The organism is Microbacterium ginsengisoli (genome assembly GCF_000956535.1).
In the GTDB taxonomy this organism is placed as follows: Bacteria; Actinomycetota; Actinomycetes; order Actinomycetales; family Microbacteriaceae; genus Microbacterium; species Microbacterium ginsengisoli.
On the sequence record NZ_JYIY01000063.1, the window covers coordinates 1 to 54979 of the forward strand.

The following is a 54979-nucleotide window of genomic DNA, read 5'->3' on the forward strand; positions in this document are numbered from 1 at the left end:
CCCCCGGGTGACGCCGGGGCGCGGCATCCGCCCCGGCGTCACCCGGGGGCGCGGCGGGCGCGGCATCCGCCCCGGCGAGCGGCTCGAGCCCTGCCTCGACGCCCGAGAGCTGCAGGTCGGGCTTGCGCACCTCGACGCCATGACGCCGGGCGTCGGCGGTGAGGGTCGCAGGCGAGTAGAACCCCATCGGCTGGGCGCGCAGCAGCCCGGCGAGGAACGCCCCCGGGTAGTGCAGCTTGATCCACGAGCTGGCGTAGACCAGCAGCCCGAACGACAGCGAGTGCGACTCGGCGAACCCGAAGTTCGCGAACGCCTGGATCTTCGCGTAGATCGCATCGGCATCGTCGCCCACGAGCCCGTGCTCGGCCATGCCGGCGTAGAGCTTCTCCCGCAGCGAGTCGATGCGCTCGAGACCCCGCTTCGACCCCATCGCCCGCCGCATGAGGTCGGCGTCCTCGCCGGTGAGCCCGCCGACGGCCATGGCCATCTGCATGAGCTGCTCCTGGAAGATCGGGATCCCGAGCGTGCGCGCGAGCACCGGCTCGAGCTTCGGGTGCGGGTAGGTCACTTTCTCGCGGCCCAGCTTGCGGCGCACGAACGGATGCACCGCCCCGCCCTGGATCGGCCCCGGCCGGATGAGCGCGATCTCGACGACGAGGTCGTAGAACGAGCGCGGCTGCAGCCGCGGGAGCAGCCCCATCTGCGCCCGCGACTCCACCTGGAACACTCCGATCGAGTCGGCCCGGCACAGCATGTCGTAGACCGCCGCCTCTTCTTTCGGCAGGGTCCCGAGCGTCCACTCCTCCCCCGTCGAGGCGCGGATCAGATCGAAGCAGTACTGCAGGGCCGCGAGCATGCCGAGCCCCAGCAGGTCGAACTTGACGAGCCCCATCCACGCGGCGTCATCCTTGTCCCACTGGATGACGGTGCGCCCCGGCATCCGCGCATGCTCGATCGGCACGACCTCGCCCACCGGACGGTCGGTGAGCACCATGCCGCCCGAGTGGATGCCGAGATGGCGCGGCGCCTTCAGCAGCGCCGAGGCGTACTCGATGACCTGATCGGGGATGTCGTGCCCCTCCCCGCTGTCGAGCGACGCACCCCACCGCTCGACCTGCTTCGACCAGGCGTCCTGCTGCCCCGGCGAGTAGCCGAGGGCGCGGGCCATGTCGCGCACCGCGTTCTTCGGCCGGTACTGGATGACGTTCGCGACCTGGGCGGCGTTGTGACGCCCGTAGGTGGCGTAGACCCACTGGATGATCTCCTCGCGCCGATCGGAGTCGAAGTCGACGTCGATGTCGGGCTCCTCGTCGCGCAGGCTCGACAGGAACCGTTCGAACGGCAGCCGGTAGAAGATCGCGTCGACGGCGGTGATGCCGAGCAGATAGCAGACGGCGCTGTTGGCCGCGGAGCCGCGACCCTGGCAGAGGATGCCGCGGCGACGCGCCTCCTGCACGATGCCGTGCACGATGAGGAAGTAGCCCGGGAAGTCCTTCCGCTCGATGACCGCCAGCTCGTTCTCGATGCGGCGGCGGTCGTCGTCGCCGAGCCGGGGATAGATGACGGGCACCGCATCCCACACCAGCTGCCGCAGCCACGACATGGGGGTGTGCCCGGGCGGCACCGGCAGCTTCGGCAGCGCCGGCTTCGCGCGGCGCAGCGGGAACGCCAGCTCGTCGGCGAGCACGACCGAGCGGGCGACCGCACCGGGGTACCGGGCGAACCGGGTCGCCATCTCGGCGCCCGACCGCAGGAACGCGCCGCCGTGCGCCGGCAGCCAGCCGTCGAGCTCGTCCATGCTGCGGTTCGCCCGCACCGCCGCGACGGCGGCCGCGAGGGTGCGGGTGCGAGGGTCGGCGTAGTGCACGTTGCCGGTCGCGACCGTCGCGAGCGACCGGTCGGCGGCGAGCGCGGCGAGCAGGTCGTTGTCGGCGCTGTCGCGCACCCCGCCCTGGTCGAGCAGTTCGACGACGACCTGGTCGGCGCCGAACAGGTCGACCAGCGTGTCGAGGGCGTCGGCCGCCGCCCGCGCACCGCCCGCGGCGAGTGCGGAGCGCACGGCGCCCTTGCGGCATCCGGTCAGAATCGTCCAGGCGCCGTCCGCCTGCTCGGCCAGGGTCGGCAGGTCGTAGACGGGCTTGCCCTTCTCGGCCCCGGTGAGCTGACCGTGGGTGAGGGCGGCGGCGAGCCGGTGGTAGCCCTCCTGTCCGCGCGCGAGCACCAGCAGGTGGGTGCCCTCGGGGTCGGCGCGACCGTTCTGCACCGCGGTGAGCTCGAGCGACAGCTCGGCCCCGAACACGGTGCGCACGCTGCGCTGCTCGGCGGCCTCGGCGAACCGCACGATGCCGTAGAAGCCGTCGTGGTCGGTGATCGCCAGCGCGTGCAGCCCCAGCCGCTCCGCCTCCTCGACGAGCTCCTCGGGCGATGAGGCGCCGTCGAGGAAGGAGTAGGAGGAGTGCGCGTGCAGCTCGGCGTAGGGCACGACCGTCTCAGGCCGCTCGATCGGCGGGGCGACGTAGGGCCCGTGCTTGTGCGACCAGGCCGGGCTGTCACCGCCGTCGGCGCCGGCAGGGGTGTCGCGGGGGCGCCGCCGGTCGCTCAGCGCCCGCTCGAGCTCCGACCAGGGCACGGCGGGGTTGTGCCAGCCCATCAGTCGTACCGCCCCTCGACCGACCAGACCCCCGCCTCGCACACCAGCAGCCACGCGCTCTGGCGAGCGTCGACGATCTGGAACCGGTGCGCGATGCGGCGGCGTGCGGCATCCCATTCGCGTTCGATCACCGGCCACGGCCCCGCCCACGACGTCACTCCGAGTCGGCGCCCCTCGACCGTGAGCTGGTGGGGAACGGCGGAGAGGATGCCGCGCTCGTCGACGCCGACCGTCTCACCGTCGACGTCGACGACGGCCGCCGCCCGCTCGGGACGATAGACCGTCGCCGGCAGCGGCGAGGGCAGCGACCCCGGCCAGGGGCGCCCCCGTTCACGGGCGAGCACCACCCGGTCGCCCCACGGCACGAGCACCTCGCGCTCGGCGAGCCAGCGCCCGCCGCCGAGCGTCGGGGTGAGCACGCCGCGGTGGCCGAGCATGGCCTGCACGCGCGAGAGCGCGTGGTGCACCCGTTCGTCGGGACCCGAGCCGAACCCGGCGAGGCGCGGCGCATGGTGGGAGGCCTGTTCGACGGCGGCGGGCTCGAGCCGCACGAGCGCGACCCCGCTCGCGAGGGCGTCGTCTTCGGCGAGCTGCCAGCGCACCCGGTCGATGACCGCCGCGGTGTCGAACGACCCCGGGTGCAGCCACACCCGCTCGCCGTGCTCGCCGCGGTCGCCGGTGAGGGCGACCCGCAGCTCGGTGCAGACGAGACGCTGGTCGTCGAGGCGGGCGATGAACGCGTCGGCGGTGCGGCGCAGCGCGAAGCCGACCTGCTCGGCGATCTCGAGCGGCGGGTCGAAGGCGATCTCGGCGTGCAGCTCGGCGGGCGGTGTGCGCGGCTGCACGACCCGGGAGTCGAGCCCGTCGGCGAGCGCGTGCAGCCTCTCGCCGACGGGACCGAGGCGTGCCGCGACCCGCTCGACCTCGAGCGCGGCGAACTCTCCGAGCGTGTGCACCCCGAGGCGTGCGAGCAGGTGCACGATCTCGGCGCCCGTGTCGGCGGCGTCGGCGAGCACCGTCGCGGGCAGCGGGGCGAGGAAGGCGGCGGCGGCCCCGGCGGCGACCACCCGCACCGGGTCGCGCGCCGTGGTCGCCGCGCGGGCCGCCCGCTCAGCGGTGAAGGGACCGTCGGCGACCCCGGCGCGCACGTCGGCGACGCCCGCCTCACCGAGGGCCGCGCGCAGCACCTGCGCGGCCCGCTCCTCGCCTTCGTAGTAGCGTGCGGGGCCCCGGGCGCGCAGCGCGCACAGCCCCGCCCGCACGATCTGCACTCCGGGGGCGAGCTGCTCGACGCGGCTCACGAGGGGCAGGAACAGCCGGTTGTCGCGGGCGTCGTCGGCGGCGACCACCCGCAGCGCGGGGCACCGCGCCTGGGCGTCGCGCCGCTTCATCCCCCGACGCACCCCGTCGGCGCGGGCCGCCGCCGAGCAGGCGACGACGAGGTTGCCGGCGACGATCGCGACGGCCCCTTCCTCCCCGGGCGGAGTGCCCTCCTCGCGGGCGAGCGCGGCGACGGGCCAGTCGGGGACCCACAGGACGAGGCTGCGCGCGGGGGCCGCCATCATCCCACCGCCCGCAGCAGCGGCACCGCCGCCGGCTCCCGCTCTGCGACCACCCCGTCGGGTGTGGCCACCGCCCGTTCGGACGCGATGCCGGCGAGCGCGCCGGCGGGGTCGGGCAGCAACAGCCGCGCCCGCCGCGGCACGCCCGCCTGCCGGGTCTGCACCGACACGGTGAGCGCACGCGAGCGCAGATAGCCGTCACCGGCACCGAGCCCGCTCCACTCGGGGGATTCGAGACCGATGGATGCCGCGGCCTGCGGCCACACCCCCTGCACGAGCAGCACCGCGTTGCGTTCGCGCAGCCGGGCGCCGAACCGCGACGCGTCGGCGTCGGACACCCTCCCGGCAGGACGCACCGCGACGACCGGCAGCACGTCGGCGAGGGTGGCCGCGACGGCGAGCCAGCGGGGCCCCGGATCGGGCACGAGCACGAGTCGCGACAGGTCGACGCCGAGGTCGGATGCCGCCTCCGCCCCCAATTCGGGAACCCCCACCACCGCGCACCATGACCCCGTCCGCGAGGGCGCGGCCAGCAGGGAGAGCAGGAGTGAGGTGGAGGGGCCGAGCGCATAGGCTGCGCCGGCACGGAGTCCGCCGCCGGGCAGGAGCCCGGCGAGGGCGGAATGCGTGGGCAGGATCGGGGCGTCGAGCGAGCGACCCTGCATGCGGTCGAGTTGCGCGCGGAGCCGCAGCACCTCGGCGGCGGCGTCTTCTCGCACGATGACCTTCACTCCGACAGTTTAGAACATATGTTCCATTCCTTCAACGTCGTTTTCGAAGATATGAGCGACCACCGACATCCGCTCGCCCCACCGCGTCGCGCCCCGAGGAGACCCCGAAGTGGGCGGCTCGACCCTACGTCAGAGCCGGGACACGACGGCGTCTCGGCGGGAGCGACCCCATCACGACCCCGCCCAGCACGAGCACGAGACCGGCGATCTGCGCGAGGCCGAAGGCCTCGCCGGCGAGCGCCACCCCGAGCACGACCCCGGTCACCGGGTTGAGCAGTCCCACGACCCCGACGACGCTGCCGGGCAGGCGGGCGAGCCCCGTGAACCATGCGGCGTACGCGAGCACGGTGGCCACCACGATGACGTAGGCGAAGCCCGCGATGGCGGGCGGGTCGAGCACCGGCGGCGCCCCCTCGACGAGGATCGCGAACGGCAGCACGACGATGGATCCCGCCACGAGCTGCCAGGCGGTCATCGTGACCGGCGGCACCCCCGCACCCCATTTCGCGGTCAGCACGAATCCGAGGGTCGACGAGAGCATCGCCCCGATCGAGGCGACCACACCCCAGGGGTCGACCGGGCCGCCGCCCGGCCCGAGCATGATCACGACGCCGACGATGCCGACGAGGGCGCCGACGACGGCGATCACCCGGGGGCGCTGGCCCCGCAGCATCCACGACAGCAGGATCATGAAGGCGGCCGACGTCGACATCAGGGTCGCAGCGAGGCTCGAGGGGAGCCGTTGGCCGACGATGTAGACGAGCACGTTCAGGCCGCCGACGGTCAGGGTGCCGAGCACGAGCGAGCGCCACCACCACGAGCCGCGCGGCAGCACTCGCACGAACGCGAGCACGACGAAGCCGGCGGGGAGGCATCGGATCACCCCGCCCCAGAGCGGGATATCGGGCGGCAGCAGATGCCGGGTGACGACGTAGGTGCTCCCCCAGGCGATGGGCGCGATCGCGGTCAGGAGGATCCAGCGCCATCTTTTATCTTCCACGGAAGATAATCTACCGCGATCTCGACGTTCCCCTTCCATGGAAGATAAAGTCGCGTCATGGATGCCGCCCCCGACCGCGTCGCGCAGATCCAGGCCGACTGGCGGCGCGAGCGACCCGATCTCGACCCGTCGCCACAGGGAGTCATCGGACGCCTGCATCGCCTCGCGCTCGCCCTCACCGCCGAGCTCGTGCCGGTCTACGCCGCCCACAGCCTCACCGAGGCCGAGTTCGACCTGCTCGCGAGCCTGCGCCGCATCGGCGCCCCCTACGAGCTGCCCGCCGGAGAGCTCGCCGCCCACACCATGGTCACCACCGGCGGACTCACCAAGCGCGTCGACCGGCTCGTGCAGCGCGGCCTCGTCGCCCGCACCGGCTCCGCCGCCGACGCCCGCCGCCGCCTCGTGCGCCTGACCCCTGCGGGCGTCGCCCTCATCGACGCCGCCTTCACCGACCACATGCACAACGAGCGCCGCCTCGTGCAGCTGCTGAGCGACACGGATGCCGCGGCCCTCGAGTCCGCCCTCACGCACTGGCTCGCCGCGCTCGGCGGCGACGATCCGACCACCCCGGGCGCTCCCCCGGCACGCTGACCCGAGCGCACGCTGACCCGAGCGCGCGGGACGACGCGGCCACCCCCGGTGGCCGCGCCCGCCCGTGCGGGGCTACGCGGCGAGCGCCAGGTACGGCTCCCACCGCGGATCGGCCCGCTCGGTGCCGCGCACGGTCCACTGCGCGCCGCGCGGGGCGCCCGGCTCCATGCGCAGCGTCCACGCCATCTCCTGCGGCGTGCGGTCGCCCTTCACGTTGTTGCACCGCAGGCAGCAGGCCACGAGGTTCTCCCACGTGTCCTTACCCCCGCGCGACCGCGGCTGCACGTGATCGATCGTCGACGCCGCCTTCCCGCAGTAGGCGCAGCGGTTGCCGTCGCGACGCAGCACGCCTCGGCGGGTGACCGGCACCCGGCGCGCGCCGGGCACGCGCACATAGCGGCTCAGGATGATCACGGCGGGTCTGTCGCACGCGCCGCGCAGCCCCACGACGGGGTCTCCTTCGACGCGTTCGACGACCGTGGCCTTCTCGTTCATCACGAGCACGAGGGCTCGTTTGAAGGAGACCACGGCCAATGGCTCATAGCCGGCGTTCAGCACCAGGGTGCGCATATCTCGTGTCCTCTCGAATCGCCGGGACGGCTTCGCGGATATTCGATTCGTGACGCGAGGGAGAGTCTTCAGGGCATGAAAAAAGGCGCTGTCTCACAGACAGCGCCTTGGACGCACGGCGACCCCGTGGCATCCGCTCACATGATGCCGAAGGACGAGCAGACCGAGCGCGTCCGTGGTGCGGATGCGAGGTATGCAGCCCATCGGCTTCCTCCGAATCTCTCTCGGCGTCGAGTCAGAGAATAACCCACCACGACACGCCCGGGCGCACAACGGCCCTGAACACGAGGTTGCGTGTCGGGGAACGAGAGAGCGGATGCCTCGCTCAGCCCGCGTTCTGCTGCAGCCAGGCGTACGGGTCGACGTAGTTGCCGTTGATCTTCACCTCGAAGTGGAGGTGGTTGGCGGTCGACTGCCCGGTGGAGCCCATGAGGCCGATGATCTGTCCCACCTGCACCTGCTGGCCGGGCTGCACGAGCACGCCGCCGTCCTCGAGGTGGCCGTAGAGGGTGCTGACCTGCTGGCCGTTGATCACGCTGTCGATGACGATCGCGTGTCCGTAGCCGTAGTAGTAGTTGCCCGCGGCCGCGACGCGCACGGTTCCGGCGGCGGCGGCGAAGATCGGGGTGCCCTGGGCGTTGAGCAGGTCGACGCCCATGTGGGTGCCGCCGCGCGAGAGGAAGCCGTCGCCGACCCTGGTGCCCGCCATGTCGACCGGCCAGCGCACGATCCCACTGCCGGGGGCGACGAGGCTCAGGTTGACCGACGCGACGCGGCTGACGACGCTCGCCGACTTCGCGCGGGCAGCGGCCGCCTCGGCGGCCTTCTTCTTCGCGAGCTCATCGGCGGTCGTGGCCGAGTAGCTGTCACGCGTGATGCTCGACTGCGAGGCATCCGAGGCGATCACGAGCGACTGGGCGTTCTCGGCGGCGAGCTGCTGCACGGTCTGGGTTCCATCGCCCGAGGAGAACGCGCCGTAGGCGGGGAGGGCGACGGTCGCGACCAGACCGCCGACCATCGTCAGGATGACGACGCTGCGCACGGGGCCGGCCGCGCCCTTGCGGCGGGAAGCGCTGGAAGTGGGGCGCACGGCGCTCGCCACCTGCTTCACCTTTCCCTTGGCCGCCTCTGCGGCAAGACGTGCGCCCTCTCGGGTGCTGCGCCTCGTGGCGGGGGCCGTCGCGGTCTCACCGCTCTCGGGGGTAGGCGAAATCTCGTTGTCGGTCACTCAATCCTCCGGCGCCCCTGGCGGCGTGCGCCCGGCTCGTCGGCACTGTGTGTTTCGGGCACGTGGTGCGGGTCGCGGAGGGAAGGACGAGCCGATGGGGCGATTCACTCCGGGTCCGTCGGCGGGATTGTCGCCTGTGGACTGTGACAGGCTACCCGACGGTAACGAACATGTCACGTCGATCTGACGACGCGTGCGGATGCCGCGGCATCCCGACCCGCGGCGTCGGCGCCCCCGGGCGCCGACGATCAGGCGCGGTCGTCGACGAGGAAGATGTGCGCGGCGACCTCGATCGGCAGCTCCAGCCCCTCGTCGGAGCCGTCCATCTGCACGAGCACGTAGCCCTCGCTGTAGCGATAGGTTCCGGATGCTCCGGGCACGACGCCCGCGCCGCGCAACTGCTGCAGCAGCTCGGGGTCGACCTGGGCGGGCTCGGCGAGTCGGCGCACGGTGCCGGTGACGGGCTCGTCGCTGTCGCCGAGGCGGCGCACGAGTCCGACCACACCCTGCTCGAACGTGGTCGCCGGACTGTCGCCGAGCTGATCGAGGCCGGGGATCGGGTTGCCGTAGGGCGACTCGGTGGGGTGACCGAGCAGCTGCACCAGTCGACGCTCGACCTGCTCGCTCATCACGTGCTCCCAGCGGCAGGCCTCTTCGTGCACATAGGCCCAGTCGAGGCCGATCACGTCGGAGAGGAGGCGTTCGGCGAGACGGTGCTTGCGCATCACGTCGACGGCCTTCTGGCGCCCCGCGCCGGTGAGCTCGAGCGACCGGTCGTCGGCGACGACGACGAGGCCGTCGCGCTCCATGCGCCCGACCGTCTGAGAGACCGTGGGTCCGGAGTGCCCGAGCCGCTCCGAGATGCGGGCACGCAGCGGGATGATGTTCTCCTCCTCGAGCTCGAGGATCGTGCGCAGATACATCTCGGTGGTGTCGATGAGATCGGTCATGCGGAGTCCTCGGGGCGCAAGAAGGGAATGAGGAAACCCTATCCAATCCCCACCGACACCGGGCCGCGCGGCGGGGCGATCGCGTGCGTCATGGGGGCGTCGCGGCATCCGTCGCGCCTTTAGGATCGGTGTCATGCCCCATGTCGTGCTGCCCCGCGAGATCCTGCCCACCGACGGACGCTTCGGCTGCGGGCCGTCGAAGATCCGCGCCGCCCAGCTCGAGCACCTCGTGGGCCCCGGTGCGAGCATCCTCGGCACCTCGCACCGCAAGTCGCCGGTGAAGAACCTCGTCGGCAGCACGCGCGCCCGCCTTGCGGAGCTGCTGCGCCTGCCCGTCGGCTACGAGATCATCCTCGGCAACGGCGGATCGACCGCCTTCTGGGATGCCGCGGCATTCGGTCTGATCGAGCGCCGGGCGCAGAACCTCGTGTTTGGCGAGTTCGGCGGCAAGTTCGCGAGCGCCGCGGCGGCACCGTGGCTCGAGGCGCCCGATGTGCGCAAGGCGGAGCCCGGCACGTCGCTCGTCGCCGAGGCGGTCACGGGCGTCGACGTCTACGCGTGGCCGCACAATGAGACCTCCACGGGCGTCGCCACCGAGATCCGTCGTGTGCATGGCGACGAGGGCGCGCTCACCGTCATCGACGCGACGAGCGCCGCGGGCGGCATTGACTTCTCCGTCGCCGAAGCAGACGTCTACTACTTCGCGCCGCAGAAGAACCTCGGCTCCGACGGTGGGCTCTGGTACGCGGCGGTCTCGCCCGCCGCGATCGAGCGCATCGAGCGCATCGCCGCCTCGGGCCGCTACATCCCGGAGTTCCTGAGCCTGAAGAACGCACTCGACAACTCGCGCCTGCAGCAGACGCTCAACACCCCCGCGGTCTCGACTCTGCTGCTGCTGGACTCCCAGCTGGAGTGGATCCTCGAGAACGGCGGGCTGCAGTGGGCCGACGCCCGCACCCACGAGTCGTCGCAGGCGCTCTACGACTGGGCCGAGGCATCCGAGGTCGCAACCCCGTTCGTCGCGAACCCCGCCGACCGCTCGCCGGTGGTGGCGACGATCGACTTCGTCGAGGGGGTGGATGCCGCGGCGATCTCCGACAGCCTGCGCCACAACGGCATCGTCGACACCGAGCCCTACCGCAAGCTCGGCCGCAACCAGCTGCGCATCGCGACGTTCGTCTCGATCGAGCCGGACGACGTGCGCCAGTTGATCCGCAGCATCGACTACACGCTCGAGCACCTCTGATCCGGGGCCTGCCCCGACGGCACGTCAGGGTTCGAGGTGGGCGGCGAGGTTGGCCAGCGACGAGGTGATCCCCGTCGCGTGGTCGCGCGCGCGGATGCCGGGCGGCACGTCGCGCGCCTCGATCGTGACCTCGGCGCCCTCGGGAGTGTCCCGAACGCGCCATTCCATGGTCATGACGCCGGCGATCCCCGTGTCGTCTCCGACGAAGGTGACCGCCTGCACGATCCGCTCGCCGGGCACGACCTCGATGATGCGCACGTCGCTCACGTCGGCATCCGCCGTCGTCTTGCCCGGCGCGCCGGACGGATCGTCGTAGGTCAGCACGAGCCGGTAGCCGCCGCCGGCGCGCAGATCGAAGCGCTCGAACCGGCCGCGCATTCCGGCCGGCGGCAGCCAGGTGAGCAGTGCATCGGGGTCGATGAGCGCCCGGAACGCCTCGGCCGGGGAGACATGCACGAGCAGGCTCGCGCGATCGGTGCGCCGCATGCTCGCAGGCTACTCGCGACGCTCGCGCCGCGGGTCAGCTCGTTCTAGTCGCGGCCCTCGTCGGCGGACGTCGCCGCATCGGCGTCGTCATCCTGGTCGTCGGCGTCATCCGCGTCGTCGATGTCGTCGAGATGGTCGTCGGTGTCGTCTTCGCCCTCGAGGTCATCGTCGCCCTCGAGGTCGTCGCCGCCGTCGAGGTCGTCGGTGTCGAGATCGTCCTCGTCGATGTCCACGCCGTCGACGTCGCCGGCGTGCAGCAACGACTCGTCGGCGTCGAAGTCGTCGTCCTCATCGTCGTCGTCCGCGTCCTCATCGAGGTCGTCGTCGTCATCCAGGTCGTCGTCGAGATCGGCATCGTGATCGGCCTCGTCGAGCTCGTCGGCATCGGATGCCGCGGCGAGCTGCGCCTGCTGCTCCTTGTACTCGGCGAGGCGCACCGCCCACGGCACCCAGTCGGGCGCCAGCAGCGCGTCATCGCCCGGAAGCAGCTCGACTTCGAGCACGGTCGGCTCGGCGTCGGCGACGCGGGCGAGGGACACATTCCAGAACCAGCCCGGATAGCCCGGCTGCGTCGTCGTGAACAGCAGTGTGATCACGCCGCCGGGCTCCGCGCGATATCCCGCAGGCTCGCCGATGTTCGCGGCCGGGGTGATCTCGGCGAGCGCGGCGCGGGCCAACTCGACGCTGTTCAGCAGTTCGGGATCGGGGTCGACGTCCGGCTCCGCGGCCATCTCGGCACTGTGCTCCGGCTCGACCGCGAGCTCAGGCTCGGCCGCGGGCTCAGGCTCGGCCGCGCCGGTCGGCTCGACCACCGCATCGGTCGGGATCGGGGCATCCCGATCGTCGACGCCCTCGATGTCAGGCATCGAGGTCGTCCGCGACCTTGCGCAGCACGGCGGCGACCTTCTTGCCGTGCGAGCCGCTCGGGTAGCGGCCGTGACGCAGATCGGCGCCGATGCCGTCGAGCAGCTTCACGAGGTCCTCGACGATGACCGCCATGTCGTCGGCGTTCTTGCGCGAGCGCTTGGCGAGGCTCACGGGAGCCTCGAGCACACGCACCGACAGTGCCTGCGGTCCGCGCTTGCCGTCGGCGACGCCGAACTCGACACGGGTGCCGGTCTTGGGCGCCGCGGAACCCGCCGGCAGCGCCGTGGCGTGGAGGAAGACGTCCTGACCGTCGTCGGTCTGGATGAAGCCGAAGCCCTTCTCCTCGTCGTAGAACCTGACCTTGCCGGTGGGCATGGAAGAACCTCGCTGAATCGGCCCCGCAGGGCGGGGTGGGAACGTGTGCTGGCGCGGTGCGCCATCCCCTCAGCCTAGGCCACGCGTACCCATTAGGCTGATGCCGATGAGCAATCGCACTCAGGGGAACGACGTCCCCGTCCGCAGGATCGACCGGGTCCTTGTGTTCATGTCGCTCGGCATCCTTGTGCTGTCGATCCTGTGTTTCTTCGCCGTGATCATCGGCACGTGGCTCGGCATGCACCAGGCCGATTTCCTGACGGGCGCATGGCCGGTCGTCGCGGTCCTCCCCCTCATCGGGCTGCCGATCGCCTTCGTGCTGATGATGGTCGTCATCATCATGTCGTTCGTGCGGAGGGCTCGGGCCAACCGGGGGAAGTGACCCGTGCCTCGGTCCTCTGACGAACGCGCGCTCGCGAGCGCCCTCGCAGAGCTGACCGATGCCCAGCTGGTCGTTGTGCTCGACGCCCGGCAGCTGCCTGCCGCGGGGTCCTGGGACGACTTCTTCGACCTCGCCGACACCCTCCTCGACGACGCCGCCGTGACCCGCACCCTCGCCGCCCTCACCCGTGCCGAACTGCACGACCTCCACGCGGCGGGCACCTCCCCGCTGCCGACCACCGCCTCACCGCGCCTGCGGGAGCTGGCCCTTCTCGACGCCGACGGCGCCCCGCTCTCCTCCGTGGCGGCCAAGGCCGCCGAGGCGACGGATGCCGCGCCCTTCTCCCTCACGGACGCACCGCCGCCGAGCGGCGCCCTGGCGACGGGCACGGCGGCCGAGCAGGCGATGACCTCCGCAGCCGCCCTCGCCGACCTCGTCGTCTGGTCCTCGTCGAACCCCTTGGCCCGCACGGCGACGGGGGCTGTCACCGCGACGGAGCGAAAGCGACTCATCGAGGCGGGCGCGATCACCGACGCCGCCGAGCTCGACGACCTGGTCGCGCTCGGCGCGACGGCCGGTCTCCTCACGGCCGTCGACCGCGAATGGCTCGCGACCCCCGACGGCGCCGAATGGCTCGAGCTCGGCACCGTCGACCGGTGGCGGCGCGTGGCGGAGGCGTTCGCGCGGGCCCTGCCCCGCGGCATCCGCTCACCCGACGGCGGATACGCGGCATCCACGGTGTGGCCGGGTGCCTACCCGCGCGACACCGCCTGGCCCGCCGCCGCGGCGTCCCTCGTCTCGCAGGCCACCCGATGGGGGCTGATCGCCGCCGACGGCTCGGAGCCCGCGTGGGCCGCGCCGCTGCGCGCCGGCGCTCCCGCCGACGTCGCCGCACTCGCCCAGCATCTCGCCCCGGAGATCGACCGGGTCTATGTGCAAGCCGATCTGTCGGTGATCGCGCCCGGCACGCTGGTGCCGTCCGTCGAGCTGCGCCTGCGCGCCATGGCCCACCGCGAGACGCGCGCGCAGGCCTCGACCTACCGGTTCAGCGCCGAGACGCTGCGTGCCGCCGTCGCCGCCGGCGAGACGGCCGACAGCCTCCGCGCATTCATCGCCGGCATCTCGTTGACCGGCATCCCGCAGCCCCTCGACTACCTGATCGACGAGGCCGCCGACCGTCGCACGGTGGCGCGGGTGGGAATCGACCCCGTGTCGGGACACACCGTCGTCTCCGCCGACGATCCGCAGCTGCTCGCCACCATCGCCGTCGACCAGGCCGTGCGACCGGTCGGCCTCGTGCGCGACGGAGACCGGCTCGTGTCCCGCGTCTCGCGCGACGCCGTCTTCTGGACCCTCGTCGACGCCCGCTACTCCGCCGCCGCGATCGACGCGGGCGGCGATGTCGAACGTCTACGGCGCCGAACCGCGAGCCCGGCACCGGTCGCGGCCGTCCCGCCGACCGAGCGCTACGCGCCCCTCATCGCCCGACTGCGCGCCGCCCACAGCGAGAATGCGGATGCCGCGTGGCTCGAGCGCGAGCTCGAACAGGCCGTCAAGACACGGGCGACGATCGAGGTCGCCGTCGAGCTTCCGGGTGGCGACCTGCGCTCGTTCACGATCGAGGCGACGGGCCTCGGCGGCGGTCGTCTGCGCGGCCGTGACCGCGCGGTCGACGTCGAGCGCACCCTTCCCGTCTCGAGCATCCGCAGCGCCCGCCCCGTCTGAACGCAGCCGCCGCACCTGCTCCGGGCGGTAGACTGAGCGGCTATGTCAGACGGCCCCCTCATCGTGCAGAGCGACCGCACCGTGCTCCTCGAAGTGGCGCATCCCGCCGCGGAGGACGCGCGGCACGAGCTCGCGGTGTTCGCCGAGCTGGAACGCGCACCCGAGCACATCCACACCTATCGCATCACCCGCCTCGGGCTGTGGAACGCGCGCGCCGCGGGGCACGCGGCATCCGACATGCTCGCGACCCTCGACCGCTGGTCGCGGTTCCCGGTTCCGCCGTCGGTGTCCACCGACATCCGCGAGACCGTCGAGCGCTACGGGCGCCTGGTGATCGAGCGTGACGACGTGCCCGGCTACGAGGACGCCCTGGTGCTTCGGTCGACGGATGCCGCGGTGCTCACCGAGGTGGCCCGCAACAAGCGCATCCAGCCGCTGCTGATCTCCCATCCCGACGCCGGCACGTACGTGATCGACGCGTGGGCGCGCGGGCACATCAAGCAGGAGCTGCTGAAGATCGGATGGCCCGCGGAGGACCGCGCCGGCTACACGCCGGGCACGCCGCATCCCATCGACCTCGATGAGGGCCCGTGGCATCTGCGCCCCTACCAGCGCAAGGCCGTCACGACCTTCGCCGAGGGCGGGTCGGGCGTCGTGGTGCTCCCCTGCGGCGCGGGTAAGACGCTCGTCGGCGCGGCGGCGATGGCCGAGACCAAGACCACCACCCTCATCCTCGTGACGAACGCCGTCAGCGCCCGGCAGTGGCGCGACGAGCTTCTCAAGCGCACGACCCTCACCGCCGAGGAGATCGGGGAGTACTCCGGGCAGGTCAAGGAGGTCAAGCCGATCACGATCGCGACCTATCAGATCCTCACCGCGAAGCGGAAGGGCGAGTACGCCCACCTGTCCCTGCTCGATGCGCTCGACTGGGGCCTCATCGTCTACGACGAGGTGCACCTGCTGCCGGCCCCGGTCTTCAAGCTCACCGCCGACCTGCAGGCCCGCAAGCGCCTCGGCCTCACCGCCACCCTCGTGCGCGAGGACGGCCGTGAGGGCGACGTCTTCAGTCTCATCGGCCCCAAGCGCTTCGACGCGCCGTGGAAGGAGATCGAGTCGCAGGGCTTCATCTCCCCCGCCGCCTGCTACGAGGTGCGGGTCGACCTTCCGGCAGGCGACCGGCTCGAGTACGCGGCGGCCGCCGATGAGGAGCGCTACCGTCTCGCGGCGACCGCGCCCGCCAAGATCGACGTCGTGCGTCGCCTCGCCGACCGGCACGTGGGCGAGCAGATCCTCGTGATCGGTCAGTACCTCGATCAGATCGACACCCTCGCCGAGGCGCTCGACGCCCCGAAGATCACCGGAGCGACCCCGGTCGACGAGCGCGAACGGCTCTACGCCGACTTCCGCGAAGGCCGCGTCCCGCTCCTCGTGGTCTCGAAGGTCGCCAACTTCTCGGTCGATCTGCCCGAGGCATCCGTCGCCATCCAGGTGTCGGGGTCGTTCGGCTCCCGCCAGGAGGAGGCCCAACGGCTCGGCCGCCTGCTGCGCCCGAAGACCAGCGGTCACACGGCGAGCTTCTACACGCTCATCGCGCGCGACACGGTCGACCAGGACTTCGCCCAGAACCGTCAGCGCTTCCTCGCCGAGCAGGGCTACGCCTATACGATCCTCGACGCCCACGGCATCGCGGCCTGAGACGTTCGGGGCGCGCATCGGCGTGTTTCCGGATGTCTCAGCCCCCGCACGGGCGCAGATCACCATAATGGGGGCATGACTGCTGCACGCATCCTCGTCGTCGACGATGAGCCCAACATCCGCGATCTGCTGGTCACGAGCCTGAACTTCGCGGGCTTCCAGGTCCGGGCCGTCGCCAACGGGGCGCAGACCATCTCGGCCGTCCTCGAAGAGGAGCCCGACCTCATCGTGCTCGACGTGATGCTGCCCGACATGAACGGCTTCAGCGTCACCAAGCGCCTGCGCGAGGCCGGCTACACGGCCCCCATCCTGTTCCTGACCGCCAAGGACGACACCGAGGACAAGATCACCGGCCTCAACGTCGGCGGCGACGACTACGTCACGAAGCCGTTCTCTCTCGACGAGATCGTCGCGCGCATCCAGGCGATCCTGCGCCGTACGATGCAGGCCGACGAGGAGTCGGTCATCCGCGCCGGCGAGATCACCATGGACCAGGACACCCACGACGTGTTCGTCGGCGACGCCACCATCGAGCTCAGCCCCACCGAGTTCAAGCTGCTGCGCTACCTCATGCTCAACCCCAACCGCGTGCTCTCGAAGGCCCAGATCCTCGATCACGTGTGGGAGTACGACTTCAACGGCGACGCCGGCATCGTGGAGAGCTACATCTCCTACCTGCGCCGCAAGATCGACCCGCACGCCAGCGAGCCGCTCATCCAGACCAAGCGCGGCTTCGGCTACATGCTGAAGGCCGGCAAGTCGGCCTGACCGGTGCGCGCTGCGCACGCGGCGGCGTGATCGACAGATGAGCGCCGCCAAGAGGGATCCGCTCACCGCCTGGTGGCGGAACATCAGCCTGCGGGCGAAGGTGACCGGGGTCACCGTCGCCGTGCTCGTCATCGGGCTCGTCGCCGCCGGCTTCGGCACGATGGTGTTCCTGCGCACGACGCTGCTCACGAACCTCGACACCACCCTGCTGCAGCTCGTCGGGCCCACCGGCGTCAACCAGCTCATCACGGTCACGACGGATGACGGCGCCGCGACCTTCGAGCGCAACAAGAGCGCCGTCGCGACCGACTACTTCGTCGCCATCTACGCCCCGGGCACGGGCGAGCGGCTCATCACCGCCGGCGGCGAGCCCGGCGCGCCGCAGCCGAATTTCCCGGCGACCTTCGCGCTCGACACGGCCTACACGCAGCAGGAGACGGTCTTCGAGCTGACCGGCGAGGACGACACGCACTTCCACGCGACGGTCTCGGTCACCCAGGTGCCCGGCACGAGCGCCTTCTACACGCAGATGGTCGTGATGCCGCTGGCTCCGACCGACCGTGTCGTGGCGACCTACCTCGGCATCTTCTCCCTGCTCGCGATCTTCATCGTGATCGCGAGCGCGTTCCTGGTGCGCTGGGTCGTGACCCTCACCTTCCGAAGCCTCGGCGCCGTGGAGCGCACGGCCGAGCTCATCGCCGCCGGCGACTTCAGCCAGCGCATGTCGGACGTCGAGTCGGAGACAACGGAGGTCGGGCGTCTCAAACGCGCGCTCAACGCCATGCTCGGCCGAGTCGACGAGTCGCTGTCGCAGCGCGACGCCACGGTGCGGCAGATGCGCCGCTTCATCGGCGACGCGAGCCATGAGCTGCGCACTCCGCTGGTGACCGTGCGCGGCTACGCGGAGCTCTACCGCATGGGAGCGATCCCCGAGGGAGCATCGACCGCGCAGGCGATGGAACGCATCGAGAAGGAGGCCATGCGCATGGGCGCCATGGTCGAGGATCTCCTCGCGCTCGCCCGGCTCGACGAGCGCCGCGACATCGAGGTGGTGCCACTCGACCTGCGCCCGATCGCTCGCGACGCCGCGCTCGACGTCGGGGCGTCGGCCCCCCAGCGCACGGTCACGGTGATCGACACGACGGCGGCGCACACGCGGATCCCGGATGCCGCGCATCCGACGCCGGGCGAGGCGCCCGAGCCGGAGACTCCCGCCGCCAAGCGGCGCGGGCGGGCTGCGGCATCCGCTCGCACCCGAGCCGCGGGAACGCTGGCACGCCTGCGCCGCCGACCCCGCACCGGCGAGGACGTCGGCACGGGCGAGCTCGCGGTGATGGCCGAGCCCGTGTACGCGATGCCGCCGATCGTGATGGGCGAGGAGAATCGCGTGCGACAGGTCGTGGCGAACCTGCTCGGAAACGCGCAGAGGTTCTCCGCCCCTGACTCGCCGATCGAACTGCGGGTGGGCACCGACGAGACGGCCGGCCTCGGGTGGATCGAGGTCATCGACCACGGCGAGGGCATCCCCGAGCAGATCCGCGAGCAGATCTTCCAGCGGTTCTGGCGGGCCGACACCTCCCGCGCGCGCGAGACCGGCGGGTCGGGTCTCGGACTGTCGATCGTCGCGTCGATCGTCGATGCGCTGCACGGCTCGGTCGAGGTGAGCGACAGTGCGGGCGGGGGCGCGACATTCCGGGTGTCGCTGCCGCTCGCTGTGCATCAGGATGTCGCGGCGCACCTGCTGATCGAGACCCAACCTCTCCCCCGTCTCAGCCGCGCAGACTGACGCCTGTCCTCCCCAGGCAGGCGTGCGCAAGCGCTCTCCCCCGCGTGGTCGTCCCGTCAGCGGCCGCGCTGCCACGGCGCCCTAGCGTGGGGGCACCAGACGAAAGGAGCCTCCTATGGCCGTGTTCTCCGCCGACAGTGACCAGATCCTCGCCGCCACCGGTGCCGTGCGCGGCACCATCGACCGGCTGCAGGGCGAGGCGGCCACCCTTCTCGCCCAGCTCACGCACCTGCAGGCCAGCTGGACGGGATCGGCCGCCCTCGCATTCCAGGGCAGCATCGATGGATGGCAGGCGACGTACCGCACGGTGGAGGAGAGCCTCGCCGGCATCAACGCCTCGCTCGTGCAGGCCGGCCAGGCCTACGCCCAGACCGAACAGCTCAACCTCGCACTCTTCCGCTGAGCGGGCGACGAGCCACATTCGCTCGCCACCGATGCGAAACGGCGGATGCCCCGGACCGTGAGGTCCGGGGCATCCGCCGTTTCGCAGGCGTCAGGACTCAGAAGTCCATGCCGCCGGTCGGGTCGCCCGCCGGAGCGGAGACCTTCTCGGGCTTGTCGGCGACGACGGCCTCGGTCGTGAGGAACAGGCCCGCGATCGACGCGGCGTTCTGCAGAGCCGAGCGGGTCACCTTGGCGGGGTCGATGATGCCCTGCGCGAAGAGGTCGCCGTACTCGCCGGTCGCGGCGTTGAGGCCGTGACCGGTGGGGAGCTCCGCCACCTTGTTCGCGACGACACCGGGCTCGAGACCTGCATTGAGCGCGATCTGCTTGAGGGGGGCCTCGATGGCGACCTTGACGATGTTCGCACCGGTCGCCTCGTCGCCCGTGAGCTCGAGGCTCGCGAACGCGATCTTGCCGGCCTGGATGAGCGCGACGCCGCCGCCGGGGACGATGCCCTCCTCGCCGGCCGCCTTCGCGTTGCGCACGGCGTCCTCGATGCGGTGCTTACGCTCCTTGAGCTCGACCTCGGTCGCCGCACCCGCCTTGATGACGGCCACGCCGCCGGCGAGCTTGGCGAGGCGCTCCTGGAGCTTCTCGCGGTCGTAGTCGCTGTCGGTGTTGTCGATCTCGCGACGGATCTGGGTCACGCGGCCCTCGATCTGCGCGGGGTCGCCGGCACCTTCGACGATGGTGGTCTCGTCCTTGGTGATGATGACCTTGCGGGCGCGGCCGAGCAGGTCGAGGGTGGCGTTCTCGAGCTTGAGACCGACCTCCTCGGTGATGACCTGGCCACCGGTGAGGATGGCGATGTCCTGCAGCTGGGCCTTGCGGCGGTCGCCGAAGCCGGGGGCCTTGACGGCGGCCGACTTGAAGATGCCGCGGATCTTGTTCAGCACGAGCGTCGCGAGAGCTTCGCCCTCGACGTCCTCAGCGATGATGAGGAGCTCCTTGCCGTCCTGGATCACCTTGTCGACGACGGGCAGAAGGTCCTTGATGTTCGAGATCTTCTGGTTCGCGATGAGGATGTACGGGTCCTCGAAGACCGCCTCCTGGCGGTCGGGGTCCGTGACGAAGTAGGGGTTGATGTAGCCCTTGTCGAAGCGCATGCCCTCGGTGAGCTCGAGCTCGGTGCCGAAGGTGTTGGACTCCTCGACGGTGACCACGCCCTCCTTGCCCACCTTGTCGATGGCCTCGGCGATGAGCTCGCCGATCGCCGGGTCGGCGGCCGAGATCGACGCGGTGGCGGCGATCTCCTCCTTCGACTCGACCTCCTTGGCCGAGGCGAGCAGAGCGTCGGTGACGGCCTTGACGGCCTTCTCGATGCCCTTCTTCAGGCTGATGGGGTCGGCGCCGGCCGCGACGTTGCGCAGGCCTTCCTTGACGAGCGCCTGAGCGAGCACGGTCGCGGTGGTCGTACCGTCACCGGCGACGTCGTCGGTCTTCTTCGCGACCTCCTTGACGAGCTCCGCGCCGATCTTCTCGTACGGGTCGTCGAGCTCGATCTCCTTGGCGATCGAGACACCGTCGTTCGTGATCGTGGGGGCGCCCCACTTCTTCTCGAGCACGACGTTGCGACCGCGGGGGCCGAGCGTCACCTTGACGGCGTCGGCCAGGGTGTTGAGGCCGCGCTCGAGGCCGCGGCGGGCCTCCTCGTCGAAAGCAATGATCTTTGCCATTGTGTGTCGTCCCTCCCGGACGGGCTAGGTCTTTAGCACTCAGTCTGATCGAGTGCTAAATCATTCTGGCACTCGCCCCCGGGGAGTGCAAGCCGGTCGGAACGGGGCGTCACACCTCCCGACATGCGTCGACGCCGCCCCGAAGGACGGCGTCGATGTGAGAAGTGTGACAGGGATGCCGCGGCTCAGGCGACGACGCGCACGGCTTCCGCTTGCGGGCCCTTCTGGCCGGAACCGACGGTGAACTCGACCGCCTGCCCCTCTTCGAGCACGCGGAACCCGTTCATCTCGATGTTGGAGTAGTGCACGAACACGTCCTGGCCGTCGGAGACGGTGATGAAGCCGTACCCCTTCTCAGCGTTGAACCATTTGACAGTGCCGTGGGCCATGATGCGTACTCCTGAAGCTGTGTGACGCGGCCATCGTATCCACGCCGATAGGCGCGGATTCGCGGAGAATGCAACTGCTTACACGCGCGCATCGAAGTGTTTACGCCGCGGAAACACGGCCCGGGAACCGCCGCTCGACGGCCTCAGGGCGCGGGTGTGGCCGTGCCGAGCTGATAATCGGCGCCGAGCACGATCGTGAGCTGCTTGGTGTTCGCCGAGGTCGCACCGGGACTCGGCGTGCCGGAGGCACCGGTGTAGGCGTTGCTCTGCACGATCGAGCCGGCATTGAGGAGATCGGCGAGGCCCTTGGCGGCACCGAGGTCCGCGTCGGATGAGTAGTAGACGGTGGTCGTGGCGAAGCTCGTCGTGGAGGCGGCACCGGCGATCACCTTGTCGGCGGTCCACCCGGCAGCCTCGAGCCGGGCGACGGCATCCGTCGACGCAGCGGGATTGCCCGTGCCGTTGAGCACCAGGATCGAGTACGACGTGTCGCGCACGGCAGGAACCTCGGGGGTGTCGGAGTAGCTCGGCGCGGTCTGCGGCGTGAGGTCGATGCGGCCCGTGTAGACCATCGACGCGAAGATGCCGGCGACCAGGAGGACGACCGTTGCGATCGCGGCCCAGAAGAGCACGAGGCCGGCGCGCATGCGCGGGTTCTCGGCGCGGTGAGCGCCGACGCGGCCGGACGCGGCGGAGACGCCGTCGAAGCGATCGCGAGGGTAGGTCTGCCTGGACACCAGTGCATCGTACAAGTACGGTGCCCTCACTCCGCTCGACGTTCGCCGTGCGAACGTCAGGCCGACAGCCCGGAGGTGCGCCGGGCCCGGGCATCGACCCGGGCTGCGCGCAGGCGCCGCAGTCGGGCGACCAGCATGGGCTCCGCGGCGATCGCGTCGTCGGTGTCGATCAGGCGCCCGAGGAGTTGGTAGTAGCGCGCCGGGGCGAGCGAGAGCTCCGCTCGGATCGCCTCCTCTTTGCCGGCTCCGTGCCGCAGCCACCGCGCCTCGAAGTCGAGGATCGACCGGTCGCGTTCGGAGAGGGGCACGGCGTCAGATTACGACGCGGATGCCGCGGCATCCGCCCGCCACTCCACGAACCCGCCGAGCGGGTCGACGGCCGCGAGCACCTCGCCGTCTCGGGACAGCGCGAACCGGCCGGCGGGCCACGTGGCGGGATCGATCGGCGCGTTCCAGCCGTCGTGCAGCCCGGGATCGTCGAGGGTGATCCAGGTGCCCGCGGCCCGAGCCGCATCGATGACGAGACCTCGGCGAGCGCGCGGCACGTGCGCGAGCACCCCGGGGGTCGTGACGACGAGGGTGGCACCGGTCGGCGCGAGCGCCGCCAGCTCGCCGATGGCGCCGTCCGCGGCATCGCCGGCGCGCAGCAGGGGCGGGTCGGCGGCGGCGATGTCGAGCGCCCGTTCGATGCGCTCCGCACGCCCGCTCTCGCCGGGCCAGACCAGCGCGGTCAGCCAGCGGCGGGTGGCGGCATCCCGAGGATCCAGGGGATTCAGGTCGATCCCTGCCCGCCAGACGACCTCGGGCAGGCGCAGGCGCGGCATGTTCCCCCGCCACGACGCGCGGAGGAGGACGGGGCTCTCGCCGCCGGCGGGATCGACGGCGACAACCCCGTCGGGCGTCTCGTAGCGGTAGGAGTAGCGGTCGGGGTAGAGGCAGAGCCCGGCGCTCGCCCCCACTTCCAGAAGCGCGATGGGGCCGTCGACGGTGCTGAGGGCCGGGAGCAGCGCCGCGCAGCGCAACGGCTCGTTGGTCTGGATGCTGCGGCGCTCGCAGCCCACGACGAGGTCCTCGATGTGCGCCCTCACCCATTCAGCCCACGACGCGAACCCCGACTCGGGGGCGCCGAGCAGACGGGAGACGGCGAAGACGAGCGGCGGCTGCCGACGGGTGTCACGGATGCGGGCGATCAGCGCCGCGACACGACGATCCTCCGCGATGCCGCGCGCCCACTCCTCGTACAGCGCCGACCGGCCGGGGGCCTCGTCACGGGCGAACCGACCGTAGCGGTCGACGACGGCATCGGTCTGGTCGGACATGGTCACATTCTCAGGCACGCGCGGAACAGCCCTGGCGCCGACGCGGTTGAATGAGGTGACGCAAGGAGAACCCGATGTCGTACAACGTGAACAAGACCGACGCGCAGTGGCGCGAGGAGCTCAGCGACACCCAGTTCGCGGTGCTGCGCCAGGCCGCGACCGAGCGGCCGTGGACCGGCGAGCTGCTCGACGAGGACCGCGCCGGCCTCTATACCTGCGCCGCCTGCGGTGCGGAGCTCTTCCAGAGCGGCACCAAGTTCGACTCGCACTGCGGGTGGCCGAGCTTCTATGAGTCCGTGCGGCCCGAGGCCGTCGAGCTCATCGAGGACCGCACCCACGGCATGGTGCGCACCGAGGTGCGCTGCGCGAACTGCGGATCGCATCTGGGGCACGTCTTCCCCGACGGGTTCGGCACGCCCACCGGCGACCGGTACTGCATGAACTCCATCGCTCTCGACTTCACTCCGGCCGAGGAGGCGTGAGCGCGCGCGAGGCGATGCTCGCGCGGCGCAGCTGGTCGAAGCTGACCGAGGCGGCCCCCTCCGACGAGGAGCTGGCCGCCCTCGTGTCGGCCGCGGGACGCGTCGCCGACCACGCGTCCCTGCGGCCGTGGCGCCTGGTGACCCTGCGCGGCGACGACCGTGTGCGCCTGGGCGAAGCGATCGCGGCGGCGACCGGGGCGGACGAGCCGTCGCCGAAGCCCCTGCGCGCGCCGCTGCTGGTCGCGGTCGTGACGAGCGTGCGCGCGAGCGAGAAGGTGCCGGCGTGGGAGCAGGAGGCCGTGGCATCCGGTGTCGGACACGCCCTCTCGCTGCTGCTCGACGAAGCGGGCTGGGGCGTCATCTGGCGCACGGGCGGCTACACGCGCTCCCGGGAGGTCGCAGCGCTGCACGGGCTCGGTCCCGAGGAGCACCTGCTCGGCTGGCTGTACGTCGGCGGCAAGCCCGAGGCGAGTGACCGCACCGGTCACGAGCGGGGCGTCGACCCCGCCGAGGTGCTGTCCGCGCTGCCTCCGGCCCGCTGACGGCGGCGCGCGGCGGCGATCACGACACCGGCGAGAGCCACCACGACACCGGCGAGGGCGATCGCCGGGTTCGGACCCGACTCCGGGGGCCAGATCGCATCGAGCGTGACGGATGTCGCGAGCAGTCCCACGACCGATCCGAGACCGAGCAGCAGCACCCCCGTGTGCCGCACGAGTGCGGCCGACAGGAAGATGTAGACGACGCCGATCGCACCGCCGAGGTAGAGCCAGCCCGCCCCGGGAACCGTGACGTGCAGCCCCGAGATCGCCCCGTGCACGCCGCCCGCGATCGCGAGGGCGGCCGTGCCGCCGGCGAAGTTCACCAGCGTCGCCGTGAGCGGAGACTCCACGGCCTGACGGAGGCGCCCGTTCGTGGCCTGCTGCCACGCGATCCCGGCGCCGGAGACGAACGGGAGGAGCAGCATCCACCAGGGGACGGCCGTCGTTCCCTCCGAGCTCACCAGCACCACGACCGCCGCGAGCACGACGGCGCCGCCGATGATGCGCCCCCATGTCAGGGGGACGACCCCGGCGGGACCGTAGCCGACCCGGTCGAGCACGAGTCCGTTGACCGTCTGCCCCGCGACGACGCCGACAGTGAACAGCGCCACTCCGATGATCGCGACGGTGAGGCCCTGCGTCGCGACGGTGAGGGCGCCGGCGAGGCCGCCGAGCAGCATCCATATGGGCACGTGACCGTGCCGCACACCGGTCGCGAGACGCCGAAGGCCGGCACGGCCCGCGGGGAGGGCGAGCGAGAGCACGACGAGGATCACGAACCCCGACGAGAACGAGACGAACGCGGCGACGAAACCGTCGCCCATCTCGTGACCGAGCGAGCCGTTGACGCGGGCCTGCAGGGCCGTGAGGATGCCGACCGCCACCGCTCCGCCGAGGGCGACGGCCCGCGGCATCCGCCGGTGTTCGGGGATCACCGGCTGCGTCGCGCTCACCCTCCGATCGTAGGCGGTGCGCTCAGCTGCCCCAGATCTCGGCGACGAGGTCGTCGAGGAGCTGCTCGGGCACGACGTTCGACGTCTCGAGGTAGATCCACACGTCTCCGCGCGCATACGCGGTCTGCGTGACGGTGACCGGGAACTGCGTGCTCTCCTTGGACAGCTGGCAGACCTCTTCGCCGACGTCCCCGACCGTGCACGTGTAGCCCTGCCCCGGAAGGGTCGATTGGGCATACGAGACGGCGGCATCCGGGTCGACCGTGCTGATCAGCAGCAGCACCCCGGTCGCGTCGCCCTCGATCCAGTTGCAGCCGAGAGCGAGCGTCGCGCCCGTCGGCGCCGGGCGGACGAAGCCCTTGCCGTCGCCCTGCAGCGACATCTGGTCGAGCGTCGACGACCGGGTGGCATCGGAGCCGACCTTCGCGCAGTCGGTCGGCAGGGACGCGGTCGCGGTGGGCGAGGCGCTCGGGGTCGCGGATGCCGACGTGCCGGCGGATGCCGTCGTCGTCGGTGTCGGCGTCACGGCGCCCCCGCTCGGCCCTCCGCATCCGGCGAGACCGAGAATGAGGACGAGAGCAGCGGATGCCGCGGCGTTGCGTGCGCGCATAGGTGACTCCGAGGTGTGCAGGTGCTCGGATCATGGCGCGACACGCCTGTCGCCGTCAAGAGGCGGAGCGCACGGCCTGCGCCGGCCGGGTCCCCCCGGACGGCACGGTCACGCGTGGTAGCCGAACCCGTCCGCCGGCACTGCGGGACCCGACGGGGTGGTGCCCGGCATGATCGGGAAGCCGGGAGCGAACTCGACGAGCGCTCCCCCCAGGGCGAGGAACGCGCTCGGGTCGCCCTCGAGCGTCGCCCGACCGGCGGCGAGCAGCTCGGGGGCGGTCGTGGCACCGACCATGAGGTCCTCGAGCGCGGCGCGCGTGACCGTGAGAGTCGCATCCGGCGACGCCGACTGGAATCCCTCGACGCTGGTGAGCGTGCCGTTGCTCACCTCGACGACGAACTCCTCGCCGATGTCGGTCACCCGCAGGTTCAGGATGCCGCGAGCCTCGCCCGCCGCGGTGCTGTCGAGTCGGATGGCGAGGTAGTCGAGGAACTGCTGCGTGCTGAGCGCCCGCACGAGGTCGGGGCTCGTCGCGTTCGCCGTCTGGCCCTCGGGGATGCCCGAGCGCAGCTCGAACGCCGCCGCCAGGAAGCTGTTGCGCACACTCGGGCTCTCCTGCTGGTAGCCGATCTGCTCGAACGCCTCGGCGAGGAGATCGCGCGCGGCCTCGTTCGCCGGCTCCGCGTAGACGAGCTTGTTCAGGATCTCGACGGCCAGGAGGTCGTCGCCCGCGGCGATGAGCTCGTGGGCGCGCGCGAGGATGCGCTCCGCACCGCCCATGAGCTCCACGTACAGCGGCGCGGACTCGCGGGGCGCGAGCGGGATGAGGGTCGAGGGGTTGCCGTCCCAGTAGCCGAGGTAGCGGTTCACCACCGCGCGCGCGTTGTGCGCCACCGAGCCGTGGTAGCTGCGCGCCGCCCAACTGCGCTGCAGCGAGTCGGGCACCTGGTAGACCCGGTGGATCTCGTTGATCGTCACGCCCTGGTTGGCGAGGTGCATGACCCCGTTGTTGAGGTGCGCGTACGTGTCGCGCTGGGTGCGCATGACCTCCTGGATGCGCTCGTTGCCCCAGCGCGGCCAGCTGTGGGAAGCGAACATCACCTCCGCCTCCTGCCCGAACAGGTGCAGCGCCCGGTTGATCTGACGCGACCACTCCAGCGCATCGCGCACGAGGGCCCCGCGCAGCGTGTAGATGTTGTGGATCGTGGCGACGATGTTCTCCGCCGCCCAGAAGGCCTTGAGGTCGGGGAACCAGGTGTTCATCTCGGCGGGAGCCTCGGTGCCCGGCGTGTTCTGGAACACCATGCGCACGCCGTCGATCGTGAGCTCCTGGATGTCGTCGACGATGTCGACAGTGGGTGCGATGAGGCCGACGGTGCCCGCGGCGACGCCCTTCCCGATCGCCTGGTCGACGTGACCGAACGGTCCGCGCTCGAGGAGCGTGCCGTACTGGTAGAACATGCGCCGCACCATGGCGTTGCCCGCGTACACGTTCTCCGAGACCGCGTGCTCGAGGAAGCCGACGGGGGCGATGACCGGAACCGCGCCGCTGTGCACGTCCGCGACATCCACCACGCCATGAGCGCCGCCGAAGTGGTCGCCGTGCGAGTGGGAGTAGACCACCGCGACGACCGGACGCTCGCCCAGGTGCTCGTTGACGAGAGCGAGGGCGGCGGCGGCCGTCTCCTTCGCCGTCAGCGGGTCGAACACGATCCAGCCCGTGTCGGAGCGGATGAACGAGATGTTCGCCAGGTCGAACCCGCGCACCTGGTAGATGTGGCCGGGCACCACCTCGAACAGGCCGTACTCCATGTTCAGCCGCGCCTGACGCTGCAGCGACGGGTGGATGGAGGCGAAGTCCTCATCGCCGAGCAGGAAGTCGTAGTCCCCGATGTTCCATGCCACGTGCCCCGCCTCGGCGAGGATCTGCCGATACTCGGGAGCGGCGAGGAACCCGCGTCGAGCCTCCGCGAGATCGCGGTCGTCGTCGAACGGCAGCTGTGCCGCCACCTCTTGGCGTCGGCGCAGCGTCGCGTCGGTCGGCTGCTTTCCCCGCGGATGGGCGTGGTCGTGCGTCATGTCGGGTTCCCCTCTCCCACAAAGCCCCTGCTGCGCAGGATAGCCCTCCGAATGATGGCGCACCCGCGCACGGACAGCCACCGCAGGAGCAGGGAAAAACAGTGCGGGAATCAGGAATGGAGCCGACAGCGGGACTTGAACCCGCAACCGCCCGATTACAAGTCGGGTGCGCTACCAATTGCGCCATGTCGGCAGAGCCCACAGTCTATCCGTGGGGCCGGCGAGCTCAGTCGAGCGGCGTGGAGCTCGGGCTGGGTGTCGGCGTGGGCGTGCTGTAGTACTTCTCGCTCGCGCTGGTCAGAACGAACTGCGCGAACTCCTTCGGGTCGTCGAGCGCCCCGGTGTACGGCTTGCCGTTGACCAGGATCGTCGGCGCGGCGGTGAGCTTGAGTCCATCGGTCGCCGGCAGCGACTTCAACGCGGCATCGGTCGCGTCCTTGACCCAGGCCATGTACTTCTCGTTCTCGATGCAGTCGCTGACGGTGTCGTCGGATCCGGCGCCGACGGCGACGCTCGCGAGCTGCTGATCGCTCAGGCCGTCGGAGTCGACGGACGGCTGCTGGCTCAGCAGGCTCTGGGTGAAGCTGAAGAGCGAATCCGGCTGCTGCGTCGCCACGCACACCGCGGCGCTGGCTGCGCGGAGGGAGTACTTGGTGCCGTTCGACTTCGCGGCGAGCATCGCGACCGGGTAGTAGGTGAGCGTGGCCGCCCCCTGCGAGACCCAGGTCGACAGCTGCTGCGCGTTGGCGAGCTGGAACTCCTTCGACCCCGGCGCCAGGTAGTCGATGTAGATGCGGATGTCGACGTTCGACGCCGACGAGGAGCTCGGCGACGGGCTCGCCGCAGCGGCCGCTGCGTCCGTGGAGGGCGAGGGGCTGGCCGTCGAGGCGATCGCCGCCCGCGCGCTGACGTCGGACACCCGGAACCCGGAGTCCGTCGCATTCGGCGGAGTGAGCTGCGGCTTGCCCGACGGCGTCACCAGGGCGATCGCGATACCGGCGCCGATGGCGGCGACGACGACGACGGCGAGGGCGCTGAGCAGTGCGATGCGCCACCGGCGCGCACGGGATTGACGGGCGTGGACCAGCTGCGCCTTCTCACGGACTGCGCTGCGACGGTCCACCGACGAATCGGCGGGCACCGCGGCATCCGAAGAATCGTTGCTGGACATCACACCTCTGCACACACGAAGAACCGGCGTCAACCGGGGGCAGTCACGCGGGATTCGCGACCTCGTCGATGCTAGTCAGGCACCCTGTGAAATGCCCAGACGGAACACCAACGAATGCTCATCCTGCACTATGTGCGCACCTCGCGGGGTTGAAGCGTCGCGTGCCATACTCGAATCACGCCCAACGGTGGGCGTGCGGGACAAGCCCCCGCTCATTCCATCACTACGGATCGTCCGGCACGTGCCTGCCGGTGAAGGAGAAGAGAACATGGCGTCCGTCACCTATGACAACGCGACCCGCTTGTACCCCGGAGGCACCCGCCCCGCGGTCGACAAGCTCAACCTCGAGATCGGCGACGGGGAGTTCCTCGTGCTGGTCGGCCCGTCGGGATGCGGCAAGTCCACGTCGCTGCGCATGCTCGCCGGCCTCGAGGAGGTCAACTCCGGTCACATCCGCATCGGCGACCGCGACGTCACCGACGTGCCCCCGAAGGATCGCGACATCGCGATGGTCTTCCAGAACTACGCCCTGTACCCCCACATGACCGTCGCGGAGAACATGGGCTTCGCGCTCAAGATCGCCGGCGTCGGCAAGGAGGAGCGGGCGCAGCGGGTGCTCGAGGCCGCGAAGCTGCTCGACCTCGAGCAGTACCTCACCCGCAAGCCGAAGGCCCTCTCGGGTGGCCAGCGTCAGCGCGTCGCCATGGGCCGTGCGATCGTGCGCCAGCCGCAGGTGTTCCTCATGGACGAGCCGCTGTCGAACCTCGACGCGAAGCTGCGTGTGCAGACCCGCACGCAGATCGCCTCGCTGCAGCGGCGCCTCGGCGTCACCACCGTGTACGTCACCCACGACCAGACCGAGGCGCTCACGATGGGCGACCGCATCGCCGTACTCAAGGACGGCCTGCTGCAGCAGGTCGGCACCCCGCGCGACCTGTACGAGAAGCCGAACAACGTGTTCGTGGCCGGCTTCATCGGCTCGCCCGCGATGAACCTGTTCCCCGTCGACCTCACCGAGGGCGGCGTGCGCTTCGGCGACCTCGTGGTGCCGGTCGAGGCCGACACGATCGGCAAGGCTCACGGCAGCGAGGTGACGATCGGGGTGCGCCCCGAGGACATCCAGATCGTCGGCGCCGGCGAGAAGGGCCTGTCGGTCACCGTCGACCTCGTCGAGGAACTCGGCGCCGACGGCTACCTGTACGGCCACGCCGACATCGCCGGCAAGCGCACCGACATCGTCGCCCGCGTCGACGGACGTCGTCACCCGAACGCCGGCGAGACCGTCGTGCTCGCTCCCGTTCCGGGCCACGTGCACGTGTTCGACCTGGAGTCCGGCGAGCGCCTGACCGACAAGGCCATCGCCGCGGCCTGATCGCATCACACCGCAGTGCAGCGGCGCGGGGGCGTGCTCCCGCGCCGCCGCCGTTTCTGAGGGGCATCCGTGCCGGAGTACCTGAGCATCACCGCGAGCGACATCGACCCGGGGCTGCTGTCGCTGCCCTGGAGCCTGCCGCTGTCGGACTGGCCGTCGTCCTCGATCGTGTACCTCCCCAAGGGGCTCTCACGGCACCTGGTGAGGTTCGCGAACCTGTCCGGTCGCGTCGTGGCCATCAAAGAGACCACCGAGGAGATGGCGCGCCGCGAGTACGACATGCTCGGCAACCTCGCGCGGCTCGACGTGCCCTGTGTCGAGCGCGTCGCAGTGATCGGCGGGCGACGGGATGCCGCGGGCGCACCGCTTCCCGCCGCCCTCGTGACCGCGCATCTGAAGTTCTCGCTCCCCTACCGGGCGCTGTTCACGCAGGTGCTGCGCCCGCACACCGCCACACGACTCGTCGACGCTCTCGCCGTGCTGCTCGTGCGCCTGCACAACGTCGGCTTCTTCTGGGGCGACGTGTCGCTCTCGAACACCCTGTTCCGGCGCGACGCGGGCGCGTTCGCGGCCTATCTCGTCGACGCCGAGACCGGCGAGCTGCACGAGAGTGGCCTCACCCCCGGACAGCGCGAGCACGACCTCGACGTCGCTCGCACCAACATCGCCGGCGAGATCATGGATCTCGCCGCCGGCGGGCGGCTCGAGGGCGGCATCGACGCGGTCGCGGTGGCCGATGGCATCCTCTCGTCGTACCGGTCGCTGTGGGCCGCCCTCACCGATCAGGAGAGCTTCAGCGCGAGCGAGTCCTGGCGCATCACCGAGCGGGTGCACAAGCTCAACGCGCTCGGCTTCGACATCGGAGAGATGTCGATCTCGACCACCGGCGACGGCACTCGCGTGGCGATCCGTCCGAAGGTCGTGGACGCGGGACACCATCAGCGGCGTCTGCTGCGCCTGACGGGCCTCGACGTCGAGGAGAACCAGGCACGGCGACTCCTGAACGACCTCGACGAGTTCCGCGCGCGGGCCGCCCGCCCCGGGCAGGACGAAGACATGGTCGCCCACGAATGGCTGACCCGCATCTTCGAGCCGGTCGTGACCTCGATCCCGTTCGATCTGCGCGCGAAGCTCGAGCCCGCCGAGGTGTTCCACCAGGTGCTCGAGCATCGCTGGTACATGTCGCAGGCACGGGGGGTGTCGGTCCCCCTCGCGGAGGTCGTGTCGTCGTACATCGACGACGTGCTGCGTCATCGCCGCGACGAGGCCACCGTGATGGGTCCGCCGACCGAGACGATGTCGCTTCCCGTCATCCGTCTCAACGACGACGATGAGGATGACGACGGGTCAGACGAGATCGACTGGCGCGACCTCGTCTGACCCGGAGGCGTCGGTCAGTACCCGATCGTGAAGCGCCCGCGGTGGTGCGCCGGGGTCTCGATCTCATCGACCACCGCGACACCCAGGTCGGCGCCGGAGATGTACGACTTGCCGTTCTCGTCCGAGACGAGCACGTCGTCGCCGTCGCGGTAGGCCCCCGTGCGCTCGCCCGGCGCCCACGCGCCGAACTCTGCAGCCGGGTGCACGAAGAACCAGTCCTTCGCGGCATCCGTCGCCTGGAGGTCCTCGAGGATGCCGATCGCCTCGAACGCCTCCGCCTTGTACTCCTCGGGGAACCCGCTGTCGATCAGGCGCGGGCCACCCGGGGCGACGAGGCTGCCGCCCGCGCCGCCGATGACGCCCAGCCGCACGGAGTCCGGCAGCGCCGCGAGCAGCTCGGCCGTCGCGGGCCGGAGCTTGCCCGCCATGTCGCCGCGCGGCGCCGCGGCCGACACGACCACGTCGACGCCCTGCAGCTCGGCGACGAGCGACGGCACGTCGAGCAGCGTCCCTTCGACGTAGGTCGCGCCCTCGACTCGCTCGGCCGGCACGGAGCGAGCCACGGAGATGACGGTGTGTCCACGGCTCACCGCCTCGCGCACGATGTGACTTCCGGCGTAGCCGGTTCCTCCGATGACGGCGATGCGGGCCATGACGTTCCTTTCGGTGTGGTGCGCGATGTCGCTCAGTGAAAGCGGATGCGGACCTCAGGAATTCCCCGCGTCAGGCCGCCCCGCCTCGCATCGTCGCGATCTGGTAGAGGGCGACGGATGCCGCGATGCCGGCGTTCAGCGACTCGGTCGCCGCCGAGATCGGGATCGACACGATCTGGTCGCAGGTCTCGGTGACGAGCCGGGACAGCCCCTCCCCCTCGGAGCCGATGACGATCACGACGGGACGGTCGGCGAGCTCGAGCGCGGGAAGCGCCACATCGCCGCCCCCGTCGAGACCGAGCACGAACACGCCCTGCTTCTTGAGCTCCTTGAGCGTGGCGGTCAGGTTGCCGGCGAGCGCCACCGGCACCCGGGCCGCGGCGCCGGCGCTCGTCTTCCATGCGGCCGAGTTGACGCCCGCGCTGCGGCGCTGCGGGATGATGACGCCGTGCCCGCCGAAGGCGGCCGTCGAGCGGATGATGGCACCCAGATTGCGCGGGTCGGTCACGCCGTCGAGCGCGACGAACAGCGGCGTCTGGCCGCGGCCGACGACCTGCTCAAGGAGGTCCTGCGGGTGCGCGTACTCGTACGGCGGAACCTTGAGCGCGACGCCCTGGTGCACGCCGTCGAAGCCCGCCATGCGGTCGAGCTCGGGCCGGGTGACCTCGAGCACGGGGATACCGCGGTGCGACACGATCGACAGCATCTCCTTGACGCGGTCGTCCATCTCGACGCGCTGCGCGATGTAGAACGCGGTCGCCGGGATGCGCGCGCGCAGCGCCTCGAGCACCGAATTGCGGCCGGTGACGGTCTCGGTGTCGTCGCTCTGCTTCGGGCGCCCGCCGCGGTTGGGGTTCGAGCCGGCGATCCGCTGGCCGGGCTTGCCCTTGCCGCCCGCGGCGGCGTAGCGCTCCTGCGCCGCCTTGCGCTTGCCGGCGACGTGCCAGGCGCGGTCCTCGGCCTTGGGGGTGGGGCCCTTACCCTCGAGAGCCTTGCGGCCCTGGCCGCCCGATCCCTTGACGGCGCCCTTCTTCAGCGACTTGCGTGCGCCGGGTCGTCCTGCTGGCTTGGTCATTCGATGCTCCAGTGGGTTCCGTCGGGAGTGTCTTCGAGGGCGATGCCGGCTCCCGCGATCGCGTCGCGGATGCGATCGGCGGCCGCCCAGTCCTTGTCGGTGCGCGCCTGGGCGCGCTGGTCGATGAGCTGACGCACGAGCACGTCGAGAGCGGATGCCGCGGCCCCCTGACCGGCGCCGTCGGCGGGCGCGTCGAGGCCGAGCACCGCGGTCATCGCGAGCACGGCGCCGGCCGCGGTGGCCGCGGCGTCCCGATCGCCCTCGTCGAGTGCGGCGTTGCCGGTGCGGACGGTCTCGTGCAGCACGGCGAGCGCCTGCGGCACGCCGAGGTCGTCGTCGAGGGCCGCGCCGAAAGCGGCGGGCAGCACGGCGTCGGGCACCTCGCCGAGGGTGCGCAGCACCCGCGTGCGGAAGGCGCCGATGCGGTCGAGCGCGGCGGCGGCCTCGTCGAACGCACGGTCGGAGATGTCGAGGCTTGAGCGGTAGTGCGCGGCGGCGAGCGCGTAGCGCACGACGAGCGAGGGCCGCTCGGCGAGCACGTCGGCGGCGAGCACGAAGTTGCCGAGCGACTTCGACATCTTCTGGCCCTCGACAGTCACCAGGCCGTTGTGCACCCAGTAGGTCGCGAACGCGTCGCCTGCGGCCGTCGACTGGGCGAGTTCGTTCTCGTGATGGGGGAAGCGCAGGTCGAGTCCGCCGCCGTGGATGTCGAAGGCGCCGCCCAGGTAGCGGCGCGACATGGCCGAGCACTCGATGTGCCACCCGGGGCGACCCGCGCCCCAAGGCGCACCCCAGGTGGCGTCGGCGGGCTCGTCGGGCTTCGCGCCCTTCCACAGAGCGAAGTCGTGCGGATCGCGCTTGCCGCGCGGGTCGGCGTCGGCGGCCGCCTCCATCGCGTCGAGGCCCTGCCGGGTGAGGCTGCCGTACGACGGCCACGAGCGCACGTCGAAGTAGACGTCGCCCGAGCCGTCGGGGGCCACATAGGCGTGCCCCCGCGCGATCAGCGTCTCGATGAGCTCGATCATCTGCGGAATCGAGCCGGTCGCACGCGGCTCGTACGTCGGCGCGAGGATGCCGACCGCGGCATACGCGGCCGCGAACTCCTGCTCCATGCGGTACGCCAGCGCCCACCAGGGTTCGGCAGCCGACGCGTTGGCGATCACCTTGTCGTCGATGTCGGTGACGTTGCGCACGAAGGTGACGCGGCCGTGGCGGTGCGCGAGCCAGCGACGGAGGATGTCGAAGCTCAGCGCCGCGCGCACGTGACCGATGTGGGGGCCGGACTGCACGGTCGGGCCGCAGACGTACATCGTGACGTGGGAGGGGTCGATCGGCACGAAGTCGCGCAACGCCTGCGCCTTTGTGTCGTAGAGCCTCACAGTCACCGTCCCAGCCTACCGGCGCACGGGCGCGCGCCCCGGAGCCGGTAGAACTGATGACGTGCCCGCCATTCTCGCCGTCCTCGCCGCCGCCGTGCTGTTCGGCACGACCGGCACATCGCAGGCGCTCGGCCCGGCGGGGACCACCCCGCTCGGCGTCGGCGCGATGCGCCTGCTCGTCGGCGGCACCGTGCTGGCGGTGGCCGGCTTCGCGCTGGCGGCGCGGGCGCGGGCGCGCCGCGGCATCCGCAATCCCCCGCTCTCGCGGCGCGCGGTCCTGCTCATGGTGGTCACGGGCGTCTGCCTCGCCGGCTATCAGCCGCTGTTCTTCCTCGGCACCTCGCGCAACGGCGTCGCGATCGGCACGGTCGTCGCCCTCGGGTCGGCCCCCGTCCTCGCGGGCCTGCTCGAATGGATGCTGCGCCGACGCGCCCCGCGACCGGTGTGGCTGGTGGCGACGGTGCTCGCGCTCGCGGGGGTCGCGATCATCACGCTCGGCGGCGAGGGCACCGGGGCCGTCGACCCGCTCGGCGTCGTGGGATCCGTCGGCGCCGGGGCCGCGTTCGCGATGTACGCGAACGCGCAGCGGCGGCTCATGGACGACGGCTGGGATCCGTTCACCGTCGCGGGCGCCATGGGACTCACCTCGGCGCTCGCGGCTCTCGCGATGGTGCCGTTCGCCTCGTTCGCGTGGCTCGCCGATCCCCGGGGCGCCGCGATGGCCCTCTGGCTCGGGGTGGCGACGATCGCGGTGGCATACGTGCTGTTCACCTGGGGTCTCGAGCGGATGTCGGCGGCCACCGCCGCGACCCTGACACTCGCCGAGCCCCTCACGGCGACGCTTCTCGGCATCCTCGTACTCGGCGAGCACCTCACGCTCGGCGGCGTGATCGGGCTGTGCGTGCTGGCGGCGGGACTCGTGCTGCTCAGCGCCGGATCGCGCGCCCGTCGCGAACCGCGTCCTTTCGCAGCGGAGGCGTGACGGTGACCACGTTGAGCATCCTCCCCGACGACCTGTCCTCGCCCGACGTGCAGGCGCTCATCGTCGCGCACCTGGACGGTATGCACGCGACCTCGCCCGCGGAGAGCGTGCACGCTCTCGACCTGGGCGCGCTGCGGCATCCGTCGATCTCGTTCTTCGCGGCGCGCGTCGACGGCGAGCTCGCCGGCATCGGCGCGCTGCGCACGATCGACCACGTCTCGGGCGAGCTGAAGTCGATGCGGGTCGCGCCCGCGTTCCTGGGGCGCGGCATCGGGCGCGCGCTGCTGCAGCACCTGATCGCCGAGTCGCGCAGCCGGGGCTTCTCCTCGCTGTGGCTCGAGACCGGAAGCACCCCGGACTTCCTCCCGGCGGTGCGGCTCTATGAGAGCGAAGGCTTCGCTGTCACCGGGCCGTTCGGCGACTACCGCGAGGACCCGTTCTCGATCTTCATGACACGCACGCTCTGACGCCCGGTGGGCGCGCTCAGAAGCGCGCCGGCACGATCAGCGCGACGGCGATCGCTTGCACGCCCTCACCGCGCCCGGGGAACCCCAGCCCGTCGGTCGTGGTTGCCGACAGCGTCACCGGCGCGCCGCCGAGCGCCGCCGACAGCGCCGTCTCGGCCTCCGCTCGGCGGGCACCGATGCGCGGGCGGTTGGCCTGCAGCTGCACCGACACATTGCCGACCCGCCAGCCCGCCTCGCCGATCAGGGCACGGGTGCGCGCGAGGAAGACGTCGGCGTGGGCGCCCGCGTACTCGGGATGCGACGTGCCGAAGTGCGTGCCGATGTCACCGAGTCCCGCGGCGCCCAGCAGGGCGTCGACGATCGCGTGCGCGACCGCGTCGCCGTCGGAATGCCCCGCGAGCGCCTGCTCACCCGGCCACGCGATGCCGCCGAGCCAGAGTTCGCCGTCGCCCCCGAACGCGTGCACGTCGGTGCCGAGTCCGATTCGGGGAAGGTCGGTCGCCACGGGCCCCGGTGCGCCCCGGAGAAGGTGCTCGGCGCGCGCGAGGTCTTCGGGCGTCGTGATCTTGAACGACGCCGCGTCGCCGTCGACGACGCCGACCTGGTGGCCGGCCTGGGCGACCACCGCGGCGTCGTCGGTGTGGTCGCGGTCGGCCAGGGCGTAGGCCTGAGTGAGGATGTCGCGTCGGAACCCCTGCGGGGTCTGCGCGGCCGCGAGCTCGGCACGATCGACTCCGCCCGTGATGTGCGGGCCGTCGACGCGCTTGATCGTGTCGATGACCGGAAGCACGGGAACGATCCCCCAGCCGGTCTCATCCACCGCGGCGAACACGCGGGCGAACACCTCGGGCGGCGTGAGGGCGCGGGCCGCATCGTGCACGAGCACGACCTCCACATCGCCCCAGAGGGCCGCGAGGCCGGCGGCGACCGACTGCTGGCGGGTGGCGCCCCCCGCGACGACCGTCACGAGATCGGACCGGTCGCCTGCCGCCAGGCGGGCATCGGTCTCGGCTTCGCCGACACGATCTGCCGGGGCGACGACGACGACCTGCGCTTCGGGGGCATGGAACACCCCGTCGAGGGCGTGTCGGAGGATCGTGTGCGCACCGAGGCCCACGAAGGCCTTCGGAGCGCCTGCGGCGAGCCGCGTTCCGGAGCCGGCGGCGACCACGATGATCGCCCGACGGGGCGCAGGATGGATCACGAGCGTCCCGATGCGGAGGTCAGGAGGCGAGGACCTCTTCGAGGAGGACGCTGGCCTTCTCCTCGTCGGTCTTCTCGGCGAGCGCGAGCTCGGAGACGAGGATCTGCTTCGCCTTTGCGAGCATGCGCTTCTCGCCGGCCGAGAGACCGCGGTCCTGGTCGCGACGCCACAGGTCGCGCACGACCTCGCTCACCTTGATGACGTCGCCGGAGGCGAGCTTCTCGAGGTTGGCCTTGTAACGGCGGGACCAGTTCGTGGGCTCCTCGGTGAAGGGGGCACGCAGCACGTCGAAGACGCGCTCGAGGCCTTCCTTGCCGATCACGTCGCGAACGCCGACGAGGTCGACGTTGTCGGCCGGAACCTCGATGGTCAGATCGCCCTGGGTGACTCGGAGTTTGAGATAGACCTTTTCTTCGCCTTTGATGACTCGGGTCTTCACTTCCGCGATCGTCGCCGCACCGTGGTGGGGGTAAACGACCGTCTCGCCAACCTCAAAAAGCATGGAGTTATGTCCTTTCGGCGTCGGCCAGTCTACCACACGGGATCGTGCGCTAAGGTTCGCCGCCGCGTATCGCGTGCCGCCTCACGGTCGGGAGCTACGCGCCGCACCGCATAGAATGCTGACGTCTGTCTTCACTCTGGGAGGTACCGTGAAAACGCGCCTGATCGCGTCGCTGGCAGTGGGCGCACTCGTCGTCCTCGGAACGACGGGATGCACGTTCCTGACTCCCCAGGAGACGACCAATCAGTCGATGGACAAGGACTACGCCCCGTCGGGCGGCGTGAACGTCCCCGCGTCGAGCGGACCCCTCGCTGTGCGCAACGTGCTGGTCGTCGCCGACTCGTCGGGCGCGAACGGCAACCTGGTCGCCACCGTCGTGAACCCGACCGACAGCGGTGAGGTGCTGAACGTCACCGTCGGCGACGGCTCGAGCGCGGTGAAGACGGCCATCCTGGTCTCGGCCGGATCCACCCTCAGCCTCGGCACCGGCTCGACCGCGCCGCTGCCGATCTCCCCGCTCGACTCCGCCCCCGGGTCGACGGTGTCCATCTACTTCCAGTCCGGCACGGGCGAGGGCGCCCGCGTGGAGACCCCCGTGCTGACCGGACAGCTGAGCTACCTCTCGACGCTCGTGCCGACCCCGGCTCCGACGCCGTCGGCGAGCAACTGAGCCCTCACGACGAGGAAGGGCGGGGGACGTGAGCTCCCCGCCCTTCCTCGTTCCGACAGACGTGCGGCGCCGGGTCTGTCACGCCTCGAATCGGTAGCCGAGCCCGCGCACGGTGACGAGCATCTCCGGGTCGCCGGGGGCCGCCTCGATGCGCGAACGGATGCGCTTGATGTGCACATCGAGCGTCTTGGTGTCGCCGAAGTAGTCGGTGCCCCACACCCGGTCGATGAGCTGGCCGCGGGTCATGACACGGCCGGCATTGCGCATCAGCACCTCGAGGAGTTCGAACTCCTTGAGGGGCATCGCGATCTCCCGCCCGTCGACGGCCACGGTATGCCGGTCGATGTCGAGGGTCACCCGACCCCCGCTCAGGACGTGCTCGTCGAGGTCCGCCTCCAGGTGGGCGAAGCGGCGCAGCACCGCCCGCATGCGGGCGAGCAGCTCGCGCGTCGAGTAGGGCTTGGTGACGTAGTCGTCCGCGCCGAGCTCGAGCCCCACGACGATGTCCACCTCGCTGTCCTTCGCGGTCAGCATGATGATCGGCACCTGCGTCGTCGCGCGCAGTTGACGGCACACCTCGGTACCGGGGATGCCCGGCAGCATCAGGTCGAGCAGCACGATGTCGGCGGCGCGCTCGCGGAACGCGGTGAGCGCGGCCTGGCCGTCCTCGGCGATCTCCACCTCGAAGCCCTCCCGTCGCAGCAGGTACGCGAGCGGGTCGGCGAGGTCGGGCTCGTCCTCGACGAGAAGCACGTGGGTCATTTCTTCTTTCCGTTCGACGGGGGTGTCCAGGCGGCCACCGGCTCGGGGCGTGCGGGCGTGCGCACCCCGGCGACGCCGGCTCCGCGATCGAGAGGGGCATCGGCGGGCGGGGCGACAGCAGGCAGCTGAATGGTGAAGGTCGAACCGCGACCGAGACGCGACCACACGCGCACCTCGCCGCCGTGGCGCTGCACGGCGTGCTTGACGATCGCGAGGCCGAGCCCTGAGCCGCCGGTGCGGCGGGAGCGCGCCTGGTCGCTGCGGAAGAAGCGCTCGAAGATGCGCTCCTGGTCCTCGGGCGACATCCCGATGCCGCGGTCGGCGACGGCGATCTCGACCGTTCCCTCGACGCGTTTGACGCCGATGCCCACGCTCGACCCTGCCGGCGAGTAGGCGATCGCATTGGAGATCAGGTTGCTGACGGCCTCGGCGAGCACCTGCGAGTCGCCGTGCACGTAGATGCCACGCTCGCCCCCGCGGACGAGGGTCACCTTGGCGGCATCCGCCGACGTCGCGTTGGCCTCGATCGCCGAGGTGATGATGCTGTCGACCGAGCTGTCGCGCCGCTCGCTGAGTTCGTCCGCCGACTGCAGGCGCGAGAGGTTCATGACGCGCGAGGTGAGCGAGGCGAGCCGGGCGGCCTCCGCCGAGAGCCGGCCCGCGAAGTTGCGCACCTGGTCCGGGTCCTCCGCGGCGGATTCGATGGCCTCTGCGAGCAGCGTGACAGCGCCGACCGGCGTCTTCAGCTCGTGACTCGTGTTGGCGACGAAATCGCGGCGCATCTGCTCGACGCGCTCGCGCTCGGTGATGTCGCGGATCACCATCAGCACGAGCCGGGGCGATACCTGCGTGGCACGGGCCGAGACCAGGCGCTCCTCAGCGGGCGGCGCCGCACGGCGGATCGTGAGGGTGGATGCCGCGGACGCCCCGGCCTCGCGGGCCGAGCGCGCGAGGCGGCGGAGGGTCTCATCGACCAGGTGGTCGTCCACCCGCATGCCGAACGCCGCGGCCGCGAGCGACGCAGCGCGCACGGTGCCGCCGCCGTCGACCACGACGGCGGCGTCGTCCATGGCGGCCAGCACGTCGGAGATACCGGGCGGCACGTCGAGCGACGCCTGTTCGAACGCACGGCGACGTGCGCTGATGGCGACGGCGATGAGCGCGGCGATCACGCCCCCGATGACCACTCCGGTGGCGAGCGCGAGCAGCGCCAGCGGCGTGTCCTGCATGTGTCCCAGAGTAGAACGCTCGGAAACATCCCACCGGCCCGTCTCGCGCCGTCCCGGGCGAGGACATGGGATTATTCATGCGTCGGGAACCGATCGTTAACCTTCGGTGACGACAATCGGGCGGGTTGCGGCCCCGCGCCGCCCCTCCCCGACAGGAAGGTCAACATCCATGCGCGAGGTATTCCAGCAGTCGCTCGATGAGGTGCGTGAGCGTCTCGTCGAGATCTCCGGCCTTGTCGGCGAAGCCATCGAGAAGGCCACGACGGCGTTCGGCACGAGCGACGTCGCCTTGGCCGAAGAGGTCATCGACAACGACACCATCATCGACGAGAAGGCGGTCGCGCTCGACGAGCTCGCGATCGACATCCTCGCCCGCCAGCAGCCGGTCGCCACCGACCTGCGCATGGTCGTCTCCGCCTTGCGCATCAGCGCGTCGCTCGAGCGCATGGGCGACATCGCCGAGCACATCGCGCAGCTGACCCGCATGCGCTTCCCCGACCGCGCGATCCCCAAGGGCCTGAAGAGCACGTTCACCAAGATGGGCGAGATCGACGTCGACCTGGCGCGCAAGCTCACGACCCTGCTCGAGACGCGCGACCTCGCCCTCGCGGAGGCCATCCGCAACGAGGACGACAAGCTCGACGAGCTGCACGTCAGCGTCTTCGAGAAGGTGCTCAGCGACTCGTGGAAGGGTGAGGCGTCGGCGACGATCGACGCCACGCTCGCGAGCCGCTACCACGAGCGCTTCGGCGACCACGCGGTCTCGATCGCGAAGAAGATGGTCTACCTCGCCACGGGCGACTGGACCGCGGACTCCATCGAGGACTGAGCGCGAACACGACGAAGGGGGCGGATGCCGCGGCATCCGCCCCCTTCGTGTCGCCTACTTGTTGCCCTGGTTCGCGACCGCGGCGGCGCCGGCGGCGGCGGCCTCGGGGTCGAGGTACTCGCCCGGGCCGAGCGGCACGAGGTTCTCGTCGAGGCGGTAGACCAGCGGGATGCCGGTGGGGATGTTGAGCTCGGCGATGTCGGCGTCGCTGATGCCGTCGAGGTGCTTCACGAGTCCGCGCAGCGAGTTGCCGTGGGCGGTGACGAGCACCGTCTTGCCGGCGCGGAGGTCGGGGACGATCGCCTCGTGCCAATACGGCAGCAGGCGGTCGATGACGAGCTTGAGCGACTCGGTGCGGGGCACGTCGCCGTCGATACCGGCGTAGCGCGGGTCGTCAACCTGGCTGAACTCGTCGTCGTCGGCGAGCGGGGGCGGCGGCACGTCGAACGAGCGGCGCCACAGCATGAACTGCTCCTGGCCGTATTCGGCGAGGGTCGCGGCCTTGTCCTTGCCCTGCAGTGCGCCGTAGTGACGCTCGTTGAGGCGCCACGAGCGGGTCACCGGGATCCAGAGGCGGTCGGCGGCGTCGAGGGCGATGTTCGCGGTCTGGATGGCGCGGCTCAGCAGCGACGTGTGCAGCACGTCGGGGAGGATGCCGGCCTCGGCGAGGAGTCGCCCGCCGCGCGCGGCCTCGGCCTTGCCCTGGTCGGTCAGGCGCACATCGACCCAGCCGGTGAAGAGGTTCAGTTCGTTCCATTCGCTCTGCCCGTGGCGGAGCAGGATCAGCGTGTAAGGCGCGGTCATGACCCCCATGATATCGAGCGCGGATGCCTCTCCCCGGCCTGCGATCATGGTCGGATGAGCCCGTCCGCGAAGCCCGTGGGGCACGCGACGCGCGGCACGACCGGCACGAACCGGCTGCGGCGCGTCGACCGCTGGATCGCGGGGCATCCGGCGCTGCGGCAGGTCGAGGAACCCCTGGTCGTCGACCTCGGCTTCGGGGCGAGCGGGGTGACCGCGTTCGAGCTGGAGTCGCGGCTGCGGCGGGCGCATCCGGGTGTCGAGGTGCTCGGCATCGAGATCGATCCGGAGCGCGTGGCGCGCGCCGACGCGCAGCTCGCCGCGGTGCGGGCGGGACGCACCTCGTTCCCCGCCGATGCGCGGGTCTCGTTCGCCCGTGGCGGCTTCGAGGCGCGGGCCCCGCGGCCGCCCGCGGTCATCCGCGCGTTCAACGTGCTGCGGCAGTACGACGAGGCGGATGTCGCGGCCGCCTGGTCGCTCATGGCGTCCCGGCTCGACCCGCGCGGCGTCGTCGTCGACGGCACGTGCGACGAGATCGGCCGGGTGTGCACGTGGGTCGAGCTCGGCGCGGACGCCGTCCCCCGCACCCTCACGATCTCGCTGCGCCTCGCCGGACTCGAGGCACCGTCGATCGCCGCCGAGCGCCTGCCGAAGGCGCTGATCCACCACAACGTTCCCGGCGAGGCGGTGCACGCCCTGTTCGCCGCGCTCGACCGCGAGTGGACGCGTGCGGCACCGCTCGCGACCTTCAGCGCCGAGCAGCGCTGGCGGGCCGCGCTCGACGCGCTCGCGCGCTCGGGCACTCCCCTGCTCGCGCGTTCGCGCTGGCGGCTGGGCGAGGTCACGGTGCCGTGGTCGGCTGTGGCGCCCGCGGCATCCGCTCGCTGACGACGTCAGATGCGCGGGATCGCGCCGCGGGCGTCACCCTCGGGCATGCCGGTCGCGACGAGCAGGTCGACCAGCAGCGGGCGCAGCGACGCCAGCAGGTTGTGGTCGCCCAGGGCCGCGTCGGGCAGCAGCGCGGCGGGGTCGAGGCGCCCCGCGACCGCCCGCAGCACGTCGCGCGCGGCCGGCTCGTACGAGATGTCGTCGAGCGCGAGGCGCACCAGCCCCGCCGCCGTCGAGATCTCGGCGAGCACGTCCGCGGCCAGCGGGCGCGGCATCCCGTCGTCGACGAGGTAGGCGGAGCGCCGGGCGACGACGCGGAGGTTGCGGATCGCGAGGTCCATGGCGCGCTGCACCCGCGCATGGCGGGCGATCTCCTCCCGCTGGCGTCGCAGGAACGGCGAGATCCGGGCGATCTCCGCGCTCGACTCGAGTGCGGCGCCCCAGGCGGAGATCGCGCCGCCCAACGCGCGCGCCTTCTCGAGCCCACGGTCGGCGCGCTCGCGGCTGCCGGCGCGAAGTCCCGCGACGACCGTGTCGACGGCCGCGGTGAACCCCGCGAACGTCGCCTGTGCGTCGGCGAGCTCGGTGCGGCGGGTACTGCGCGGCACGAGCGCGGTCACGAGCAGCGCCACCGCGCCGCCGACCGCCGCATCGAGCAGCCGGGTGAACGGCACCGTGATCGGCAGGATCATCACGATCGCCGACTGCGTCGCCGCCGCGATCGCGAACCCCGGCCGCGGTGAGATGAAGCGCGCGATCGCCATGGCGACGAACATCGCGATCGCCAGCTGCCACCAGCCGATCCCGGCCACGAGCACGATGAGCTCGGACACCAGGATGCCGAACAGCATCCCCACGACCGTCTCGAGCACGAGCCGCGGGCGGGCGTCGCGCACGAGGCCGAGGCTCGAGATCGGCACCGTCGCCGCCAGCAGCGGCGCGGCGTGCCCGATGCCGAAATGCGCGACCGAGAACGACACCACGACAGCGACCACGATCTGGGTGATCGGCACGAGGGAGCCGCGCACGCGGTGAAGCGCGGGAGCGGGATCGAGTCGGGCCCGCCAGCCCACCGCGATCGGTGCGGTGATCGGCGGCGGCTCGCCGCTCACGTGCGGCGCGAGAGCCGGGTGAGGCGGGGCACGGATGCCGCGGCCCCCGCGTCCGGCGGGACGATCTCGATGAGTGCGGCGGCGACGGGTCCGTCGGGGGTGTCCACCGTCGCCGGGGTGGCGACGTCGGCGCGACGGCTCACCACCGCGAGCCCGATCGGACCGTCGTCGACGTGCTGTGCCACCGAGGTGAGACGCCCGACGACGGCGTCACCGACGCGCACCTCCGCTCCCGCCGCGGGAAGCACGGCGTCGCTGCCGTCGAGCTGCACGGAGACGAGCCGGCGGGGAGGATGCCCCAGGTTGTGCACCTTCGCGACCGTCTCCTGCCCGCGGTAGCAGCCCTTGTCGAGATGCACCGCGGTGCGCAGCCAGTCGAGCTCGTGCGGAATCGTGCGCTCGTCGATCTCGGCCGCCCACCGGGGCCGCCAGGCGGCGATGCGCAGCGCCTCGGCGGCGAGCACGCCCGCGACGGCGATCTCGCCGGCCGCCGCAGCGCGAACGAGCGCGGCCTCGGTCTCCCGGGTGACGAGCACCTCCATCGCGCCGTAGCCGTGGCCCGGATGATCCTCGTCGGCCGCGTAGCCGACACCGCCGATGCCGATCTCCGGCCACAGATCGCGCCACACGAGAGGCACGCCCGCCGGCGACGCGGCTTCAAGGTGCGCGAGCGCGGGGGCGCGGCATCCGATCACGGCCAGCTCGTCGCTCGCATCACGGGGCGTGACGCGCAGCCGGAACCGCATGCGCAGCAGGAACGTCAGCAGGGGCTCGGCATCGGCCGCGTCGACGATGAGCCACGTGGTCTCGCCGTCGTCGAGAACGGATGCCGCGTGCTCCACGTGCCCCTGCGGGTCGAGCACGAGCAGCTCGCTGCTCTCGCCGGGAGCGAGGGTCTTCAACGCCTGCGTCGAGATCGAGTCGAGCCAGCTGAGGCGGTCCTCGCCGGGAACGGCGAGCACCCGACGGTCGGCACGAGGGACGATGGCGAGGCCGTCGCGCAGGATGCGCTGCTCCCGCAGCGGACTGCCGACGTGCTCCAGCACGCCCGCCTCGTCGAGCACCGCCGCCGGCACCTGCGACCAGTCGGCGCTCATGCGTCGGCCTTGGCGAGCCGCGCCGACGCGTGCGAGGACAGCTCGGTGCCCAGGGCCGCGACATCCCATGCCCACAGCAGGTGGCCGTCGACGAGCCCGTACATGCGGGTCGCGGCGGCGTAGTGCTTCGCGCCCGCTCCGCGCACGACAGCGTCGGTCGCGATGTCGATGCGCGGTCCGCGGATCTGTCCGAGGTACAGCTCGCTGATGCCGTCGGCGTGCGCGAGCACCACCTCGATCGGGAACCCGCCTTCGGGGGTGCGCAGGACCTCCACGTCGTCGGCCGTTCGGGGCTCGGTGAGCGCGGTCGGCGGCAGCAGCCCCGGCCCGGCGTCGCCGTCGGTCGCGGGTCGCGAGAGCCGCCAGAACCCGGTCTCGGCCACGAGCGGCACGCGGGTCTCGCCCTGCAGAAGCCACGCGTGCGCGGTGTAAGTCAGCGCATCGCCGCCGTCATGGGCGAACGTCACGCGATGCTCGAACTCGCCCTCGAAACGATGACCGGATGCCTCGTAGTCGATGACACCCGTACCCTGCCAGGCTCCGATGAGCCACGACAACGGCACCAGGTCGGCGGGGAGCTCGGTCGGGATGTCGATCACGACCGACTCCGTCAGCGCTGGCCGCGGAAGAGGTTCTTCAGCACCACGCCCGACACGAAGACGATGGCCAGCGACGCGAGTCCGAGAAGGCCCACGAAGAACAGTTCGAGCGCGACGAGATCCATGCCGCCCAGTCTAGTCGCCCCCTTCGCGCCCGGCCGCGCCCTGGTTACGGGAAGACGGCGACGATCGCGACGACCAGGCTTACCGCGCCCAGGATGAGGAAGCTCCCGGCGACGCTGATCGCCATGCGCTGGATGAACCGGTGCGGACGTCCGCCGACGAGCTGCACGACGAACGACAGCACGAGGCATCCGGCCAGCACCAACGCGATCCCCGCGGAACGCCAGCCGTCCGGCGCGAGGACGGACACCACGATGCCCGCCACGAGGGCCACGACCCACACGGTCACGATGCCCGCGGTCGAGCGGGGCGGCGCCAGTTCGGGAGAGCTCACGCGATCATTCTCACCCACGCGCGCTCACGCGCGCATCCCGCACGGCGGACGCCCGCGCGAGCCGCGCCCTCGAAGCGCCTAGGATTGGGGCACACGTGGCCGCAGGGCCGGGAGGTTGCATGGCACAGCTGCTCATCTTGAGTTCGGCGCAGGGCAGTACGCCCATCTTGCCGTCCCTCGAGCTGCTGAGCCACCGCACCCGGCAGATCCCCGCCGAGCCCGCCCAGCTCGTGAACGCCCCGAGCGCGGACGTGGTGTTCGTCGACGCGCGATCCGACCTCGTCGGCGCGAAGTCGCTGTGCAAGATCCTGACGACGACCGGACTCGACGCTCCGCTCATCCTCATCGTGACCGAGGGCGGACTCACCGCCGTCTCGACGGACTGGGGAGTGGATGATGTGATCCTCGTGACCGCCGGACCCGCCGAGGTCGATGCGCGCATCCGCCTCGCGATCGGCCGGCTCTCCAAGGATCAGGTTTCCTCGCGCATCCAGACCTCCGGCATCACGATCGACGAATCCTCCTACTCGGCGAAGGTGCACGGCAAGCCGCTCGATCTCACCTACAAGGAGTTCCAGCTGCTGCACTTCTTCGCGACCCACCCGTCGCGGGTGTTCACGCGCGAGCAGCTGCTCAGCGAGGTCTGGGGCTACGACTACTTCGGCGGCACCCGCACCGTCGACGTGCACGTGAGACGTCTGCGCGCGAAGCTCGGCGACCTCGAACAGCTCATCGGCACGGTGCGCAACGTCGGATACCGCTTCAACGTGTACGAAGACGACCAGCTGCCCGCGACGGCGCCGGGCGCCCGCGCGTAGCCGCGGCATCCGCTCTCGATCCGCCGCGTCCCGCTCGGACGGCCCGTCGGAAAACCGTTCACACGGGCGTCACCTCCTGCTGACATGATGAAGAGGTGATGGATCAGGATGTGCTCGACGCTGGTCTGGGCGACTCGGATGACGACGACTTCGACGAGATCGTCGAGGAGTCCGTCGCCGAGCTTCCGGAGGGCCGCTACCTCGACCGCGAGCTGAGCTGGCTCTCGTTCAACCAGCGTGTGCTCGAGCTCGCCGAGGACCCGGCGCTGCCCGTGCTCGAGCGCAGCAACTTCCTCGCGATCTTCGGCTCGAACCTCGACGAGTTCTTCATGGTGCGCGTCGCCGGGCTCAAGCGACGCATCATGACCGGGCTCGCCGTGCCGACGAACGTCGGACGCGCGCCCATCGACGTGCTCGCCGACATCTCCGCCGCCGCCCACGCGCTGCAGGTGCGGCACGCCCGCGCCTGGAACGACCACGTCAAACCCGCCCTCAGCGAGTCGGGCATCGACATCGTCAGCTGGGACGATCTCAGCGACGCCGACAAGGGCCGGCTCTACGGGTACTTCCAGGCCCACGTGTTCCCGGTGCTCATGCCGCTCGCCGTCGACCCGGCGCATCCGTTCCCCTACATCTCCGGCCTCAGCCTCAACCTCGCCATCCGGGTGCGCAACGCCCGCACCGGACGCCAGGAGTTCGCGCGCTTGAAGGTGCCGCCGATGCTGCCGCGCTTCGTCGAGGTGCCGGGTGAGCGCGTGCGCTACCTCACTCTCGAAGACCTCATCGCCAACCACCTCGCCGACCTCTTCCCGGGCATGGAGATCGTCGACCACCATGCCTTCCGACTCACCCGCAACGAGGACGTGGTGATCGAGGAGGACGAGACCGAGAACCTCATCCAGGCCCTCGAGGCCGAGCTGATGCGGCGCCGCTTCGGCCCGCCGATCCGCCTCGAGATCGCCGACGACATGGACGAGGTCACGCTCGACCTGCTGCTGCGCGAGCTCGACATCACCGAGCAGGAGGTCTACCGGCTGCCCGCGCCGCTCGACCTTCGCGGCCTGTTCGACCTGTCCAAGATCGACCGCCCCGACCTCAAATACGCACCCCACGTGCCGACGACCGCGATCGCGTTCCAGCCCGGTGACAACAACGAGCGCCCCGACATCTTCGCGGCGATCCGCAAGGGCGACGTGCTGGTGCACCACCCCTACGAGTCGTTCGCGACGAGCGTGCAGGCCTTCCTCGAGCAGGCGGCGAAAGACCCCCAGGTGCTCGCCATCAAGCAGACGCTCTACCGCACCTCGGGCGACAGCCCCATCGTGCAGGCGCTCATCGACGCGGCGGAGGCGGGCAAGCAGGTGCTCGCGCTCGTCGAGGTCAAGGCGCGCTTCGACGAGGCGAACAACATCATCTGGGCGCGCAAGCTCGAGAAGGCCGGCGTGCACGTCGTCTACGGTCTCGTCGGGCTGAAGACCCACAGCAAGCTGGTGCACGTCATCCGCGAGGAGGGCGGAGTGCTTCGCAGCTACAGCCACGTCGGCACCGGCAACTACAACCCGAAGACCAGCCGCATCTACGAGGACTTCGGCCTGTTCACCGCGAGCGACGAGGTCGGCGGCGACCTCACGCGTCTGTTCAACGAGCTCAGCGGGTACGCGATCGAGAAGAAGTTCAAGCGCCTGCTCGTCGCACCCCTGCATCTGCGCAAGGGGCTGCTGCGCCTCATCGACCGCGAGCGTCGGCACGCCCTCGCGGGCAAGCCCGCGTCGGTGCGCATCAAGGTCAACTCGATGGTCGATGAGCAGATCATCGATGCGCTCTACCAGGCCAGCAACGCGGGCGTGACGGTGGAGGTGTGGGTGCGCGGCATCTGCAGCATCAAGCCGGGCGTCGAGGGGATGAGCGAGAACATCACGGTCCGATCGATCCTGGGGCGTTACCTCGAGCACTCCCGCATCTTCGCGTTCGCGAACGGCGGCGACCCGCAGGTGTACATCGGCAGCGCCGACATGATGCACCGCAACCTCGATCGCCGGGTCGAAGCGCTCGTGCGCGTCACGGCGCCCGCCCAGCTCACCGAGCTCACCGACCTGTTCGACCTCGCCATGAGCGAGTCGACCAGCTCCTGGTGGCTCGGCGGGGACGGCGTCTGGACGCGGCGCAGCCGCGACGCCGAGGGCAAGCCCCTGCTCGATCTCCAAGAGGCGACGATGACCGCCGTGCAGAAGCGACGTCGTCCGCGCGCGACCCGATGACGACGACCGTCTACGCGGCCGGCGGCGTGGTGTGGCGCCTCGTCGAGGGGCGCCTGCACATCCTGCTCATCCATCGCACGCAGTACCGCGACGTGACCCTGCCCAAGGGCAAGCTCGACCCCGGAGAGAGCCTGCTGGAGACGGCCGTGCGCGAGATCTTCGAGGAGACCGGCATCAAGGTCGCGCTCGGCGTGCCCGTCGGCGTCTCGCGCTATCACCTGCCGAGCCGGCGCGAGAAGGTCGTGCACTACTGGGCGGCAGAGGCGACGGATGCCGCGATCCGCGCGAGCGCGTTCGTGCCCAACAAGGAGATCGCGGCGCTCGAGTGGGTCACCCCGAAGCGCGCGCTCGGATACCTCAGCTACCCGGTCGACGTCGAGATCGTCACGAAGTTCCTCGACTTCATCGATCGCGGCGTGCTGCAGACCTTCCCCGTCATCGCCCTGCGCCACGCGAAGGCCGTCGCTCGCGAGAGCTGGAAGGGCGAGGACGCCGACCGACCCCTCACCGACCGCGGCGCGCGCCAGGCCGAGGCGCTCGTGGGGCCGCTGCGCAGCTTCGGGGTGCGACGGATCGTCTCGAGTCCGGCGGTGCGCTGCCTCGCGACCGTCGCGCCGCTCGCCGCCGCCCTCGAGCGCGACGTGCGCACGACGCCCCTCATCAGCCAAGACCTCTGGGAGGAGGGGCGCAGCGACGCCCGCACGGTCATCGGCAAGCGGGTGCGCTCCCGCAAGCCCGCGGTGCTCTGCAGCCACGGCCCCGTGCTCCCCGACATCCTCGCCGAGCTCGCACTCGCGACGGGCACGCTGCGGGGCGCCTACCTCGGCAGCGCATCGGCGCTCCCCGTGGGCGGATTCTCGGTCGTGCACCTGTCCGCGACGAACCCCGGCGCCGGCATCGCGGCAATCGAGACGCACACCCCCGCACTCTGATGCGGGCGGCGGGCGCACAGGCCGCGTTCACCCGTTGTTCACCTGTGCACCGCCGTCGCTTAAGGGCCGACGTTTACCGTCAGGCGTGCCCATGCACCGGGCACACCCGATAAACGTGAGGATTCCACAGTGAAGATCACCCGCATTGCGCAGGTCGGCGCCTTCGCCGCCGTTGCCGCGATCGCACTCGCAGGCTGCTCGTCGTCGGGCTCGAACGGAGGCGCCTCGGCGTCCCCTTCGGCCACCGGCGTCACCTCGACCATCGACACGACGCTCTCCGGCACCATCACCGCCGGTGGCTCGAGCGCGCAGGCCAACGCGGAGACCGCGTGGATCACGGCCTACAACGCCACCAACAAGAACGTCACGATCAACTACGACAAGTCGCAGGGCTCCGGTGGCGGTCGCACCAACTGGCTCAACGGCGCGTACGACTTTGCCGGGTCCGACGCCCCGCTGTCGGCTGACGAGACCACGAAGTCTGCCGCGCTGTGCACCGAGGGTGGCCTGAACCTGCCGATCTACCTCGACGGCGTTTCGATCATCTTCAACGTTTCCGGCGTCACGAGCCTCAAGCTCAGCGCGACCACGATCGCCAAGATCTTCGCACTGCAGATCACCGACTGGTCCGACCCGGCGATCACCGCTGACAACGGCACCGCACTTCCCGCCGGCCCGATCACCACGGTCGCGCGCTCGGACGGCTCCGGCACCACGCAGAACTTCACCAACTACCTCGTGGGCACCGCCCCGTCGGTGTGGACGCACAAGGCGGGCTCGAGCTGGCCGATCACCGGCAACGTGTCGCTCCAGAAGGGCACCTCGGGCGTCGTCGGCGCCGTCAAGTCGGGTAACGGCACCATCGGCTACGCCGACCACTCGGGCATCGGCTCGCTGACGGCCGCGTCGATCATCCAGAGCGGTACTGCGATCGCGTTCTCCGCCGACGCCGTCGCCAAGACCTTCGAGGTTGCGGCGACCACGAAGTCCAACGGTGTGGCCGGCGACCTGTCGCAGGTCTTCGACTACTCGAAGCTCACCGCCGAGACCTACCCGATCCCGCTGCTCTCGTACGCGATCACCTGCACCACGTTCAAGGACGCCACGCAGGCCAAGCTCGTCAAGTCGTACCTCGGCTTCGTCGCCTCGACGCTCGGCCAGCAGGTCGCCGCGAAGAACGCCGGCTCGGCTCCGGTTCCGGACGAGATCCTGACCAAGGTTCAGGCGACCCTCGCCACCATCAAGTAACACCCTTCGGCCCGCCCGGATCCGCTCGTCGGATCCGGGCGGACTGAGTTGCCCTCCCGAGCCTGCTCGGTGGGGTGACTGAGTCCGAGCCGTTCGCATTAGTGTCGTCTTCGGAGCTCCACACGACGCCCGACCCGAGAAGGAGAACGCCGTGCCTCTGCGAGAAGACGAGGGAAGCCGTGGCTGACGCGGCGACCACCACGACCTCTCCGTCCCGATCACTGATCGGCAAGCGCCGGGCGAGCGACACCGTCTTCCTCGGACTCTCCACGGGCTCCGCGATCTCGATCATGGTGATCCTCGCCGGAGTCGCGATCTTCCTCATCATCCAGGGACTCCCCGCGATCACCGCGAACTGGAGCTCAAACCAGGACCTAGCCGCCATCCACAACCCGCTCGGCAACGGCTGGTCGAGCTTCTGGGCGTACGTCGCGCCGTTGCTGTGGGGAAGCCTCTGGTCGGCCGTGATCGCCATGATCCTCGGCGCCCCCGTCGCGATCGGCATCGCACTGTTCATCTCGCACTATGCCCCGCGCCGGCTCGCCGGGGTGCTCGGCTACATCGTCGATCTGCTCGCCGCAGTCCCCTCGATCGTGTTCGGCCTCTGGGGCATCATCGTCATCCGCCCGTTCCTCCTGCCGCTGTCGCAGTTCTTGAACGAGTACTTCGGCTGGATCCCGCTGTTCAGCGGACAGGTCACTTCGACGGGCTCCACGATGCTCGCCGGTGGCGTGGTGCTGGCGGTGATGATCCTCCCGATCGTCACATCGATCACCCGTGAGATCTTCCTGCAGACGCCGCGCCTCCACGAAGAGGCAGCCCTCGCTCTCGGCGCGACCCGCTGGGAAATGATCCGCCTGTCGGTCCTTCCCTACGCGCGCAGCGGCATGGTCTCAGCGACCCTCCTCGGGCTCGGCCGGGCGCTCGGCGAGACGATGGCGATCGCCCTCATCATCTCCCCCGCCCTCCTGTTCTCGGTGCAACTGCTCACCGACGGCTACAACTCGCAGACGATCGCCGCGAACATCGCGCTGAACTTCCCGATCTCGTCCGGCATCCAGCGCTCCGCGCTCATCGGCACGGGCCTGATGCTGTTCGTCGTCTCCCTCGCCGTCAACATGCTCGCGCGCTACATCATCGCCGCGACCGGTCCCGGCGCGAAGGGCCGCAAGAAGAAGGGGAAGCGCTCGTGACCACCTCCACCCCCGCCCCCTTGACCCGCGCACCCGGCCTCACCAGCGGACAGCTCCCCCGTTTCTCCGAGCCGATCGGCGTGGTGATCGCCCTCGTCATCTCGGCCGGGGTCATCGCCCTCCTCGCCCCGTTCAACATCGCGCTGTGGCTGGTGCTCACGGCGGTGCTCTACCTCGCCGGCATCGGCGTGGCATCCACCATCGTCGAGAACCGCCGGAAGGCGACCGATCGGGTCGTCCGCGGACTCGTGACGAGCGCCTTCGTGCTGGCCGTCGCGCCGCTCATCTCCACGCTGTGGACCGTCGTCTCCCAGGGCATCGGGGTGCTCAGCTGGAGCTTCATCACCCAGACCGGCGGCACGAGGTTCGACCCCGACACCCTGTCGGTGGTGGCCACGCCCGGCGCCCTGCAGGCCGTCGTCGGAACCCTGATCATCACCGGCATCGCCGCGCTCATCTCGGTTCCCATCGGCATCCTGACCGCGGTCTACCTCGTCGAGTACGCGCAGCCGAACAACCCGCTGCGGCGCATGATCACGTTCCTGGTCGACGTGATGACCGGCATCCCGTCGATCGTCGCCGGTCTGTTCGCCTTCTCGCTGTTCTCGCTCATCGTCGGCCCGAAGGCGTTCAGCGGCTTCTCCGCATCGATCGCGCTGTGCGTGCTGATGATCCCGATCGTCGTGCGCTCGACCGAGGAGATGCTGCGACTCGTCCCGAGCGAGCTGCGCGAGGCATCCCTCGCACTCGGTGTTCCCCGGTCCACGACGATCGTCAAGATCGTGCTGCGCACCGCGGCGAGCGGCATCGTCACCGGTGTGGTGCTTGCCGTGGCCCGTGTGGTCGGCGAGACCGCGCCGATCTTCATCGCGGCGAGCTTCACCGACAACTTCAACGCGAACCCGTTCGACGGACCGATGCAGACCCTGCCCGTCATGGCGTACACCGCCTACAGCTTCCCCGGCCAGGACATCGCCGCCTCGCAGGCGCAGTCGTGGGGCGCCGCCCTGCTGCTGGTCATCCTCGTCGTCATCTTCAACCTCATCGCCCGCATCGTCGCGACCATGTTCGCGCCGAAGTCCCGCTGATCAAGGAGCCCCCAGGTGTCCAAGCGCATCGAGGTCGAGGACCTCAACGTCTACTACGGCGACTTCCTCGCTGTCGAAGGGGTCTCGATGAACATCGAGCCCCGCACCGTGACCGCCTTCATCGGCCCGTCGGGATGCGGCAAGTCCACGTTCCTGCGCACGCTGAACCGCATGCACGAGGTCATCCCCGGCGCCCGCGTCGAGGGCTCGGTGCTCGTCGACGGTGAGGACCTCTACGCCCCCGGCGTCGACCCGGTGCTCGTGCGCCGTCAGGTCGGTATGGTCTTCCAGCGTCCGAACCCGTTCCCCACGATGTCGATCAAGGAGAACGTGCTCGCGGGTGTGCGCCTGAACAACAAGCGCATCTCGAAGAGCGACGCCGACGCTCTGGTCGAGCAGTCGCTGCGCGGCGCGAACCTCTGGGAAGAGGTCAAGGATCGCCTCGACAAGCCGGGCGCAGGACTGTCGGGCGGCCAGCAGCAGCGACTGTGCATCGCCCGCACGATCGCCGTCTCCCCCGATGTCGTGCTGATGGATGAGCCGTGCTCGGCGCTCGACCCGATCTCGACCTACGCGATCGAAGAGCTGATCGAGGAGCTCAAGAACGAGTTCACGATCGTGATCGTGACCCACAACATGCAGCAGGCCTCGCGCGTGAGCGACAAGACGGCCTTCTTCAACATCGCCGGCACCGGCAAGCCCGGCAAGCTCATCGAGTTCGCCGAGACCGGAACGATCTTCACCAACCCCACCCAGAAGGCGACCGAGGACTACGTCTCGGGCCGCTTCGGGTGAGCACAGCCGCGGTGGTGCGCGGGAGGGGGCGGATGCGAGGCATCCGCCCCCTCTGCGCGTTCGGGCAGGGCTGTGGTGTCCGGCCGGTTGGACGGCCTGCCCCCGGACGCTCTCCCCCACTTCCTCTCGACTCGCCGCCTCTGCCCACGCCCCCTCTCCCCACGCCCTGTCGCTC

Annotated in this window: 55 protein-coding genes and 1 tRNA gene; 24 read left to right on the top strand and 32 right to left on the bottom strand. The window is 70.8% G+C overall.

Translation table 11 applies throughout. From position 1 onward, the window contains the following. The 4 genes from RR49_RS03705 to RR49_RS03720 form a co-directional block, all read right to left on the bottom strand. A partial coding sequence (locus RR49_RS03705; protein WP_045246725.1) for an error-prone DNA polymerase occupies positions 1-2650 on the bottom strand: 2650 nt, incomplete at its 3' end. Further along, positions 2650-4212 carry a DNA polymerase Y family protein gene (locus tag RR49_RS03710; protein WP_045246726.1) on the bottom strand — a complete coding sequence of 521 codons (1563 nt, stop codon included), beginning with the start codon at positions 4210-4212 and terminating at the stop codon, positions 2650-2652. The genes RR49_RS03710 and RR49_RS03705, both read right to left, overlap by 1 nt. Next, positions 4212-4943, bottom strand: a complete 732-nt coding sequence (locus RR49_RS03715) for a DnaE2-dependent mutagenesis accessory factor ImuA' (protein ID WP_211255136.1) — start codon at positions 4941-4943, stop codon at positions 4212-4214. The genes RR49_RS03710 and RR49_RS03715 overlap by 1 nt, the downstream gene beginning before the upstream one ends. Positions 4944-5067: 124 nt before the next feature. Further along, positions 5068-5943, bottom strand: coding sequence for a DMT family transporter (locus RR49_RS03720; RefSeq protein ID WP_048809291.1), 876 nt, complete (start codon positions 5941-5943; stop codon positions 5068-5070). A 57-nt stretch (positions 5944-6000) separates the two neighbouring features. Here RR49_RS03720 and RR49_RS03725 point away from each other — a divergent pair, with 57 nt between their 5' ends. Next, entirely contained in the window at positions 6001-6534 is a 534-nt protein-coding gene (locus RR49_RS03725; protein ID WP_045246727.1) for a MarR family winged helix-turn-helix transcriptional regulator, read from the top strand. A 72-nt stretch (positions 6535-6606) separates the two neighbouring features. On the opposite strand, the gene RR49_RS03730 is transcribed toward RR49_RS03725, so the two are convergent. The 3 genes from RR49_RS03730 to RR49_RS03740 form a co-directional block, all read right to left on the bottom strand. After that, positions 6607-7104 (bottom strand): HNH endonuclease, encoded by a 498-nt coding sequence (locus RR49_RS03730; RefSeq protein WP_045246728.1) that lies wholly within the window; start codon positions 7102-7104, stop codon positions 6607-6609. Positions 7105-7429: 325 nt separating this feature from the next. Further along, entirely contained in the window at positions 7430-8332 is a 903-nt protein-coding gene (locus RR49_RS03735) for a M23 family metallopeptidase (protein ID WP_048809292.1), read from the bottom strand. Positions 8333-8580: 248 nt separating this feature from the next. Next, positions 8581-9282, bottom strand: coding sequence for an iron-dependent transcriptional repressor DtxR (locus RR49_RS03740; RefSeq protein ID WP_045246729.1), 702 nt, complete (start codon positions 9280-9282; stop codon positions 8581-8583). A 133-nt stretch (positions 9283-9415) separates the two neighbouring features. Between RR49_RS03740 and serC the strand changes: the two genes are divergently transcribed. Then, a complete protein-coding gene (gene serC, locus RR49_RS03745; RefSeq protein ID WP_045246730.1) occupies positions 9416-10528 on the top strand; it encodes a phosphoserine transaminase in 1113 nt (370 codons plus the stop codon). Positions 10529-10552: 24 nt separating this feature from the next. Here serC and RR49_RS03750 read toward each other — a convergent pair whose 3' ends face one another. The 3 genes from RR49_RS03750 to RR49_RS03760 are packed head-to-tail and all read right to left on the bottom strand — an operon-like array spanning position 10553 to position 12256. After that, positions 10553-11014 (bottom strand): SRPBCC domain-containing protein, encoded by a 462-nt coding sequence (locus RR49_RS03750; RefSeq protein ID WP_045246731.1) that lies wholly within the window; start codon positions 11012-11014, stop codon positions 10553-10555. A gap of 44 nt (positions 11015-11058) precedes the next feature. After that, positions 11059-11880, bottom strand: a complete 822-nt coding sequence (locus RR49_RS03755; RefSeq protein ID WP_048809293.1) for a DUF3027 domain-containing protein — start codon at positions 11878-11880, stop codon at positions 11059-11061. Further along, positions 11873-12256 (bottom strand): cold-shock protein, encoded by a 384-nt coding sequence (locus tag RR49_RS03760; protein WP_045246732.1) that lies wholly within the window; start codon positions 12254-12256, stop codon positions 11873-11875. The genes RR49_RS03755 and RR49_RS03760 overlap by 8 nt, the downstream gene beginning before the upstream one ends. A gap of 106 nt (positions 12257-12362) precedes the next feature. Between RR49_RS03760 and RR49_RS03765 the strand changes: the two genes are divergently transcribed. The 6 genes from RR49_RS03765 (at position 12363) to RR49_RS03790 (ending at position 19015) form a co-directional block, all read left to right on the top strand. Next, positions 12363-12638, top strand: a complete 276-nt coding sequence (locus RR49_RS03765; RefSeq protein ID WP_045246733.1) for a hypothetical protein — start codon at positions 12363-12365, stop codon at positions 12636-12638. Between the two features lie 3 nt (positions 12639-12641). Continuing rightward, a complete protein-coding gene (locus tag RR49_RS03770; RefSeq protein WP_045246734.1) occupies positions 12642-14363 on the top strand; it encodes a helicase-associated domain-containing protein in 1722 nt (573 codons plus the stop codon). 42 nt (positions 14364-14405) lie between these two features. After that, positions 14406-16058 carry a DNA repair helicase XPB gene (locus RR49_RS03775; RefSeq protein WP_045246735.1) on the top strand — a complete coding sequence of 551 codons (1653 nt, stop codon included), beginning with the start codon at positions 14406-14408 and terminating at the stop codon, positions 16056-16058. Positions 16059-16133: 75 nt separating this feature from the next. Then, complete coding sequence (locus tag RR49_RS03780) at positions 16134-16826, top strand: response regulator transcription factor (protein ID WP_045246736.1); 693 nt, start codon at positions 16134-16136, stop codon at positions 16824-16826. Positions 16827-16863: 37 nt separating this feature from the next. After that, positions 16864-18612, top strand: coding sequence for a sensor histidine kinase (locus RR49_RS03785; protein ID WP_048809294.1), 1749 nt, complete (start codon positions 16864-16866; stop codon positions 18610-18612). Positions 18613-18727: 115 nt separating this feature from the next. Then, positions 18728-19015 carry a WXG100 family type VII secretion target gene (locus RR49_RS03790; RefSeq protein ID WP_045246737.1) on the top strand — a complete coding sequence of 96 codons (288 nt, stop codon included), beginning with the start codon at positions 18728-18730 and terminating at the stop codon, positions 19013-19015. A 97-nt stretch (positions 19016-19112) separates the two neighbouring features. Here the strand turns inward: RR49_RS03790 and groL are convergent, their stop codons facing one another. The 5 genes from groL to RR49_RS03815 form a co-directional block, all read right to left on the bottom strand. Further along, positions 19113-20732, bottom strand: a complete 1620-nt coding sequence (gene groL, locus RR49_RS03795; protein WP_045246738.1) for a chaperonin GroEL — start codon at positions 20730-20732, stop codon at positions 19113-19115. Positions 20733-20917: 185 nt separating this feature from the next. Then, on the bottom strand, positions 20918-21121 hold the full coding sequence (locus RR49_RS03800; RefSeq protein WP_045246739.1) for a cold-shock protein: 204 nt from the start codon (positions 21119-21121) through the stop codon (positions 20918-20920). A 143-nt stretch (positions 21122-21264) separates the two neighbouring features. Next, positions 21265-21858, bottom strand: a complete 594-nt coding sequence (locus tag RR49_RS03805) for a LytR C-terminal domain-containing protein (RefSeq protein WP_052671996.1) — start codon at positions 21856-21858, stop codon at positions 21265-21267. A gap of 56 nt (positions 21859-21914) precedes the next feature. Then, on the bottom strand, positions 21915-22166 hold the full coding sequence (locus RR49_RS15640) for a DUF3263 domain-containing protein (protein ID WP_045246741.1): 252 nt from the start codon (positions 22164-22166) through the stop codon (positions 21915-21917). A 9-nt stretch (positions 22167-22175) separates the two neighbouring features. After that, positions 22176-23177: a DUF2332 domain-containing protein gene (locus RR49_RS03815; protein ID WP_045246742.1), complete on the bottom strand. Its 1002-nt coding sequence runs from the start codon at positions 23175-23177 to the stop codon at positions 22176-22178. A gap of 74 nt (positions 23178-23251) precedes the next feature. Between RR49_RS03815 and msrB the strand changes: the two genes are divergently transcribed. Then, on the top strand, positions 23252-23659 hold the full coding sequence (msrB, locus tag RR49_RS03820) for a peptide-methionine (R)-S-oxide reductase MsrB (RefSeq protein ID WP_045246743.1): 408 nt from the start codon (positions 23252-23254) through the stop codon (positions 23657-23659). A gap of 14 nt (positions 23660-23673) precedes the next feature. After that, complete coding sequence (locus RR49_RS03825) at positions 23674-24201, top strand: nitroreductase family protein (RefSeq protein WP_045246775.1); 528 nt, start codon at positions 23674-23676, stop codon at positions 24199-24201. Here RR49_RS03825 and RR49_RS03830 read toward each other — a convergent pair. From RR49_RS03830 to RR49_RS03850, 5 genes are all read right to left on the bottom strand, one after another. After that, positions 24144-25154, bottom strand: a complete 1011-nt coding sequence (locus tag RR49_RS03830; RefSeq protein ID WP_342666956.1) for a DMT family transporter — start codon at positions 25152-25154, stop codon at positions 24144-24146. The two genes, RR49_RS03825 and RR49_RS03830, sit on opposite strands and share 58 nt — an antisense overlap. A gap of 22 nt (positions 25155-25176) precedes the next feature. Beyond that, positions 25177-25764, bottom strand: coding sequence for a DUF3558 domain-containing protein (locus RR49_RS03835; protein WP_045246744.1), 588 nt, complete (start codon positions 25762-25764; stop codon positions 25177-25179). A gap of 108 nt (positions 25765-25872) precedes the next feature. Next, positions 25873-27843 carry an alkyl/aryl-sulfatase gene (locus RR49_RS03840; protein WP_048809296.1) on the bottom strand — a complete coding sequence of 657 codons (1971 nt, stop codon included), beginning with the start codon at positions 27841-27843 and terminating at the stop codon, positions 25873-25875. A 117-nt stretch (positions 27844-27960) separates the two neighbouring features. After that, positions 27961-28036: transfer RNA gene (locus RR49_RS03845), tRNA-Thr, on the bottom strand. A gap of 33 nt (positions 28037-28069) precedes the next feature. Further along, entirely contained in the window at positions 28070-29014 is a 945-nt protein-coding gene (locus RR49_RS03850) for a DsbA family protein (RefSeq protein ID WP_045246745.1), read from the bottom strand. 268 nt (positions 29015-29282) lie between these two features. On the opposite strand from RR49_RS03850, the gene RR49_RS03855 reads away from it, so the two are divergent. Together RR49_RS03855 and RR49_RS03860 are read left to right on the top strand one after the other, a co-directional pair. Then, positions 29283-30386 (top strand): ABC transporter ATP-binding protein, encoded by a 1104-nt coding sequence (locus tag RR49_RS03855; protein ID WP_045246746.1) that lies wholly within the window; start codon positions 29283-29285, stop codon positions 30384-30386. Between the two features lie 69 nt (positions 30387-30455). Further along, positions 30456-31766 carry a DUF4032 domain-containing protein gene (locus RR49_RS03860; protein WP_045246747.1) on the top strand — a complete coding sequence of 437 codons (1311 nt, stop codon included), beginning with the start codon at positions 30456-30458 and terminating at the stop codon, positions 31764-31766. Between the two features lie 14 nt (positions 31767-31780). Here RR49_RS03860 and RR49_RS03865 read toward each other — a convergent pair whose 3' ends face one another. The 3 genes from RR49_RS03865 to cysS form a co-directional block, all read right to left on the bottom strand. After that, a complete protein-coding gene (locus tag RR49_RS03865) occupies positions 31781-32419 on the bottom strand; it encodes an NAD(P)-dependent oxidoreductase (protein ID WP_045246748.1) in 639 nt (212 codons plus the stop codon). A gap of 70 nt (positions 32420-32489) precedes the next feature. Next, complete coding sequence (gene rlmB, locus RR49_RS03870) at positions 32490-33494, bottom strand: 23S rRNA (guanosine(2251)-2'-O)-methyltransferase RlmB (RefSeq protein WP_045246749.1); 1005 nt, start codon at positions 33492-33494, stop codon at positions 32490-32492. Further along, the gene (cysS, locus tag RR49_RS03875) at positions 33491-34879 is read right to left on the bottom strand and encodes a cysteine--tRNA ligase (RefSeq protein WP_045246750.1); all 1389 of its coding nucleotides are present in this window, start codon (positions 34877-34879) and stop codon (positions 33491-33493) included. Before cysS ends, rlmB begins: the two co-directional genes overlap by 4 nt. Positions 34880-34934: 55 nt before the next feature. Here cysS and RR49_RS03880 point away from each other — a divergent pair, with 55 nt between their 5' ends. Next, positions 34935-35855: a DMT family transporter gene (locus tag RR49_RS03880; RefSeq protein ID WP_045246751.1), complete on the top strand. Its 921-nt coding sequence runs from the start codon at positions 34935-34937 to the stop codon at positions 35853-35855. A gap of 2 nt (positions 35856-35857) precedes the next feature. Continuing rightward, positions 35858-36322 (top strand): GNAT family N-acetyltransferase, encoded by a 465-nt coding sequence (locus RR49_RS03885; protein WP_048809297.1) that lies wholly within the window; start codon positions 35858-35860, stop codon positions 36320-36322. A gap of 16 nt (positions 36323-36338) precedes the next feature. Here RR49_RS03885 and ispD read toward each other — a convergent pair whose 3' ends face one another. Both ispD and RR49_RS03895 read right to left on the bottom strand, forming a co-directional pair. Next, positions 36339-37526: a 2-C-methyl-D-erythritol 4-phosphate cytidylyltransferase gene (gene ispD, locus RR49_RS03890; RefSeq protein WP_048809298.1), complete on the bottom strand. Its 1188-nt coding sequence runs from the start codon at positions 37524-37526 to the stop codon at positions 36339-36341. A 19-nt stretch (positions 37527-37545) separates the two neighbouring features. Then, a complete protein-coding gene (locus RR49_RS03895; RefSeq protein ID WP_045246754.1) occupies positions 37546-38028 on the bottom strand; it encodes a CarD family transcriptional regulator in 483 nt (160 codons plus the stop codon). A gap of 148 nt (positions 38029-38176) precedes the next feature. Between RR49_RS03895 and RR49_RS03900 the strand changes: the two genes are divergently transcribed. Further along, positions 38177-38698 (top strand): hypothetical protein, encoded by a 522-nt coding sequence (locus RR49_RS03900; RefSeq protein WP_045246755.1) that lies wholly within the window; start codon positions 38177-38179, stop codon positions 38696-38698. Positions 38699-38776: 78 nt separating this feature from the next. On the opposite strand, the gene RR49_RS03905 is transcribed toward RR49_RS03900, so the two are convergent. Both RR49_RS03905 and RR49_RS03910 read right to left on the bottom strand, forming a co-directional pair. Continuing rightward, positions 38777-39460, bottom strand: a complete 684-nt coding sequence (locus RR49_RS03905) for a response regulator (RefSeq protein ID WP_045246756.1) — start codon at positions 39458-39460, stop codon at positions 38777-38779. Continuing rightward, the gene (locus tag RR49_RS03910) at positions 39457-40689 is read right to left on the bottom strand and encodes a sensor histidine kinase (RefSeq protein ID WP_048809299.1); all 1233 of its coding nucleotides are present in this window, start codon (positions 40687-40689) and stop codon (positions 39457-39459) included. The genes RR49_RS03905 and RR49_RS03910 overlap by 4 nt, the downstream gene beginning before the upstream one ends. A gap of 169 nt (positions 40690-40858) precedes the next feature. Between RR49_RS03910 and phoU the strand changes: the two genes are divergently transcribed. After that, positions 40859-41518 (top strand): phosphate signaling complex protein PhoU, encoded by a 660-nt coding sequence (phoU, locus tag RR49_RS03915; RefSeq protein ID WP_045246757.1) that lies wholly within the window; start codon positions 40859-40861, stop codon positions 41516-41518. A gap of 54 nt (positions 41519-41572) precedes the next feature. Here the strand turns inward: phoU and RR49_RS03920 are convergent, their stop codons facing one another. Further along, a complete protein-coding gene (locus RR49_RS03920; RefSeq protein ID WP_045246779.1) occupies positions 41573-42322 on the bottom strand; it encodes a phosphoglyceromutase in 750 nt (249 codons plus the stop codon). 54 nt (positions 42323-42376) lie between these two features. Here RR49_RS03920 and RR49_RS03925 point away from each other — a divergent pair, with 54 nt between their 5' ends. Continuing rightward, a complete protein-coding gene (locus RR49_RS03925) occupies positions 42377-43207 on the top strand; it encodes a class I SAM-dependent methyltransferase (RefSeq protein ID WP_045246758.1) in 831 nt (276 codons plus the stop codon). 5 nt (positions 43208-43212) lie between these two features. On the opposite strand, the gene RR49_RS03930 is transcribed toward RR49_RS03925, so the two are convergent. The 4 genes from RR49_RS03930 to RR49_RS03950 all read right to left on the bottom strand — a co-directional run bounded on the left by RR49_RS03930 (position 43213) and on the right by RR49_RS03950 (position 46472). After that, positions 43213-44319 carry an FUSC family protein gene (locus RR49_RS03930; protein ID WP_048809301.1) on the bottom strand — a complete coding sequence of 369 codons (1107 nt, stop codon included), beginning with the start codon at positions 44317-44319 and terminating at the stop codon, positions 43213-43215. Continuing rightward, complete coding sequence (ygfZ, locus tag RR49_RS03935) at positions 44316-45416, bottom strand: CAF17-like 4Fe-4S cluster assembly/insertion protein YgfZ (RefSeq protein ID WP_045246759.1); 1101 nt, start codon at positions 45414-45416, stop codon at positions 44316-44318. The genes RR49_RS03930 and ygfZ overlap by 4 nt, the downstream gene beginning before the upstream one ends. After that, positions 45413-46015, bottom strand: coding sequence for a nitrobindin family protein (locus tag RR49_RS03940; RefSeq protein WP_045246760.1), 603 nt, complete (start codon positions 46013-46015; stop codon positions 45413-45415). Before RR49_RS03940 ends, ygfZ begins: the two co-directional genes overlap by 4 nt. A gap of 169 nt (positions 46016-46184) precedes the next feature. Further along, positions 46185-46472 carry a hypothetical protein gene (locus RR49_RS03950; RefSeq protein ID WP_045246762.1) on the bottom strand — a complete coding sequence of 96 codons (288 nt, stop codon included), beginning with the start codon at positions 46470-46472 and terminating at the stop codon, positions 46185-46187. Between the two features lie 119 nt (positions 46473-46591). Here RR49_RS03950 and RR49_RS03955 point away from each other — a divergent pair, with 119 nt between their 5' ends. From RR49_RS03955 to pstB, 7 genes are all read left to right on the top strand, one after another. Beyond that, on the top strand, positions 46592-47290 hold the full coding sequence (locus RR49_RS03955; protein WP_045246763.1) for a response regulator transcription factor: 699 nt from the start codon (positions 46592-46594) through the stop codon (positions 47288-47290). A gap of 98 nt (positions 47291-47388) precedes the next feature. Continuing rightward, positions 47389-49548, top strand: coding sequence for an RNA degradosome polyphosphate kinase (locus RR49_RS03960; protein WP_048809303.1), 2160 nt, complete (start codon positions 47389-47391; stop codon positions 49546-49548). After that, positions 49545-50480 carry an NUDIX hydrolase gene (locus RR49_RS03965; protein WP_045246765.1) on the top strand — a complete coding sequence of 312 codons (936 nt, stop codon included), beginning with the start codon at positions 49545-49547 and terminating at the stop codon, positions 50478-50480. Before RR49_RS03960 ends, RR49_RS03965 begins: the two co-directional genes overlap by 4 nt. Before the next feature lie 129 nt (positions 50481-50609). Then, entirely contained in the window at positions 50610-51728 is a 1119-nt protein-coding gene (locus RR49_RS03970; RefSeq protein WP_045246766.1) for a phosphate ABC transporter substrate-binding protein PstS, read from the top strand. Between the two features lie 179 nt (positions 51729-51907). After that, positions 51908-52921 carry a phosphate ABC transporter permease subunit PstC gene (gene pstC, locus RR49_RS03975; protein ID WP_045246767.1) on the top strand — a complete coding sequence of 338 codons (1014 nt, stop codon included), beginning with the start codon at positions 51908-51910 and terminating at the stop codon, positions 52919-52921. Beyond that, complete coding sequence (gene pstA / locus RR49_RS03980; protein ID WP_045246768.1) at positions 52918-54009, top strand: phosphate ABC transporter permease PstA; 1092 nt, start codon at positions 52918-52920, stop codon at positions 54007-54009. The genes pstC and pstA overlap by 4 nt, the downstream gene beginning before the upstream one ends. 15 nt (positions 54010-54024) lie before the next feature. Beyond that, positions 54025-54804 carry a phosphate ABC transporter ATP-binding protein PstB gene (gene pstB, locus RR49_RS03985; protein WP_045246769.1) on the top strand — a complete coding sequence of 260 codons (780 nt, stop codon included), beginning with the start codon at positions 54025-54027 and terminating at the stop codon, positions 54802-54804. Positions 54805-54979 lie beyond the last annotated feature (175 nt).

Excerpts from the sequence above, each read along its gene's own strand:
- RR49_RS03865 (WP_045246748.1), bottom strand. The coding sequence starts at position 32,419 with ATGGCCCGCATCGCCGTCATCGGAGGAACCGGCTACGCCGGAAGTCAC.
- RR49_RS03905 (WP_045246756.1), bottom strand. The coding sequence starts at position 39,460 with ATGACCCACGTGCTTCTCGTCGAGGACGAGCCCGACCTCGCCGACCCG.
- RR49_RS03910 (WP_048809299.1), bottom strand. The coding sequence starts at position 40,689 with ATGCAGGACACGCCGCTGGCGCTGCTCGCGCTCGCCACCGGAGTGGTC.
- RR49_RS03920 (WP_045246779.1), bottom strand. The coding sequence starts at position 42,322 with ATGACCGCGCCTTACACGCTGATCCTGCTCCGCCACGGGCAGAGCGAA.
- msrB (WP_045246743.1), top strand. The coding sequence starts at position 23,252 with ATGTCGTACAACGTGAACAAGACCGACGCGCAGTGGCGCGAGGAGCTC.
- RR49_RS03785 (WP_048809294.1), top strand. The coding sequence starts at position 16,864 with ATGAGCGCCGCCAAGAGGGATCCGCTCACCGCCTGGTGGCGGAACATC.
- RR49_RS03775 (WP_045246735.1), top strand. The coding sequence starts at position 14,406 with ATGTCAGACGGCCCCCTCATCGTGCAGAGCGACCGCACCGTGCTCCTC.
- RR49_RS03730 (WP_045246728.1), bottom strand. The coding sequence starts at position 7,104 with ATGCGCACCCTGGTGCTGAACGCCGGCTATGAGCCATTGGCCGTGGTC.
- RR49_RS03800 (WP_045246739.1), bottom strand. The coding sequence starts at position 21,121 with ATGGCCCACGGCACTGTCAAATGGTTCAACGCTGAGAAGGGGTACGGC.
- RR49_RS03955 (WP_045246763.1), top strand. The coding sequence starts at position 46,592 with ATGGCACAGCTGCTCATCTTGAGTTCGGCGCAGGGCAGTACGCCCATC.
- RR49_RS03840 (WP_048809296.1), bottom strand. The coding sequence starts at position 27,843 with ATGACGCACGACCACGCCCATCCGCGGGGAAAGCAGCCGACCGACGCG.
- serC (WP_045246730.1), top strand. The coding sequence starts at position 9,416 with ATGCCCCATGTCGTGCTGCCCCGCGAGATCCTGCCCACCGACGGACGC.
- RR49_RS03710 (WP_045246726.1), bottom strand. The coding sequence starts at position 4,212 with ATGGCGGCCCCCGCGCGCAGCCTCGTCCTGTGGGTCCCCGACTGGCCC.
- RR49_RS03965 (WP_045246765.1), top strand. The coding sequence starts at position 49,545 with ATGACGACGACCGTCTACGCGGCCGGCGGCGTGGTGTGGCGCCTCGTC.
- RR49_RS03960 (WP_048809303.1), top strand. The coding sequence starts at position 47,389 with ATGGATCAGGATGTGCTCGACGCTGGTCTGGGCGACTCGGATGACGAC.
- RR49_RS03825 (WP_045246775.1), top strand. The coding sequence starts at position 23,674 with ATGCTCGCGCGGCGCAGCTGGTCGAAGCTGACCGAGGCGGCCCCCTCC.
- RR49_RS03790 (WP_045246737.1), top strand. The coding sequence starts at position 18,728 with ATGGCCGTGTTCTCCGCCGACAGTGACCAGATCCTCGCCGCCACCGGT.
- RR49_RS03850 (WP_045246745.1), bottom strand. The coding sequence starts at position 29,014 with ATGTCCAGCAACGATTCTTCGGATGCCGCGGTGCCCGCCGATTCGTCG.
- RR49_RS03755 (WP_048809293.1), bottom strand. The coding sequence starts at position 11,880 with ATGCCTGACATCGAGGGCGTCGACGATCGGGATGCCCCGATCCCGACC.
- RR49_RS03815 (WP_045246742.1), bottom strand. The coding sequence starts at position 23,177 with ATGTCCGACCAGACCGATGCCGTCGTCGACCGCTACGGTCGGTTCGCC.
- RR49_RS03835 (WP_045246744.1), bottom strand. The coding sequence starts at position 25,764 with ATGCGCGCACGCAACGCCGCGGCATCCGCTGCTCTCGTCCTCATTCTC.
- ygfZ (WP_045246759.1), bottom strand. The coding sequence starts at position 45,416 with ATGAGCGCCGACTGGTCGCAGGTGCCGGCGGCGGTGCTCGACGAGGCG.
- rlmB (WP_045246749.1), bottom strand. The coding sequence starts at position 33,494 with ATGACCAAGCCAGCAGGACGACCCGGCGCACGCAAGTCGCTGAAGAAG.
- RR49_RS03765 (WP_045246733.1), top strand. The coding sequence starts at position 12,363 with ATGAGCAATCGCACTCAGGGGAACGACGTCCCCGTCCGCAGGATCGAC.
- groL (WP_045246738.1), bottom strand. The coding sequence starts at position 20,732 with ATGGCAAAGATCATTGCTTTCGACGAGGAGGCCCGCCGCGGCCTCGAG.
- RR49_RS03925 (WP_045246758.1), top strand. The coding sequence starts at position 42,377 with ATGAGCCCGTCCGCGAAGCCCGTGGGGCACGCGACGCGCGGCACGACC.
- RR49_RS03760 (WP_045246732.1), bottom strand. The coding sequence starts at position 12,256 with ATGCCCACCGGCAAGGTCAGGTTCTACGACGAGGAGAAGGGCTTCGGC.
- RR49_RS03740 (WP_045246729.1), bottom strand. The coding sequence starts at position 9,282 with ATGACCGATCTCATCGACACCACCGAGATGTATCTGCGCACGATCCTC.
- RR49_RS03780 (WP_045246736.1), top strand. The coding sequence starts at position 16,134 with ATGACTGCTGCACGCATCCTCGTCGTCGACGATGAGCCCAACATCCGC.
- phoU (WP_045246757.1), top strand. The coding sequence starts at position 40,859 with ATGCGCGAGGTATTCCAGCAGTCGCTCGATGAGGTGCGTGAGCGTCTC.
- RR49_RS03725 (WP_045246727.1), top strand. The coding sequence starts at position 6,001 with ATGGATGCCGCCCCCGACCGCGTCGCGCAGATCCAGGCCGACTGGCGG.
- RR49_RS03855 (WP_045246746.1), top strand. The coding sequence starts at position 29,283 with ATGGCGTCCGTCACCTATGACAACGCGACCCGCTTGTACCCCGGAGGC.
- RR49_RS03750 (WP_045246731.1), bottom strand. The coding sequence starts at position 11,014 with ATGCGGCGCACCGATCGCGCGAGCCTGCTCGTGCATGTCTCCCCGGCC.
- RR49_RS03895 (WP_045246754.1), bottom strand. The coding sequence starts at position 38,028 with ATGCTTTTTGAGGTTGGCGAGACGGTCGTTTACCCCCACCACGGTGCG.